Annotated in this window: 54 protein-coding genes (1 of these 54 running past the window's edge); 31 read left to right on the top strand and 23 right to left on the bottom strand. The window is 37.9% G+C overall.

Translation table 11 applies throughout. From position 1 onward, the window contains the following. Positions 1–630 precede the first annotated feature (630 nt). Positions 631–2,436 (top strand): translational GTPase TypA, encoded by a 1,806-nt coding sequence (gene typA / locus JL102_RS09635; RefSeq protein WP_202244191.1) that lies wholly within the window; start codon positions 631–633, stop codon positions 2,434–2,436. Between the two features lie 82 nt (positions 2,437–2,518). Here typA and bioB read toward each other — a convergent pair whose 3' ends face one another. Together bioB and sppA are read right to left on the bottom strand one after the other, a co-directional pair. Next, positions 2,519–3,514, bottom strand: coding sequence for a biotin synthase BioB (gene bioB, locus JL102_RS09640; RefSeq protein ID WP_202244192.1), 996 nt, complete (start codon positions 3,512–3,514; stop codon positions 2,519–2,521). Between the two features lie 80 nt (positions 3,515–3,594). Then, positions 3,595–5,346, bottom strand: a complete 1,752-nt coding sequence (gene sppA / locus JL102_RS09645) for a signal peptide peptidase SppA (RefSeq protein WP_202244193.1) — start codon at positions 5,344–5,346, stop codon at positions 3,595–3,597. A gap of 184 nt (positions 5,347–5,530) precedes the next feature. Between sppA and folK the strand changes: the two genes are divergently transcribed. After that, positions 5,531–6,016 carry a 2-amino-4-hydroxy-6-hydroxymethyldihydropteridine diphosphokinase gene (folK, locus tag JL102_RS09650; RefSeq protein WP_317191628.1) on the top strand — a complete coding sequence of 162 codons (486 nt, stop codon included), beginning with the start codon at positions 5,531–5,533 and terminating at the stop codon, positions 6,014–6,016. On the opposite strand, the gene fabD is transcribed toward folK, so the two are convergent. From fabD to JL102_RS24005, 3 genes are all read right to left on the bottom strand, one after another. Next, a complete protein-coding gene (fabD, locus tag JL102_RS09655; protein WP_202244194.1) occupies positions 6,013–6,888 on the bottom strand; it encodes an ACP S-malonyltransferase in 876 nt (291 codons plus the stop codon). The two genes, folK and fabD, sit on opposite strands and share 4 nt — an antisense overlap. Before the next feature lie 77 nt (positions 6,889–6,965). Then, positions 6,966–7,403, bottom strand: coding sequence for a thiol-disulfide oxidoreductase DCC family protein (locus JL102_RS09660; protein ID WP_202244195.1), 438 nt, complete (start codon positions 7,401–7,403; stop codon positions 6,966–6,968). Continuing rightward, positions 7,382–10,180 carry a T9SS type B sorting domain-containing protein gene (locus tag JL102_RS24005; RefSeq protein WP_202244196.1) on the bottom strand — a complete coding sequence of 933 codons (2,799 nt, stop codon included), beginning with the start codon at positions 10,178–10,180 and terminating at the stop codon, positions 7,382–7,384. The genes JL102_RS09660 and JL102_RS24005 overlap by 22 nt, the downstream gene beginning before the upstream one ends. 220 nt (positions 10,181–10,400) lie before the next feature. On the opposite strand from JL102_RS24005, the gene JL102_RS09670 reads away from it, so the two are divergent. From JL102_RS09670 to JL102_RS09685, 4 genes are read left to right on the top strand one after another with little or no spacing between them, the layout of a single operon-like run. Then, on the top strand, positions 10,401–10,643 hold the full coding sequence (locus JL102_RS09670; RefSeq protein ID WP_202244197.1) for a hypothetical protein: 243 nt from the start codon (positions 10,401–10,403) through the stop codon (positions 10,641–10,643). 3 nt (positions 10,644–10,646) lie between these two features. Beyond that, positions 10,647–11,327: a hypothetical protein gene (locus tag JL102_RS09675; RefSeq protein WP_202244198.1), complete on the top strand. Its 681-nt coding sequence runs from the start codon at positions 10,647–10,649 to the stop codon at positions 11,325–11,327. Between the two features lie 50 nt (positions 11,328–11,377). Beyond that, positions 11,378–13,063: a 1-acyl-sn-glycerol-3-phosphate acyltransferase gene (locus JL102_RS09680; protein WP_202244199.1), complete on the top strand. Its 1,686-nt coding sequence runs from the start codon at positions 11,378–11,380 to the stop codon at positions 13,061–13,063. Beyond that, the gene (locus JL102_RS09685) at positions 13,041–14,096 is read left to right on the top strand and encodes an NAD(P)H-dependent glycerol-3-phosphate dehydrogenase (protein ID WP_202244200.1); all 1,056 of its coding nucleotides are present in this window, start codon (positions 13,041–13,043) and stop codon (positions 14,094–14,096) included. Before JL102_RS09680 ends, JL102_RS09685 begins: the two co-directional genes overlap by 23 nt. Here JL102_RS09685 and JL102_RS09690 read toward each other — a convergent pair. The 6 genes from JL102_RS09690 to rsmA form a co-directional block, all read right to left on the bottom strand. Continuing rightward, complete coding sequence (locus JL102_RS09690; protein ID WP_202244201.1) at positions 14,093–14,494, bottom strand: HIT family protein; 402 nt, start codon at positions 14,492–14,494, stop codon at positions 14,093–14,095. The two genes, JL102_RS09685 and JL102_RS09690, sit on opposite strands and share 4 nt — an antisense overlap. After that, a complete protein-coding gene (gene greA / locus JL102_RS09695; protein WP_202244202.1) occupies positions 14,494–14,967 on the bottom strand; it encodes a transcription elongation factor GreA in 474 nt (157 codons plus the stop codon). The genes JL102_RS09690 and greA overlap by 1 nt, the downstream gene beginning before the upstream one ends. Positions 14,968–15,102: 135 nt before the next feature. Further along, on the bottom strand, positions 15,103–15,825 hold the full coding sequence (locus JL102_RS09700) for a pentapeptide repeat-containing protein (protein WP_237390544.1): 723 nt from the start codon (positions 15,823–15,825) through the stop codon (positions 15,103–15,105). Between the two features lie 234 nt (positions 15,826–16,059). After that, positions 16,060–16,998, bottom strand: a complete 939-nt coding sequence (locus tag JL102_RS09705; protein ID WP_202244204.1) for an NAD(P)-dependent oxidoreductase — start codon at positions 16,996–16,998, stop codon at positions 16,060–16,062. Beyond that, the gene (gene mgtE, locus JL102_RS09710; RefSeq protein ID WP_202244205.1) at positions 16,995–18,341 is read right to left on the bottom strand and encodes a magnesium transporter; all 1,347 of its coding nucleotides are present in this window, start codon (positions 18,339–18,341) and stop codon (positions 16,995–16,997) included. The genes JL102_RS09705 and mgtE overlap by 4 nt, the downstream gene beginning before the upstream one ends. Beyond that, on the bottom strand, positions 18,331–19,116 hold the full coding sequence (rsmA, locus tag JL102_RS09715) for a 16S rRNA (adenine(1518)-N(6)/adenine(1519)-N(6))-dimethyltransferase RsmA (protein ID WP_202244206.1): 786 nt from the start codon (positions 19,114–19,116) through the stop codon (positions 18,331–18,333). The genes mgtE and rsmA overlap by 11 nt, the downstream gene beginning before the upstream one ends. 100 nt (positions 19,117–19,216) lie before the next feature. Here rsmA and pdxA point away from each other — a divergent pair, with 100 nt between their 5' ends. The 10 genes from pdxA to JL102_RS09765 all read left to right on the top strand — a co-directional run bounded on the left by pdxA (position 19,217) and on the right by JL102_RS09765 (position 26,887). Beyond that, positions 19,217–20,269: a 4-hydroxythreonine-4-phosphate dehydrogenase PdxA gene (pdxA, locus tag JL102_RS09720; protein WP_202244207.1), complete on the top strand. Its 1,053-nt coding sequence runs from the start codon at positions 19,217–19,219 to the stop codon at positions 20,267–20,269. 100 nt (positions 20,270–20,369) lie between these two features. Then, entirely contained in the window at positions 20,370–20,756 is a 387-nt protein-coding gene (locus JL102_RS09725) for a TerB family tellurite resistance protein (protein WP_202244208.1), read from the top strand. Between the two features lie 99 nt (positions 20,757–20,855). After that, positions 20,856–21,383, top strand: a complete 528-nt coding sequence (locus tag JL102_RS09730; protein ID WP_202244209.1) for a YceD family protein — start codon at positions 20,856–20,858, stop codon at positions 21,381–21,383. A 27-nt stretch (positions 21,384–21,410) separates the two neighbouring features. Beyond that, positions 21,411–21,602, top strand: a complete 192-nt coding sequence (gene rpmF / locus JL102_RS09735; protein ID WP_202244210.1) for a 50S ribosomal protein L32 — start codon at positions 21,411–21,413, stop codon at positions 21,600–21,602. Positions 21,603–21,613: 11 nt separating this feature from the next. Beyond that, the gene (gene plsX, locus JL102_RS09740) at positions 21,614–22,555 is read left to right on the top strand and encodes a phosphate acyltransferase PlsX (RefSeq protein WP_202244211.1); all 942 of its coding nucleotides are present in this window, start codon (positions 21,614–21,616) and stop codon (positions 22,553–22,555) included. A gap of 14 nt (positions 22,556–22,569) precedes the next feature. Continuing rightward, positions 22,570–23,568 (top strand): beta-ketoacyl-ACP synthase III, encoded by a 999-nt coding sequence (locus JL102_RS09745; protein ID WP_202244212.1) that lies wholly within the window; start codon positions 22,570–22,572, stop codon positions 23,566–23,568. Positions 23,569–23,616: 48 nt separating this feature from the next. Continuing rightward, on the top strand, positions 23,617–24,183 hold the full coding sequence (efp, locus tag JL102_RS09750) for an elongation factor P (RefSeq protein WP_202244213.1): 567 nt from the start codon (positions 23,617–23,619) through the stop codon (positions 24,181–24,183). 26 nt (positions 24,184–24,209) lie between these two features. Beyond that, positions 24,210–24,692, top strand: a complete 483-nt coding sequence (gene accB, locus JL102_RS09755; protein ID WP_202244214.1) for an acetyl-CoA carboxylase biotin carboxyl carrier protein — start codon at positions 24,210–24,212, stop codon at positions 24,690–24,692. Positions 24,693–24,760: 68 nt separating this feature from the next. Next, positions 24,761–26,104 carry an acetyl-CoA carboxylase biotin carboxylase subunit gene (accC, locus tag JL102_RS09760; protein ID WP_202244215.1) on the top strand — a complete coding sequence of 448 codons (1,344 nt, stop codon included), beginning with the start codon at positions 24,761–24,763 and terminating at the stop codon, positions 26,102–26,104. A 102-nt stretch (positions 26,105–26,206) separates the two neighbouring features. Next, complete coding sequence (locus JL102_RS09765; RefSeq protein WP_202244216.1) at positions 26,207–26,887, top strand: hypothetical protein; 681 nt, start codon at positions 26,207–26,209, stop codon at positions 26,885–26,887. A 1-nt stretch (position 26,888) separates the two neighbouring features. Here JL102_RS09765 and JL102_RS09770 read toward each other — a convergent pair whose 3' ends face one another. After that, the gene (locus tag JL102_RS09770) at positions 26,889–27,455 is read right to left on the bottom strand and encodes a DUF3109 family protein (protein ID WP_202244217.1); all 567 of its coding nucleotides are present in this window, start codon (positions 27,453–27,455) and stop codon (positions 26,889–26,891) included. Positions 27,456–27,677: 222 nt separating this feature from the next. On the opposite strand from JL102_RS09770, the gene JL102_RS09775 reads away from it, so the two are divergent. From JL102_RS09775 to JL102_RS09795, 5 genes are all read left to right on the top strand, one after another. Further along, on the top strand, positions 27,678–29,942 hold the full coding sequence (locus JL102_RS09775) for an ATP-dependent helicase (protein WP_202244218.1): 2,265 nt from the start codon (positions 27,678–27,680) through the stop codon (positions 29,940–29,942). 21 nt (positions 29,943–29,963) lie between these two features. Further along, the gene (locus tag JL102_RS09780) at positions 29,964–30,602 is read left to right on the top strand and encodes a DUF4290 domain-containing protein (RefSeq protein ID WP_202244219.1); all 639 of its coding nucleotides are present in this window, start codon (positions 29,964–29,966) and stop codon (positions 30,600–30,602) included. Then, positions 30,603–31,916: a UDP-N-acetylglucosamine 1-carboxyvinyltransferase gene (gene murA, locus JL102_RS09785; RefSeq protein WP_202244220.1), complete on the top strand. Its 1,314-nt coding sequence runs from the start codon at positions 30,603–30,605 to the stop codon at positions 31,914–31,916. It abuts the gene before it with no gap. Between the two features lie 39 nt (positions 31,917–31,955). Beyond that, positions 31,956–32,774: a mechanosensitive ion channel family protein gene (locus JL102_RS09790; protein WP_202244221.1), complete on the top strand. Its 819-nt coding sequence runs from the start codon at positions 31,956–31,958 to the stop codon at positions 32,772–32,774. A 91-nt stretch (positions 32,775–32,865) separates the two neighbouring features. After that, positions 32,866–34,695 (top strand): family 43 glycosylhydrolase, encoded by a 1,830-nt coding sequence (locus JL102_RS09795; RefSeq protein WP_237390545.1) that lies wholly within the window; start codon positions 32,866–32,868, stop codon positions 34,693–34,695. 68 nt (positions 34,696–34,763) lie between these two features. On the opposite strand, the gene JL102_RS09800 is transcribed toward JL102_RS09795, so the two are convergent. The 3 genes from JL102_RS09800 to JL102_RS09810 are packed head-to-tail and all read right to left on the bottom strand — an operon-like array spanning position 34,764 to position 36,422. Beyond that, a complete protein-coding gene (locus tag JL102_RS09800; protein WP_202244222.1) occupies positions 34,764–35,675 on the bottom strand; it encodes a ribose-phosphate diphosphokinase in 912 nt (303 codons plus the stop codon). A 41-nt stretch (positions 35,676–35,716) separates the two neighbouring features. Beyond that, positions 35,717–36,154: a hypothetical protein gene (locus tag JL102_RS09805; protein ID WP_202244223.1), complete on the bottom strand. Its 438-nt coding sequence runs from the start codon at positions 36,152–36,154 to the stop codon at positions 35,717–35,719. A 55-nt stretch (positions 36,155–36,209) separates the two neighbouring features. After that, positions 36,210–36,422: a hypothetical protein gene (locus JL102_RS09810; protein WP_202244224.1), complete on the bottom strand. Its 213-nt coding sequence runs from the start codon at positions 36,420–36,422 to the stop codon at positions 36,210–36,212. 98 nt (positions 36,423–36,520) lie between these two features. Between JL102_RS09810 and JL102_RS09815 the strand changes: the two genes are divergently transcribed. Beyond that, positions 36,521–36,856, top strand: a complete 336-nt coding sequence (locus JL102_RS09815; protein ID WP_202244225.1) for a hypothetical protein — start codon at positions 36,521–36,523, stop codon at positions 36,854–36,856. On the opposite strand, the gene JL102_RS09820 is transcribed toward JL102_RS09815, so the two are convergent. Continuing rightward, complete coding sequence (locus JL102_RS09820; RefSeq protein WP_202244226.1) at positions 36,829–37,932, bottom strand: fatty acid desaturase family protein; 1,104 nt, start codon at positions 37,930–37,932, stop codon at positions 36,829–36,831. The genes JL102_RS09815 and JL102_RS09820 overlap by 28 nt on opposite strands. Before the next feature lie 237 nt (positions 37,933–38,169). Then, positions 38,170–38,826, bottom strand: coding sequence for a pyridoxamine 5'-phosphate oxidase family protein (locus tag JL102_RS09825; RefSeq protein ID WP_202244227.1), 657 nt, complete (start codon positions 38,824–38,826; stop codon positions 38,170–38,172). Positions 38,827–38,914: 88 nt separating this feature from the next. On the opposite strand from JL102_RS09825, the gene pdxR reads away from it, so the two are divergent. After that, positions 38,915–40,378 carry a MocR-like pyridoxine biosynthesis transcription factor PdxR gene (gene pdxR / locus JL102_RS09830; protein WP_202244228.1) on the top strand — a complete coding sequence of 488 codons (1,464 nt, stop codon included), beginning with the start codon at positions 38,915–38,917 and terminating at the stop codon, positions 40,376–40,378. Here pdxR and dnaA read toward each other — a convergent pair. Beyond that, positions 40,359–41,783 (bottom strand): chromosomal replication initiator protein DnaA, encoded by a 1,425-nt coding sequence (gene dnaA, locus JL102_RS09835; RefSeq protein ID WP_202244229.1) that lies wholly within the window; start codon positions 41,781–41,783, stop codon positions 40,359–40,361. The two genes, pdxR and dnaA, sit on opposite strands and share 20 nt — an antisense overlap. Positions 41,784–42,052: 269 nt before the next feature. Between dnaA and JL102_RS09840 the strand changes: the two genes are divergently transcribed. The 3 genes from JL102_RS09840 (at position 42,053) to JL102_RS09850 (ending at position 46,275) form a co-directional block, all read left to right on the top strand. Next, positions 42,053–43,168, top strand: coding sequence for a methylmalonyl-CoA mutase family protein (locus JL102_RS09840; protein ID WP_202244230.1), 1,116 nt, complete (start codon positions 42,053–42,055; stop codon positions 43,166–43,168). A gap of 11 nt (positions 43,169–43,179) precedes the next feature. Further along, on the top strand, positions 43,180–45,309 hold the full coding sequence (scpA, locus tag JL102_RS09845; protein WP_202244231.1) for a methylmalonyl-CoA mutase: 2,130 nt from the start codon (positions 43,180–43,182) through the stop codon (positions 45,307–45,309). A gap of 141 nt (positions 45,310–45,450) precedes the next feature. Next, positions 45,451–46,275 (top strand): ion transporter, encoded by an 825-nt coding sequence (locus JL102_RS09850; protein ID WP_202244232.1) that lies wholly within the window; start codon positions 45,451–45,453, stop codon positions 46,273–46,275. Here JL102_RS09850 and JL102_RS09855 read toward each other — a convergent pair. Both JL102_RS09855 and JL102_RS09860 read right to left on the bottom strand, forming a co-directional pair. After that, positions 46,270–50,301 (bottom strand): AAA domain-containing protein, encoded by a 4,032-nt coding sequence (locus JL102_RS09855; protein ID WP_202244233.1) that lies wholly within the window; start codon positions 50,299–50,301, stop codon positions 46,270–46,272. The two genes, JL102_RS09850 and JL102_RS09855, sit on opposite strands and share 6 nt — an antisense overlap. A gap of 115 nt (positions 50,302–50,416) precedes the next feature. Beyond that, entirely contained in the window at positions 50,417–51,349 is a 933-nt protein-coding gene (locus JL102_RS09860) for a helix-hairpin-helix domain-containing protein (protein ID WP_202244234.1), read from the bottom strand. A 209-nt stretch (positions 51,350–51,558) separates the two neighbouring features. On the opposite strand from JL102_RS09860, the gene hemA reads away from it, so the two are divergent. Both hemA and JL102_RS09870 read left to right on the top strand, forming a co-directional pair. After that, complete coding sequence (hemA, locus tag JL102_RS09865) at positions 51,559–52,830, top strand: glutamyl-tRNA reductase (protein WP_202244544.1); 1,272 nt, start codon at positions 51,559–51,561, stop codon at positions 52,828–52,830. Positions 52,831–52,898: 68 nt separating this feature from the next. Continuing rightward, positions 52,899–53,663, top strand: coding sequence for a S1/P1 nuclease (locus JL102_RS09870; RefSeq protein WP_202244235.1), 765 nt, complete (start codon positions 52,899–52,901; stop codon positions 53,661–53,663). Positions 53,664–53,737: 74 nt separating this feature from the next. Here JL102_RS09870 and JL102_RS09875 read toward each other — a convergent pair whose 3' ends face one another. Together JL102_RS09875 and JL102_RS09880 are read right to left on the bottom strand one after the other, a co-directional pair. After that, positions 53,738–54,517 carry an exodeoxyribonuclease III gene (locus tag JL102_RS09875; protein ID WP_237390546.1) on the bottom strand — a complete coding sequence of 260 codons (780 nt, stop codon included), beginning with the start codon at positions 54,515–54,517 and terminating at the stop codon, positions 53,738–53,740. Positions 54,518–54,525: 8 nt separating this feature from the next. Further along, positions 54,526–55,368, bottom strand: a complete 843-nt coding sequence (locus tag JL102_RS09880) for an aminotransferase class IV (RefSeq protein ID WP_202244236.1) — start codon at positions 55,366–55,368, stop codon at positions 54,526–54,528. Between the two features lie 142 nt (positions 55,369–55,510). On the opposite strand from JL102_RS09880, the gene JL102_RS09885 reads away from it, so the two are divergent. From JL102_RS09885 to JL102_RS09895, 3 genes are all read left to right on the top strand, one after another. After that, positions 55,511–55,657: a lmo0937 family membrane protein gene (locus tag JL102_RS09885; protein WP_202244237.1), complete on the top strand. Its 147-nt coding sequence runs from the start codon at positions 55,511–55,513 to the stop codon at positions 55,655–55,657. 21 nt (positions 55,658–55,678) lie between these two features. Next, positions 55,679–55,981, top strand: coding sequence for a ribosome hibernation-promoting factor, HPF/YfiA family (gene hpf, locus JL102_RS09890; RefSeq protein WP_202244238.1), 303 nt, complete (start codon positions 55,679–55,681; stop codon positions 55,979–55,981). A 296-nt stretch (positions 55,982–56,277) separates the two neighbouring features. After that, positions 56,278–57,102: a phosphatase PAP2 family protein gene (locus tag JL102_RS09895; RefSeq protein ID WP_202244239.1), complete on the top strand. Its 825-nt coding sequence runs from the start codon at positions 56,278–56,280 to the stop codon at positions 57,100–57,102. A gap of 55 nt (positions 57,103–57,157) precedes the next feature. Here the strand turns inward: JL102_RS09895 and ahcY are convergent, their stop codons facing one another. After that, positions 57,158–57,671 carry the end of an adenosylhomocysteinase gene (ahcY, locus tag JL102_RS09900; RefSeq protein WP_202244240.1) on the bottom strand. It continues 788 nt past the right edge of the window, so only the last 514 of its 1,302 coding nucleotides appear in the window; its start codon lies beyond the right edge, outside the window — the gene reads right to left on this strand; its stop codon occupies positions 57,158–57,160.

Consider the following 57,671-nt stretch of genomic DNA (forward strand, 5'->3'; position numbering starts at 1 on the left):
AAAAAACTTAAGAATAGAAGAGAGACACATCCCACGAAACGGATGCACGGCTCCCCAAACCTTTATATTCAATTCAAAAACGACAAACCAAATAATAAACATCTCTCATTATAAACATGATCTTTAGCTTCTCATTGATTTTCACCATTGATAAGCAAATAAATGTAAAGATCATACTGAGCCGATTTATAGAAGATCTAAGCTGGCTTAGTGAAAAACGCGAGCATATCTTTAACAAAACCTAACATGCCCTGAATATTGTGTTCAGGGCTTTTCTTTGTCTTGCACAATAAAGACGCAACAATTAATTATCACATAATAATAACCCAAATCATCAGATCAAAAATTTTTAAATTTTCATTGCAATATAAGGTTACCTTTAAAAAACTAAGAGTATATACTTAATTATACATACTTATCTTGCTAAGGTACACTCCAAATTTGTGACAAAAAAAAGTTTTTCTATAACCGACGAAACAATCTCGAAACTTTCTTGTCACATCCCAAATGGTTATTTTGTAGAAAAATCAAGAAACTTATTTACAGAAATAAACGTATCGCCTGTAAAATTAAATTTCAATAACATTTGTTTGCTTTTAAATTATTAGCTTTGCAGCTCAATTTCAGTCTATGCAAAATATTAGAAACGTAGCTATTATAGCTCACGTTGACCACGGTAAAACTACTTTGGTCGACAAAATTATCCATGCCTCAAAAATATTAAGAGATAACGAAGAGTCTGACGACCTTATTCTTGATAATGAGGACTTAGAGAAAGAAAGAGGTATCACTATTGTGTCTAAGAACGTTTCTGTTCGATATAATGATGTAAAAATCAACATTATTGACACTCCAGGTCACGCCGATTTTGGAGGTGAAGTAGAAAGGGTTTTAAAAATGGCCGATGGTGTAATACTCTTGGTAGATGCTTTTGAAGGCCCTATGCCACAAACACGATTCGTATTGGGCAAGGCTCTTTCACTAGGCCTTAAGCCAATAGTAGTTGTAAATAAAGTGGATAAAGAAAACTGTCGTCCTGATGAGGTTCATGAGCAGGTATTTGACCTGATGTTTAACCTGGACGCTACAGAAGAGCAGCTAGATTTCCCTACTTTGTACGGTTCATCTAAACAAGGATGGATGAATAATGACTGGAACCAGCCTACTGATAACATTATACCGCTTTTAGATGCTATAGTGGAATTTATACCACCAGCACCACAAAACGAAGGTATACTACAAATGCAGGTTACTTCACTAGACTTTTCATCTTATGTGGGTAGAATAGCCATTGGTCGTATTAACCAAGGCACAGTAAAAGAAGGTGACACTGTAGGCTTAACTAAAGCCGATGGAAGCGTAAAAAGACAAAAAGTTAGAGAGGTTCATATTTTTGAAGGTCTTGGCAAGAAACGTGTGCCAGACGCATCTTCAGGTGAAATATGTGCTTTGGTAGGTATAGAAGGTTTTGAATTGGGAGACACAGTAACCAGCCTTGAAAACCCTCAACCTCTTCCTCGTATAGCTATAGATGAACCTACTATGAGTATGTTATTCACTATTAACAACTCTCCATTCTTTGGTAAGGAAGGTAAATTTGTAACTTCAAGACACCTTCGTGATCGTTTATACAAGGAAACTGAAAAAAACCTAGCTTTAAGAATAGAAGATACCAGCTCAGAAGACAGATTTAATGTATTCGGAAGAGGTATTCTTCACTTATCTGTATTAATTGAAACCATGAGAAGAGAAGGCTACGAATTACAAGTAGGACAGCCTCAGGTTTTAATTAAAGAAATAGATGGTGTAAAACACGAGCCTATAGAGCACTTAGTAGTAGATGTACCACAGGAGACTTCAGGTAAAGTGATAGAACTAGTTAGCGCTAAAAAAGGCGAACTGAAAATCATGGAACCTAAAGGTGATTTACAACATCTTGAGTTCGATATCCCTGCAAGAGGAATCATTGGCCTAAGAAACAACGTATTGACAGCTACTGCTGGAGAGGCCATCATGACTCACAGATTTAAAGAATATGCGCCTTATAAGGGTGAAATTCCTGGAAGGATCAATGGATCTCTAATATCTATGGAGTCAGGCCCTTCTACAGCTTACTCTATTGATAAGCTACAAGACAGAGGCGTTTTCTTTGTAGATCCAGGAGAAGAGCTTTACATGGGACAAGTAATCGGTGAGCACTCAAGAGACAATGACTTGGTTGTAAACATACAGAAAGGTAAAAAGCTTACTAACATGAGAGCTTCCGGATCTGACAGCAATGCTAAAATTGCACCTGCTAAAAAATTCTCTTTAGAAGAAGCTTTAGAATACATTCAAAAGGATGAATATCTTGAAGTTACTCCGAAATCAATGAGAATGAGGAAGATATTCCTAAACGAGAGTGATAGAAAGAAAATGAGTAATAAAGAAGGTTAATTTCTTCTTTCTCCATAAGCATAAAAAAAAAGCCCGAGTTTCGGGCTTTTTTTTTATGTCTATCATTTTATGAATCAATAACTCAGCTTGGTATCTGCTCAAACTTCACAGAAGCTTCTCCTTTATGAGCCTTCCTAGGTTTTAAGTTTAAAACTTGAAACATCTCATCATCTACCACTACATCATTATTAGGAGTGGTTAATAACTTATCACCAGCAAATATAGAGTTAGCCCCTGCCATAAAGCACAAAGCCTGCTCTTCCATATTCATTTTAACCCTTCCTGCAGAGAGTCTAACCATAGCCTTAGGCATGATAATTCTAGCTGTGGCAATCATCCTTATCATCTCCCATACAGACACTCTTGGTTGTTCTGCTAATGGTGTTCCTTCCACTGGCACCAATGCATTAACAGGCACTGATTCAGGATGCTCTTCTAGAGTAGACAAAGTAAGTAGCATTCCAATTCTGTCTTTATCTCCCTCACCCATTCCGATAATTCCTCCTGAGCATACCGATATTTTGGCCTTTCTCACATTATCTATAGTTTCTAGCCTATCGTCATAACTACGAGTAGAGATTATCTCTTCGTAATGCTCCTCACTAGTATCAAGATTATGATTATAGGCATAAAGACCCGCATCTTTTAACTTCATAGCCTGATCTTCAGTAAGCATGCCTAATGTGCAGCACACTTCCATATCCATGGCATTTACGCCCTTCACCATGTCTAAAACTCTGTCAAAGTCTTTATTATCTCTCACTTCTCTCCAGGCAGCTCCCATGCAAAACCTTGTACTACCTGCCTCTTTAGCCTCTTTGGCTTTTTGCAAAACCTCTTCTGTAGGTAGTAGTTTATGCACTTTCACATCAGTATGATAGCGTGCAGCCTGCGGACAATATGCACAGTCCTCTGGGCACCCTCCTGTTTTCACGGAAAGCAAAGTACATACCTGAACTTCACCAGTATCATGATATTCTCTATGCACCGTGGCCGCACGATAAATCAAATTCAATAATGGTGAATGATATATTTCACTAATTTCTTCTCTAGTCCAATCGTTACGTATTTCAGTCATTTGGTAGTAGTTTAAGACTCAAAGTAAGCACATAAGAATTAAAAGCCCTTTAGCTTTATTCAATAATTTTGATCAGAATATTAATTTAGATTCAATTCATATGGTAATCTAGCCTGAACACCCTTCAAGTTCTCAGTTTTTTTAAGCATTTCAAAATATGGATACAACTCTCCCAATTCTGCTTTTATAGCCTCTGCTTTGGTATCGCCCTCCAGTTCTTTAAAGAACTCTTCAAAAATAGACCGTTGCTTAGGGTAATATCTAACTTTATAATCATCTTGCACTCCAGCTGCATTAGCAGCTATCTTCACAGCATCATCAAAATCACCTAAAATATCTACCAATCCATTGTTTTTAGCCTGCTCTCCTGTCCATACTCGTCCAGAGGCCACTGATTTAATATTATCTACAGTCATACCCCTTCCTTGAGCCGCTTTAGTTACAAAAGTCTCATATCCATTGTTAATGTCCTCTTGTACAATAGCCTTTTCTTCTTCAGTCAAAGGCCTTGTTACAGTAAGCATACCTGAAAATTTTCCAGTATTAACTTCCTCATTGGTTACCCCTAATTTATCATTAAGGAAATCTTTAAAATTAAAGATAACACCAAAAATACCAATGGAACCAGTTATAGTGTTGGGCTGAGCCACAATGGTATCACAAGCCATACTCATATAATAACCTCCTGATGCAGCCACATCAGACATAGAAGCAATCACAGGCTTTACTTCACTGGTCAATTTAATTTCTCTCCACATAATATCAGAAGCTACAAAACTGCCTCCTGGAGAATTTATCCTTAGCACTATCGCTTTTATACCATCATCCTTTCTAGCTTTTCTTATTTCTTTAACAAATGAATCGGAACCTATAGTATTCATATCACCTTCTCCAGAAGTTATTTCACCTGAAGCAACAATCACAGCCACTTCATTATCTGAGCTTTTAAAGCTTCCTACATTCTTTTTATACTTTTCATATTTTACTAATGAAAGGTCTTTATCCTCATCTTTTCCCACTTTTTTCTTTAAAAATGAAATCACTCCATCATAATAAGTGAGACTGTCTAGCAAACCATACTTTACGGCATCTTCTGGTTGTCTTGCCAACATTTCCTCAGACATTTGCTTCACATCTGCTTCTGACAAGCCTCTACTTTTAGCTACATTAGCTATAGAGTGATTATTTATGCTATTAAGCATAGAAGTAAGCTGAAGTCTATTTTCCTCACTCATATCAGTACGCATGAGAGGCTCCACCGCACTTTTAAACTGGCCCACTCTAAATATTTGAGGTTCAATATTTAACTTATCAAATAAGCCTTTCAAAAAAGTAACATTGGCAGATAATCCATTAAACTCCAAATCTCCTTCCGGGTGCATATATATTTCATCAGCCACTGAAGCAAGATAATAAGCCCCCTCTGTATAATACTCTCCATAAGCAACCACAAACTTTCCTGAGGATTTAAAATCCTCCAATGCCATCCTTATTTCTTCTACAGTGGCCTTTCCCGCCATGAGTCTAGGAGATTCCAACAATATACCTTCAATATTTTCATTGCTCTTAGCATGAGCTATGACCTCCTTCAGCTGTACTAATCCTATTGAACTAGGCGAGCTGGCAACAATCCCTACTTCCCCAAAAGGGTTTTCAAATTCCACCTCTGAGATAGGGCGATCCAAATTAAGATGAAGTATGCTTTTGGAGGAGACCTTGACGGTCTCTTCTGCCGACATAACCGCTATAACGCCAACAAAAACCAGCACTCCCAGCACACTGAAGATTACCAGCGCTAAAAATGAGGCCAGAAAATTTCTTAAGAATTTCATTAATATCTAAAATTTAAAAGTTAAGTAGTAGCAGCTTACACCACCGGTTTCATATCAAATATAAACTATTAGTAAAAAGAGCCATTCTCTCCTCAGGGGAGCGGTCATTCTACATTATAATCTAACAAAAATAGCAACTAAACAATACATAAATAATGGCAGATTTCTATTTTTGAGCATATTTATGATGGAAGGAATATATTTACTCTTAGGCTCTAATTTAGGTGATAAAAAAAACATGTTAGATCAGGCTAGAAACCTGATATCTCATGAAATAGGCACTATTATTAATTCATCAGCTCTTTATGAGACCGCTGCTTGGGGCAAGGAAAATCAACCCTCTTTTTACAATCAAGTATTAAAAGTACAGTCTGAGCTATCTGCAGAAAGCATTTTAGGTAAAATCCAGAAAATTGAAAGTGATTTAGGTAGGGTAAGATTAGAAAAATGGGGCAGCAGAGTTATTGATATAGATATTCTTTATTACCACCAAGAAGTGATTGAAAATGAAAATCTCATTATTCCCCACCCCGGAATACCTGAAAGAAAATTCACCTTAGAGCCATTAACAGAAATAGCTCCAGATTACATTCACCCAATTTTAAAGGCCAGTAATCAGGAGCTACTTTATAAGTGTATTGATTCGCTGCAAGTAAAACGAATTGATTAGCTAACTCCGCTCACCTCTACACCTGAAGCGATTTTTTTCACTAGCCCTTGCAATACTTTTCCTGGGCCACATTCCACAAATTCTGTAGCACCATCTGCCACCATTTGTTGAACAGACTGCGTCCATTTCACTGGAGCCGTAAGCTGAGCTATTAAATTAGTTTTGATTACTTCTATATCAGACGCTGGTTGAGCATTTACATTCTGATATACCGGACATATAGGAGTAGAAAATGTTGTTTCCTTTATGGCAGTCTCTAATTCTACTTGCGCTGACTCCATCAAAGGTGAGTGGAAAGCTCCTCCTACGGCAAGCGGCAATGCTCTTTTAGCGCCTGCTTCTTTAAGCTTAACACAAGCCTCAGCTACAGCCTCATTAGAACCAGATATTACCAGCTGCCCTGGGCAATTATAATTAGCAGCTACTACTATCCCGTCAATAGCAGCACAAACTTCTTCCACAGCGGCATCTTCCAGGCCTAGCACTGCTGCCATAGTAGAAGGATTTTTCTCACATGCCTTCTGCATAGCCTGCGCTCGCTGAGAAACCAGCTTAAGGCCATCTTCGAAAGTAAGGGTTTTATTGGCCACCAACGCAGAGAATTCACCTAAAGAGTGACCTGCCACCATATCTGGAGCAAAATTTTCTGCCTGAGATGCTAACACCACAGAGTGAATAAAAACCGCAGGTTGTGTAACGTTAGTTTGCTTCAGGTCATCAGCTGATCCTGCAAACATTATATCTGTGATTTTAAACCCAAGAATATCATTAGCGGCTTCAAACATACCTTTCGCCTGCTCATTGTTATCATACAGCTCTTTACCCATTCCTGTAAACTGAGCTCCCTGTCCTGGGAATACAAATGCCTTCATATTATAATTAATGGTTGTGTTTAAAATAGATTTTAGACCTTAACAGTCAATAATTAGAGGGCAAAAATAGTAGATTTTTAATAAGCATCTAAAAAACGTTGCTTTAACTCTGGCGTAGGTATCCTGCATTGATCCTTTCTCCCAAACCATTTATAGCGATATCTGGCTATAATATCATAAAAAAGGTTTCTCATAAATGAAGGGAATATATAAAAAACAGAAAGCCACTTAAGCCCTCCTCCCAGCTTAGTGAGTATCTTCAGTGCTGCATCACTCTTTACCAGCAGCTCTCCATTACTTTGCAATAAAGCTACCGAGCTAAGCCTAGAGGGGTCGAAGTCATAATTTTGGAGTATATTTTTAGACTGCTCTGACTGTAATGACGCAAATACAAACTGTTTTTGAGTATCTCTATCTATAATATAGTTGACAAAGCCATTGCATAAATTGCACACCCCATCAAAGAATATAATTTCCTTCTCTTTTGGCAATATCACCTCATTATGTGTATCCATCCTTTAAACTGTTGTTTCGCATTAGATGGGTCTACCACATCGAAGGTTACATCAGCCTGATAATAATACACTCCTGATGATAAATTAGCTCCCGTTTCATCTCTACCATCCCAGTTAATATAAATGCCATTTTCTGATCCCGATTTTCCTTTATAGTGGTATACCTTTTTACCCCATCTGTTAAATACAGTAAAGTCTACTGACTCAACAAATCTGGCACATTTAGTAGGATCTAAAACCTCTCCACATTGACTAATGATCTGCCCATTTTCATCTTGCATATTACCTTCCTGCCCATAGGCGCTAAATAAGTCATTACAATTGTCATTGTTAGGGGTAAGCAGATTAGGCAACTCGTAATGCGGGCAGTTATCAATACAAAACGATTCACTAAACTCACTCATATTTCCTGATCGATCTACCGCCCTAACCTTATAACACCCTTTATAAGAATCTAGGCCTCTATGAGTGAATGAAGCCGTTTCAACATTTGCTATAATTTCAAATTCAGCCTCTGTACTCTCTGCATAATACACCTCATAATAGGCTACATCACCACTCTCGCAGCTTCCTTCAAAACCAACATCCCAGGTTAATACATTTTCAAAATCAGTAAAACCACAAGAGTTGCTATTACAATCAGGTTGAGAAATGGTAACCGAAGGCTTACATGGAGGAACCGTATCACTAGGCTGAGCACAAACTATCTGAGAGTAGTTCAACAAAGGTGAATATATATCGGGATTACCATATGTACCCTTGGTCATGATACGATAACAATATATCCGATCATCTCTAAGCTCCGTATTATCATATTGACCAGAATCAATATACACATACCCAAATTGTGTCACATCCACTTCATCAATCAACACTAAATCATCTTCCTTAGCTCCTTCCTCTCCTCTATATATTAAATGCTTGCTATCTTCCGGAGGATTTACAATACTATTAGACCACGGCACTACAGCCTCCCATTCCAATCTAATTTTTTTAAGCTGAGGCACAGGAGTCAATCTTACACTAGAAGCCTTGGTAGCTGTACCGGCTGAGGGAATTTCATCGTCTCCATCGAGTAGCACTACTTCATAATTATAGGAAAGATCTGTTGTATTAAGAAGACTATCCTTATAAGTAGACAATATAGGGTCTGTACTGTCCACTTTAAATTTATCAACCAACATCACTCGGTTAGCACTTCCTGTTTGACCTTCAGACCTATAAATTCTATAGAACAAAGGAGCTGTTAATGTTCCTAAATCAAACGGCTCACGCCATTCAAGAGTAATCCTTCCATCTGCTTGGTCTGTAACATCTACACTTACCCTGGTAATTACTGGTTCGGTGGCTAATGTTGGTTCAGAACAAATTTCATTAGAAACTATACTCTCTCCACCATAAGGACTTGGAAAAGTAGCTACTAATCTATAACAATATTTTGCCCCTGGAGACAGGTCGCTGTCTCTATAACTTACGGAGTTTGCATCAACTTCAGTTAAAAGCTGATAGCCGGCCTCTTCTCGTATACCTGTTTCACAATCATCAGGCTCATAAGGATTACTATCCACCCTTCTCCATACCTGTATCTGGTCTGCATTCTTACAAGTGTATGCATCCCAATCTAAAACAATACTTTGATTTTCTTGATTAGCAGCTACAAGCACCGGAGCTGGTCCTACGACCGTAATGTTCCAGGTAGCAAAACTCACCAAAGAAGGTCCATTAGGAGGATTGTCTGATATTTTGAAAGTTACCTTATATGGGGTTAGGCTTATATCTTCACATGAAGTTTGCCATTTAAAATCTGCCGTTAGAGGAGAATTTCTAAAAACTGAATCAGGCTCCAATGTGGCCCCTTTAGAAAAAACAAGAGAAGCCGCTTCAATCTTGACCTGATCACCATCAGGATCAGTGCCTATAATGGCTTCTTCTACTGACTCCCCTGCCTCTACACATATATCTTCAGGAATAATAAGCTCAGGTCTCTCATTCTCACAATCTTCTACTATAATTTGCATATCACGAGTTACAAAACCCATTTGAACCCACTCTCCTGCTATAAACCTCCATTCTCTTACCACAAAAGCAATATTATACTCTCCTATCGCTCCCGGAGAATCCCAAGTCAACTCTCCTGTTAAAGGATCTATCTCGAAATCCGGAGGACCATCCATATCTTCATTAGCATTTGAATAGCTATTATAAAACTGGCGATCATTAGGATGCTCGTAGCCATTTACATTGGTTCCTAAACTCATTTTAGGAGTTACCAATTCATAGGACAAACTATCTCCATCAGGATCATACGCTCCCGGATTATGATAAAAAGCTACTCCAGGACAGGCCCTATCGATAGGCGGAATAAGTAAAACAGGAGAATTATTACAACCCACAAATGGATCTATAAAAATCTCTGTTTCTACATAAAAGGTGGTATTTACTGAGTTGTTAATATTAAGAACGCCTTCATTTCTATTGGCTTCTACATAGCCTATCTTAAATCGGCCGGCTGAAGAATAAGTATGAACAGTAGTAAAGCTGGCTGTACCTACATCCTTTCCTAAATCTCCTCTAGAAGTATTATCTATCTGAGGAAGAGGCAGAGGTTCAGTGCCATCACCAAAATCTAGCAGTCCTTCTCCAAACCTCACATCTGAACCAGTATCAGTATAAACTATGATGGTAATCTCATATTTATTAGCATCACAGGATATCCTTCTTACTATTATTTCTCCGGCCCTCAAATGGGTAGCCTGCACTTCATTAGTAAATGACACAAAAAATGACAGGACCGAAAAAGCCGTAAATCTGATTATATTCTTAATGTAGCTATTCACAAAAACGATGAAATGATTCTGGTTATATTGAACATTAAATTTAAGGAATAAGTTACATAAATTTCAGAATTTAATTTGGGTATACTTAATTTTAAAAATAAATCATAAAGGTCTTATAAACCATTATTACCTATACTTGTAACAGTAAAAGAAGAAACAAATGAGAGTAGTAGGAGAAATACCCCATAAAGATTGTAAAATCACCTTATTCCATTGGAATGGAAAATATATCATAAAGATAGAGCAAGGGAGCATGGAGCAGTCTTTTAAAATCAATGAACTAGATATAACGGGAGAAAATGACCTAAAAGAAATTGTAAGTGAGGAATTTATTCAAGAAGTACTAAAAAACTTCCGAAGCATGTTTCAGGTATTTTCTAAAGCTATCAGTAAAGTTCTGTAAGTTATGCATATAGGTGATGAGTCAGTAATTGCATTTTGCTATCTACGCAAGGCAAAGGACATGAAAAATGCTTGCTTTTTATCTAAAAACCACCTTTTTGTTAAGGAAAAAGGCATTTTAAGTCCATTCTCCCTAGAAAGCATTCAAGAAATATCCTTTGGTCACAGACTGATATTACTTCCACTGGTTATAGGAGGAATATTAACACCTTTAAGTCTTCATGCCCTATTCCACCATTACTTTAACGTATGGTTACTATTTTCTTTAGCGTTCATAGGTGTACTCCTTATATATTATGGGGTTCAAGGAACAAAAGTATTAACCATACACACCTCCATCAAAAATTATGACTTCTTCATACCTTCACCCACCGTTCATCTGAAAAGTTTTTCTTCGTACGTAAGAACATTTATAAGAAATAAAGAAGCGCTTGACTTCTATTATTTTGTATACCCAAAACATCAGTGGGTAAATGCTCAAAAAAATGGGGAATTTATACCAGATGAGCCTATAAGGTTGTATTTTAACTATCAAATGAAACAACTACAAATTAGGCCAGATGAAGTGATACTTTCCTTTCCTAATGGCAGTGCTCAAGTATCATTTCTATCTAGTTCTAACAATGAGGAGCTCGAACCTGTTATTCATCACAAGATTCCTTTGGAATATATAAAAGAGGTATAGTCTCTTATTTTGTAGTTTCCTGTATATTTGAGGTTCACAAAAACTTTCTAATGAAGCCTAAAGGCAAGTCTAAAAATAAATCCTACAAACCCATTCTTCCAGGCACCAAGCACTGGCCTGTAGTACAGTTAAATAAAAGAAGAAAAGAGTTTATAGAGCGTACGGTAGAAGAAACGCTGAAAAGAGTTACTGAAGAAAACCCTGGCACTCAGGAGCTACGTGAAGAGCTAGAAACCACCCTGCACAGAGAAAAGCTGAGAATAAAGCAAAACCCGTGGAGAGTAGATCCTCCTGACGAATATAAATTTTGGGAAAATGTGAAAAATGACCTGCTTGAACTTGCAGGAAAACCAGAATCCAGAACTGAAGAGGAGGAGATCTTAAGACGAATCATCCGACGTTATGCTCAGGAAATAGCTGGTAACTTCAAAAAAAGCAGGTATAAACTGGCCCGTGAAATCATAAAATTTGGTTTCGCCCGCTTACTCAATGCCACTCGGGTAAAGAGATTTGGTGCATTTTTCAGGAATCAATATACCCTCAGAGACAAAATACAGATCACTGGAAAAGCTAAGCAATTAAGAAAGCTGGCTAAAATAGGCACTGTGGTGATGGTTCCTACTCACTTCAGTAACCTTGATTCTGTACTTATAGGATGGGTAATACATGTATTAGGCTTACCTGCATTTATTTATGGCGCAGGACTAAATCTATTTAATATTAAAATTTTCGCCTACTTTATGAATAGCCTGGGTGCTTATAAAGTAGATAGAAGAAAAAAGAATTTCATATATCTGGAGACATTGAAAATGTATTCCAACCTTGCTTTGCAAGAAGGAGCTCATAGCCTTTTCTTTCCGGGAGGCACACGTTCCAGATCAGGGCAAATAGAAAGTCACCTTAAACTTGGACTTCTCAGCACAGCCATGGAAGCTCAACGAAATACTTTCATGAAGCACCCAGACAACAGCGGCAAAAAAATATTTATTGTTCCTGTTACTATCAATTACAACTTTGTACTTGAAGCGCCCGCTCTCATACATGAGCACTTAAAGCGACTGGGAGGTGGAAAATATTATCTGGAAAATGATGAATATTCCACTTCTTACAAAATGCTTAAGTTTATGCTCAAGTTTTTCACCAAGGGATCCGATATTTCAGTATCTATTGGTAAAGGCATGGACCTTTTGGGTAATTATGTAGACAATCAGGGCCGCAGTATCGATCAGCATGGCAGGTTTATAGACACTCGAGATTATTTCACACATCAAGGTGAGATTAATATTGACCCGCAAAGAGAAGATGAGTACACCCGCCGCTTAAGCAAAATCATTGTTAAGGAATTTCATCGTATTAACAGGGTTTTTGCCAGCCATTTAGTTGCTTTCACTGCATTTGAAATATGGAAGAAAAAGTACCATAAGCTAGACCTGTATGATGTACTCAGACTGCCAGAAGAGGATCTCATCATAGAATACAACGAGTTTAAAGAGTGCTTTGGTAGATTAAGAGAGGAAGTCTATAAACTCAAGAAAAAGAAAATGGTTAATATTGCTCCCCATTTAAAAAATGACATTGACGAAGTAATAAAGTTAGGCATCAGCAACGTGGGTATGTATCACACAAAAAGACCTCTTCTTTTTAACAAAAAAGGTGATATCATCACGCATGATATGAAGACTTTATATTATTATCATAACCGAACTGATGGCTATGGCCTCGAAGAATATATCTAAAAAACCTGTAGGGGTAATAGGAGCTGGTAGCTTTGGGTCTGCAATAGCTAACATTCTTGCAGAAAAGAGCGAAGTGCTTTTATACGCCAGGGATAGCGAGACCATAAGAAAAATTGCCGAGCAAAAGGAGAACAGGGGACAAAAGCTTCATACCAACATAACCGCTACCGGAGATTTAAGCTATCTGGCCAGCGCTTGTGATGTTATATTTCCTATTGTTCCATCATCAGCCTTTCGCTCTATGATGCAGCAGCTTTCACCCTACCTTCATCCATATCATATTCTTATTCACGGAACCAAAGGTCTTGACATATCTCTCCCAAAAGGAGAAACCTTAGATTCTACCAAAGAGCTTACTCGTGAAAACATTAAAACTATGAGCGAAGTAATCATGGATGAAAGTGTAGTAATCAGAGTTGGCTGCCTTGCAGGGCCTAACCTAGCTAAAGAAATGGCAAAGGCACAACCTGCAGCCACGGTAGTGGCCAGCCATTATTGGGAAGTTATTAAAGAAGGCGAAAGGCTACTTAGAAACGATCGCTTTCAGGTATATGGAAATAACGATCTTATAGGCATAGAACTCGCTGGTGTGCTTAAAAACATTATTGCTATAGCTTCTGGCGCACTCAGTGGACTAGGACTTGGAGAAAATGCCAAAGGACTACTTATCAGTCGAGGAATGGTAGAAATGATCCATCTAGGCAAAATTATGGGCGGTGATGTCCACGCTTTCCTCGGATTAGCTGGTATTGGTGACTTAGTGGCCACTTGTAACAGTACATTAAGTAGAAACTATACGGTAGGATACAGACTTGCTCAAGGAGAATCTCTAGATGAGATTATCTCTACTATGGAAGAGGTTGCTGAGGGAGTAAATACGGTTAGAATTGCAAAAAAGATGGTTGAATCTGCAAAAAAAAGAGCCCCTATTACGGAGGCCCTTTATGATGTTCTTTTTGGAGATCTAACCGTTGAAAAAGCACTCTCGATGCTCATGAGGTATCCTTACAACGTAGATATCGACTTTATCTAATTAGCCTCGATAGTTTCCTTAATTTTCTCGGCCATCTGAGCAAGCTCTTCCTGAGAAGGGCTAAGCTTAGGTTTAGCAAAGTTAATATCTCCTACTGCATTTAACGGAACCAGGTGAATGTGTGTATGAGGAACCTCTACACCTATCACAGCCACTCCTATTCTGAGACATGGCACAACCTTCTCTATTCCCTTTGCCACTTTTTTAGCAAAGATGTTTAGACCTGAAAGCGTTTCATCATCTAGGTCAAAAATATAATCCACCTCTTTTTTCGGCACCACAAGACAGTGACCATGCACTAGTGGGCTGATATCTAAAAAAGAAATAAAATCATCATCCTCAGCCACTATATGACCAGGGATTTCTCTATTAATTATTTTGGTAAATATAGAAGACATCAGATTCCAATTTCTACAATTTCAAATTCAATTTCACCGCCAGGAGTTTGAATCTTGGCTGTATCTCCCTCCTTCTTCCCAAGTAACCCTTTACCGATCGGAGATTGCACTGATATTTTGCTGGCTTTAAGATCCGCCTCTTCTTCTGACACCAATGAATACGTAAACACAGCTCCGTTTTTACTATTCTTTATTTTCACTTTAGAAAGAATAGAAACCTTTGAAGTATCAATGCTGCTTTCATCAATTACCCTGGCATTTCCTACCACCTCTTCCAACTGCGCTATCTTAGCCTCCAAATGCCCTTGAGCATCTTTAGCTGCATCATATTCCGCATTCTCACTTAAATCACCTTTATCTCTTGCTTCAGCAATTTGTTTAGCTATATCAGACCTGCCTTTGGTCTTGAGTTCATTAAGCTCGGTTTTTAACTTATCTAAACCTTCTTTAGTATAGTATGCAACCTGTCCCATATTTTTTCAATTTTATAATCTATATAAAAAACAAATAACGGCCTCTGAAATGAAACCGTTTGATTTAATTTAGTCGTATTTTCTGTAGTACAAAGTTAATATTTCCTAATTGATGTTCAAAATGTAAGCCTAAAACTACTTGCCTACCAATTCTGGCATATTCGTTCTTATTTGGCTCAAAATCTCATCATCAAACTGCGCTAGGTACAACGTCTTAGCCTGAGTGAGCTGGTCTATCGTCAGCCCCTTAGCTCCTCTTAGATCTGCCTTATATAGGCTCGCATTTTCGAAGTTTGCACCTGTAAGATAGCAATTTCTAAGGTTAGCTTCCATCAAAAAGGCATTTTTAAAATTCGTTTTTATTAGAAAGGCATTTTCTAGCTGGGCCTTAATCAAATAAGCATCTTTAAAGTTAGCTCCGCTGGCGTAGGCACCTTTTAGAGAAGCCTGATTCAGGTTAGAGTTTTCCATATTGGTTTGATTCAATCTGGTATTTTCCAAATTAGTCTCTATTAAGAACGCATTTGAAATATCTGCCGAATTAAGGTTAGAGCCTGATAGATTAACATAGTTAAGATTAGTACGAGCCAAATGACAATTCACGAGATTAATCTCATGAATATTATGTCTGTTAAGTCGTTTTATATTACCCACAGTTCTAAAAGCAGCCTCTTCTGATTCCCATAAACGGAAATCGTCTATTTCATCTCTATATGTCCTTATTCTCTGCCTAATTTCTCCATTTTTATTAAGCCAGAAAATCAACATACCTATCACAGCTATATCGAAAAGCATGCCGTGCGCCTCCGCCAATACTTGCCCGAAAAAGTCATGAAACTCAGACAAGTAATAAGACATACTTAACCCCAGAACAATTATTGTCAAGACCACTAGCACAATTGCAGATGTGAGCAATGGCTTTTCAACAATTGAATTTACATATTCTAAAAATTTTTTATTACGATTTTTAAGCAACATTGGGCGCTTTATACCAAAAAATTAAAACTAACTATAAACTATCCGTAGAGGGCTATATTAGCAAAAAATAAGTTATATTCAATAACAATTTTGAATTACAAAATGTAATATCTCTTATTTTCTTTTACTTAAAAAGCCTCTTATCTTACCTACCAACACTTCATTTATCCTTTCATACGATTCAAACGACCATCCTGCAATATGCGGTGTAAGTAATGTTTTATCTGAATTAACTAAATAGTCAAATGATTTTTTCTGCTTTTCGCTCAAAGTTTTAAGTTTTTCATTCTCAAGCACATCCAGTCCTGCACCTATAATTTTGCCCTCCTCTATGTGCTTACATACTCCATCTAAAGATACAACCTCACCTCGTGAAGTATTCAATAGGTAAAAATTTTTTCTAAACTTACTTATGTAATTATAATCTACCAATGATTTTGTTTCCGAGGTTAAAGGCACGTGTATACTAAACACATCTGCTTCTTTATAAACCTCTTCCATGGAAACTTCTTCCACTACATCATCAGAGAAGTCATTTTTATACTTATCATAAGCAATAACACGAGTACCCATTCCTTTTACTTTTTTAGCAAAAGATCCTCCCATGTGGCCGTAACCCAAGAGAGCTACCGTTCTCCCTTCCACCTCATATCCACGATTTCCTTCTCTATCCCAGGTATATTCTCTCACTTCCTTGTCAGAACGCGCTATATTGTTCATCAAAGAAAGCAACAGACCTAGTGTATGTTCTCCTAATGCATTTCTATTTCCTTCAGGCGCATTAAATATTTTAATATTTCGTTTTTCTATAGCCTCTTCATCCAGGTTATCGATGCCTGCTCCGGCTCTAGCAATAAACAAAAGTTTTGAGGCTTTACTAACTACTTCCTCATCTATACGCGTTTTGCTCCGAATAATAAGACCTTCATAATCTGATATGATCTCTAAAATATCCTCTCTCGTAATGGTGGGTCGATAATCTGGTTGCACGCCAATATCCAGCAGCAACTGCTGAAGACTATCATGCATATAATCTGCAATAAGACAATTCATAATAAAAGATGTACAGTATAAAAATAAATGGCTAAGCCCATAAGGTCATTAGTAGTAGTTATAAATGGCCCCGAAGCCAATGCCGGATTAAACCCAAACTTATGTAAAATAAGCGGGGTAATAGTACCTATTAAAGAAGCTATCAGTACCACACAAAATAAAGCTGTAGAAACCACTAAGGCCAAATTAACAGCACCGCCTGTAAGCAAGTTGCCTCCATAAACTAGCGTAGCCAGTACTGCTCCATTTAAAGCGGCTATTACAAACACTTTAAAAAGCCTCTTCTGCATACTATCATTAAAAGCAGAAGGATTAGCCAAACTTTGCAGTACTATAGATGAAGATTGTATACCTACGTTACCCCCAGTAGCCTGAATAAGGGGTATAAAAAAAGCAATAGCTGTTATTCTGGTAAGTTCCTCCTCAAAAACGCCTATGAGCCTGGCACTTATAAAGCCTCCCATGACCCCTACTATAAGCCAGGGCAATCGGGCTCTGGTAAGCATCCAAATACTATCCGCCTCCTCTACATCTTCAGAAATACCAGACATCATCTGTCTTTCTTCATCTGCCAGCTCGGTAATTACATCCACCACATCATCAATGGTAATTCTTCCTAATAACTTACCTTGCATATTAACTACTGGTACAGCTTCCAAATCATATTTACGCATCACTTGTGCCACTTCTTCTTCTGACATGTAAGTCTCCACAGAAGTAACACCTGGGTCATAAATATCCGCTATATGCATATTATCTTCAGCCAGAATAATTTTCTTTAGAGATACGCGGCCTAGCAGTTTATCATTATCATCTACCACATATACAGAATAAAGTTTCTGTACATTTTCAGCCTGCCGACGTATTTCTTCAATACACCGCACTACACTCCAGTTTAAATTAGCCTTGATCAACTCTTTAGCCATAAGACCACCAGCTACATCTTCATCATACCTTAGTAGATCAAGTATGTTAGCCTCTTTCTCCTGATTATCTATGCAGGCAATAACCTCCTCTCGCTCCTTAATTGGCAGCTCATTTAAGATGTCAACGGCATCGTCAGAGTCAAGATGATTAACGATCTCAGTAATTTCTGTGGGTTCAAAAACCCTTAGAAAACGGCTTCTGATATCCTCATCAAGATCATTGATAATATCAGCTCTCACTTCTGATGGAAGTAAATCTATAACGTATTTGGAATCTTCAGTTTCAAACTCATGCAACAGAGCCGAAATATCCGCAGGCTTTTCTCCTTCCAAAGATGCTATAATAAAAGCTTCATCACGCTCATCCACAGCCTGTGAAAAGCGCTCGCGAAAATCATTTGTTAATTCAAACTTCATTAATTCTTCCAATAGCAACGGTATTAGTCAATTCCTCAAACTCTTTCACAGAAAGCTCTTCAGCGCGCTTGTTTAGTACAGGAAGCTGCTTTACTTCATCTGTCAAATTTAACGGTTTTAGTGCGTTGCGCAAGGTTTTCCTTCTGTTTTGGAAACCCTGCTTCACCACTCTTTTAAAAAGGTCTTCATCACAATCTAACGCTTGCCTATCATTCCTCACTAACCTTATCACACCAGACTGCACCTTTGGCGGCGGATCAAAAACCTCTCTTCCTACAGTAAACAAATATTCTATATCATAATATGCCTGTAATAAGACACTTAATATACCATAGTTTTTATTGCCTGGAGGAGACGCCAGTCGCTCTGCTACTTCCTTCTGCAGCATGCCCACCACTTCCACAACCTTTTCTTTATCATCCAATATCTTAAAGAAGATTTGCGAAGAAATGTTATAAGGAAAGTTTCCGATCACTATATACTCTTCTCCCAAGCGCTCTCGGAGATCTAGCTTAAGAAAATCTCCGTATATAATATTTTCTTTTATTTCACTATAATGCTTTTCTAAATAATTAATAGACTCTCTATCAAGATCAATAAGTATTATGTCATCAGCATAGTCTTCCATTAAAAATTGAGTTAAAACGCCCGTTCCTGGCCCAATTTCCAATATTTTCATTCCTTTTTTATGCTGCTTTACAGCCTTCACTATATCACGAGCGATGTCATTATCCTTAAGAAAATGCTGACCTAGATGTTTTTTAGGTTTAACCATGTTTTTTCAATGAAAAGAAAAAAATTTAAATTGCATACACCTTTAACACAAGAATTCCGCCTTCTGTCTTCAGGTGGCGGCTAAAGATATAGAAAAAATAATGAGCAATCATTCAAAACATCAGGATAAACCAAGAATCGGAATTACTATAGGAGACATCAATGGAATAGGTCCAGAAGTAATCATTAAATCACTCAGAGATAACCGTTTACTTAATTATCTCACCCCTGTTATTTATGGGTCATCAAAGGTGCTTTCATTTTATAAAAAAACCTTAAAATATGAGGATTTCAATTTTACTCAGATCAAAGATGATGGCAAATTCCAGAACCGAAAAATTAATGTGGTGAATTGCTGGAATGAAATGATTGAAATCAATACAGGTGAAGTAACAGAAGGTGGAGGCAAATCATCTTTTCTAGCATTGGAAAAAGCTACCCAACACCTAAAGCAAGGTCTTATAGATGCCATAGTTACCGCTCCTATAAATAAAAACAATATACAAAACGATCAATTTAAGTTTGCAGGGCATACAGAGTACTTCACTCAAAAATTTGGAGCTAAAGAAAGTCTAATGTTTATGGCCACTGATAACCTTAAAATAGGAGTTGTTACTGGCCACCTACCTCTTAAAGATGTAAGCAAAAAACTTACAAAAGAGCTCATTACACAGAAGCTGAATATAATGGAATCTTCTCTAAGAAATGATTTTGGTATTCAAAAACCAAAAATAGCACTTCTTGGCCTAAACCCTCACGCTGGTGAAAATGGCCTTTTAGGAAAGGAGGACGACCATGTAATTAAGCCAGTAATTAATCAATTTAAAAGTGCTGGCAAGTTAGTATTTGGCCCTTACCCTGCTGATGGCTTTTTTGGTAAAAACGATTACACAAAATTTGATGCCGTTTTGGCCATGTATCATGATCAGGGCCTGATACCTTTTAAAACCCTGGCATTTGAAAACGGCGTTAATTTCACGGCCGGCTTACCTGTTATAAGAACCTCTCCTGACCATGGTACTGCCTATGACATCGCAGGCAAAAACATAGCTAGTGAATCATCTATGCTTCAAGCTATTTATATGGCCAAAGATATTTATGACAATCATAATAAAGACAAAGAGTATTCAGACCCAAGCTCAGCCGATGGTTGAAGTATTAGTGCACTTATAACTATTTAAGAAGCACTTATGTTAATTGATATAAAAAGATTAATTTTAGGCCCAACCTAAATTATTTATATATAAATACAGAATGGACATCATTACCAGGAAACAACTAAGTATATTAATACAACTGGCAGAAGTTGACAAAAACTTCGATTCTGAAGAAAAAGAATTAATATATAAAATTGCCAAACTAAAAAATTTTCCTGAAGATAGCGTGGAAGAGCTTATGCTTAACCCCGAACCAATAGGCTCCTATGGTGCTCTTTCTGATAATCAAAAATTCGAATACCTCTATAGCTGCATCGAGCTTATGATTATAGATAAGAAGATATTTGACAGTGAAATCATCTTCTGCATAGACATAGCCATCAAATTAGGGTTTAAAAAAGATGTCGTTCAATTTTTAAAAGAAGAGTTCGATAATTATTCAAAAGAAGAAATAAGACCTATTATTTTTGAGCGATATACCTGACCTTTTGTAACCTTAGCACCCCTTCTCCGTTAGAAAAACTTTTTAGTTCTTTTTCTAATCAGAAATATCTTCTACATTTGCATCCTTAAATTGGTAAGAATGGCTAGAAGCGAGCTAGATAATTTCAACATAGATGTTTTTAAGCTTAAAAGTGGCGATCATGATTATCAGTTTCAAATTGGTAATAAGTTCTTCGATGCTTTTCCTGAAAGCTTAATAGACAAAGGAAACGGCGAAGTGAAGGTTACTCTTGAAAAAACAGAGACTTTCATTAAACTAAATACTCATATTGAAGTAACGGTAGAATTATCATGTGATCGAAGTCTTGATTTATTTGATCATCCTATTAATACCGATAATGAGATAATATTAAAGTTTGGCGATGAGGAAGAAGAGATTAGTGAGGAAATCATGATCATCCCTCGAGACAGACAAAGAATAAATTTGGCGCAGTTTATATATGAGTTCATAATGATCTCAATTCCTATGAAAAAACTGCACCCCAGGTATAATGAAGATGAAGAATCTGATGAAATCATATATACATCAGAAACGATGCCTGATACCGACGAAGATCAAAATGAAGACATTGATCCTAGATGGCAGAAATTAAAAAAATTGAAGTAAGAATATAGTAATTAAATAAATTTAGAAATGGCTCATCCTAAAAGAAAGACGTCAAAAACGAGAAGAGACAAGAGAAGGACTCATTATAAAGCCGAAGCTAAGCACCTTGCAGTATGTCCTACTACAGGTGAATTCCATCTGCCTCATCGTGCTTTTTGGCACGAAGGAAAGCTTTACTACAAAGGTAAAGTGGTAATGGAGAAAGAAGTTCTGGCTTAATCGCATTGCTTGTGAAGATTGCATTAGATGCAATGGGTGGCGACTTTGCTCCTGACTGTACTGTATTAGGAGCAAAGTTAGCCTCACAAGAGATTTCGGATGATATTAAGATCGTATTAATAGGCAAAGAAGATTTATTAAAAGCTAAGCTTAAAGAATACGATGTTACTAGCCCCAGCATAGAAATATTTCATGCTGATGAGGTGATAGAAATGGGTGAGCACCCTACAAAGGCACTCTCTCAAAAACCTACTGCCAGCATTCCTGTAGGTTATGGATTGCTCAAATCAGGCGCAGTAAATGCCTTTTGTAGTGCAGGTAACACAGGTGCCATGCACGTAGGTGCTATGTTTACAATAAAAGCTATAGAAGGGATTATCAGACCCGGTATAGCAGGATTTGTACCTAAAGAATCAGGTGGTTTTGGCGTAATTATGGACGTAGGAGCCAATGCCGATTGCAAGCCTGATGTATTATATCAATTTGGTGAAATAGGCTCTCTATACGCCAAGCACGTGCTGGAAATCGATGATCCTAAAGTTGGACTTATGAACTTAGGAGAAGAAGAGCAAAAAGGAACCCTCCTTACCCAGGCAGCATACCAACTGTTTAAACTCAGCAAAAAATTTAATTTTATAGGAAATATTGAAGGTAGAGACCTTTTCAATGAAAAAGCGGATGTAATAGTCTGTGATGGCTTTACAGGTAATGTAATATTGAAAATGGCTGAAACCTTTTATGACCTGCTTGAGAAAAGAAATATCAAAAATGAGTTTTTTGACAGTTTTAACTATGAAGCCATAGGCGGTAGTCCTATCTTAGGTATTAACGGAAACGTAGTGATAGGACATGGAGTATCTAGTGCAGAAGCAATAAAAAACATGACTCTACTAGCCATAAAAATGGCAGAGACCAACATTCATTTGAAAATTAAGGACCACTTAGGAGATTAAATATATTTGAAATTATGGCTAACATTAAAGCCGCTATTACGGGAGTTCATGGTTACGTACCCGATTACATTCTAACTAACCAGGAACTTGAGACAATGGTTGATACTAGTGATGAATGGATTACCACCCGTACTGGTATAAAAGAAAGAAGAATCCTTAAAGGAGAAGGCAAAGGAACCTCAGTAATGGGTACTGCCGCGGTAAAAGGACTTCTTGAAAAAACAGGCACAAACCCAGAAGACGTAGATCTTATTATTTGTGCTACAGTTACACCAGACATGGTGTTTCCTGCCACTGCCAATATTATTTCTGCTGAAGTAGGAGCTGTAAATGCTTTTAGTTACGATATTAGCGCTGCTTGTTCTGGTTTTATATATGCACTTACTACCGCCTCCAAGTTTATTGAAAGCGGAGTTTACAAAAAAGTAGTAGTTGTAGGTGGAGACAAAATGTCTTCTATCATAGATTATAAAGACCGTACTACTTGTATCATCTTTGGTGATGGAGCAGGGGCAGCATTGCTGGAGCCAAATGAAGAAGGCAATGGCATTATAGATTCTATCCACAAAACTGACGGCTCAGGAGCTGAATTTTTAAACATGAAAGCTGGAGGAAGCCGCTACCCCGCTACTATAGAGACCATCAATGCTGATGAACACTATGTTAGACAAGATGGTGCCACTGTATTTAAATTTGCAGTGACCAATATGGCGGATTATGCAGCCAAAATAATGGAAAGGAATAACCTTACTTCTGAAAGTGTAGACTGGCTAGTGGCTCACCAGGCTAACAAGCGTATTATAGATGCTACGGCTAACCGAATGGGCGTTACTGAAGATAAAGTAATGATGAACATTCAAAAGTATGGTAACACTACCGGCGGTACTATTCCTTTATTGCTATGGGACTATGAGTCTCAACTCAAAAAAGGTGATAATCTAGTACTGGCTGCTTTTGGAGGTGGATTTACCTGGGGCTCTATCTATTTAAAGTGGGCTTACGACCCCAAATAGTTTAGATATTAATTTTTATTAATTAATTTGACTTAAAATATTTAATTTATGGCAACGACGGCCGACTTTAAAAATGGTTTATGCTTAGAGTATAACAACGACCTTTACACTATCGTTGAATTTCAACATGTAAAACCAGGTAAAGGTCCTGCTTTTGTAAGAACCAAATTAAAAAGTCTTACTACTGGTAAAGTAGTAGAAAACACCTTTTCTGCAGGTCATAAAATAACTACAGCGAGGATCGAAAGAAGACCTCACCAGTTTATATACAAAGATGATTTAGGCTATCACTTTATGGATAGCACCACCTTTGAACAAGTAGTGGTTGAAGAACATTTGATAGACAATCCTGGTTTATTAAAAGATGGCCAGGAAATAGATGTTTTATTCCACGCTGAAGAAGAGAAAATTATTGGGACTGAGTTACCCGCTTTTGTAGAGTTAACCATCACTTATACAGAACCTGGTATCAAAGGAGATACAGCTACTAATGCATCTAAACCAGCTACCTTGGAGACAGGTGCTGAGATTCAGGTTCCTTTGTTTATAAATGAAGGTGACAAAATAAAAATTGATACTCGTACTAATTCGTACTCTGAGCGAGTAAAAGAATAAGGTTTTAAATTAAAATTGTTTCTTAAATGAAAACTAAAGAGATAAGAGACCTAATAGATTTCATCTCGAAATCAGGACTCAATGAAGTAAACATTGAAACAGAAGAGCTGAAGCTTTCTGTAAAACGCGATGCCGAAGTACAGACTAAGTTTGTAGAAAGTGCACCTGTGGTAAGCCAGACTCCAGCAGTTTCTGCGCCTACACAGGCTCCCACTACTCCTGCAACAGAAGCTTCTGAATCATCTAAACCACAGGAACCTTCTAATAACTACTTAGAAGTGAAGTCACCCATGATAGGTACCTTCTATAGATCAGCTAACCCTGATTCTCCTCCCTTTGTAGCCGTTGGTGATAAAATTGAGCAAGGGCAGCCTGTATGTATTATAGAAGCCATGAAGCTTTTCAACGAAATAGAATCTGAAGTTTCAGGTACTATCGTAAAAGTAATGGTGGAAAATGCTTCCCCTGTAGAGTTTGATCAGGTATTGTTCCTGGTAGATCCTTCTTAAATAGAATTTAATCCCGAATTATTTCGGGATTCGTTTTAATAAGATATTTAGCACTAAAATCAACTAACGTGTTTAAAAAAATATTAATTGCTAATAGAGGAGAAATAGCTTTAAGGATTATCAGAACTTGCCGCGAAATGAATATCAAAACCGTGGCTGTTTATTCCTTAGCTGATAAGGATAGTCTTCATGTTAGGTTTGCTGATGAGGCAGTGTGCATAGGAAAAGCTCCCAGCAGTGAATCTTACCTGAATATACCTAACCTCATAGCAGCGGCAGAGATTACTAATGCCGATGCAATACACCCTGGTTACGGATTTCTTTCTGAAAATGCAGAATTTAGCGCCGTATGTCAGGAATACAATATTAAATTTATTGGAGCTTCCCCCGAAATGATCAACCAGATGGGAGATAAAGCTACGGCTAAAGATACTATGAAGAAAGCCGGAGTACCTACCATTCCTGGATCTGAAGGCCTCCTTAAAAATATGGAGGAAGGGCTCAAGATAGCTGAAAAAATCAAGTATCCTGTAATATTAAAAGCTACTGCCGGTGGTGGCGGTAGAGGGATGCGTATAGTAAACAACCCTAGCGAATTTAAAAAAGCCTGGGATGATGCTAGGCAAGAAGCTGGAGCTGCTTTTGGAAATGACGGACTATACTTAGAGAAATTCGTAGAAGAGCCTCGCCATATAGAAATTCAAGTAGTAGGTGATAAAAACGGAAGAGTATGTCACTTATCTGAAAGAGATTGCTCTATACAAAGAAGACACCAGAAACTGGTAGAAGAAACACCATCTCCCGTTGTAAGTCAAAAACTTAGAGAAAAAATGGGTAAAGCAGCCATTAAAGGTGCTGAAGCCATTAAATACGAAGGAGCTGGTACAGTAGAGTTTCTTGTAGATAAGAATGGTGATTTTTATTTCATGGAAATGAATACACGTATTCAGGTGGAGCATCCTATCACCGAGGAAGTTACTGACTTTGATCTTATCAAAGAACAAATAAAAGTGGCTGCCGGAGTTGAAATTTCAGGTAAAAATTACTTCCCTAATCTTTATTCTATGGAGTGTAGGATTAATGCTGAAGACCCTAGAAATGGCTTCAGACCTTCTCCAGGAAAAATCACTAACCTCCATATGCCTGGAGGCCATGGTGTGAGAGTAGATAGCCATGTATACGCAGGCTATACTATCCCTCCTAACTATGATTCTATGATTGCTAAGCTTATTGTAAGCGGACAATCAAGAGAAGAAGTGATAACCAGAATGAAGAGAGCTTTAAGCGAATTTGTAATAGAAGGAGTTAAAACTACTATACCTTTTCATTTGAAGTTAATGGATGATGAATCTTTCCAAAGTGGTCAATTCACCACGAAATTCTTGGAAACATTCGATTTCTCTGATATATAAAAGTTTATTTTACTATATTCTTAAGCCCTGGTAAGCAATTATCAGGGCTTTTATTTTTTTAGCTTATTTTTCGCAATAACTTTATTTTATATTTAGTAAGATATGCGCTTAATCATAATACTTTTCATTACCCTCATTTTAACCGTTAGTGCATCATGGGCACAAGAGCTTAAAACACCATGGATACACACTGGCCTATCTATGAGCGCTTACAGTGGTGAGCTAAGCAGGTATGATCAGTATGGGGCTATGTTTCATATAGGCCTACTGCTGAATAAAAACAATAAATTTAATGGCAACTTTAACTTAGGAATAGGAAGTGTGCGAGGCGAAAACCGCCAATTCAGACAGTTTGACAATCTGGATGCTATTCCAAATAGATATTTTAAAACTAATTACCTTTTCCTAAACTATGATCTCCATTATAACATCATCAAAAAAGAAAAGCTAATCGTTTATATAAGTCAGGGTATAGGCTTGTTTCGTTTCACACCTAAAGACGAGGCAGGCAATGAGCTTTTAGACCAAACCAATACCAGGAACAGTGATGAAACCTATAATCAGCTTACTTTGAGGCTCCCTACGTCAGTAGGTGCCATATATTTTCTTCCTAATGATTGGGGAGTGGGGCTACAGACAGGGCTGTTAAATACCATGACCAATTATATAGACAACATTTCGGAATTAGGTGAAGGTGGAAATGATAATATCCTGGAGTTTCGACTGGCTTTTTATGTACCATTTAATAGTTCACAAAAAGCCAGAGACTCGCAGGATCTTTAATCTAACCTTCTTCTTCTATGGTCTTTACTAGTTTGTTATACCATGCTTCTCCGTACTTTCTAATCAAAGCATCCTTTACAAATTTATAAATAGGCACTTGCAGCTCAGAGCCCAAGGTACAGGCATCATCACATATATCCCACCTATCATAATTCAAAGCATCAAACTCATCATATTTTGTTATTCTAACAGGGTATAAATGACAGCTGATAGGCTTTTTAAAATCGATTTTACCATCTTGCTGCGCCTGCTCTATACCACATTTAAGAATACCCTTTTCATCATATATGGCATAGGCGCATTCCTTCCCCTCTATGGTAGGAGTAGAAAAGTCATCATCATCATCTAAGATATATCTCCCTTGCTCAGAAATAGCCTTTTTACCCTCTTCAGAAAGGTAAGGCTCTACATCTTTATAGATTTCATCCAAAATTTTAAGTTCACTTTCCTCTAGCGGAGCTCCTAAATCTCCCTCCACACAGCAAGCACCTTTGCACTTGTCTATATTACAAACAAAGAATTTTTCCTTTACGTCATCAGATAAAATGACATTATCCAGCTCTATCATATTGCAAATTTATACCGATCAAAATTCCTAAACAGGGATTAAAGACAAAAAGATCACTTCAAGTAGTTTAATTACATATTTCACTTTAAATATTAATATTCCTTTGATATTAACCTCTCCATATATTAATTTCTCATTAATCGGCGTTCATTCTAAAATTCTCATTATATTCAGTTAATTTTGAATGTTAGAAATCTAAACAGGAAGGATTAAAGTTCGAGAATGGATTATTTAAAAAGCCTCAACGAGCCCCAATATGAAGGCGTGGTAAATACAGACGGTCCTACCATGATTATCGCGGGTGCGGGTTCGGGAAAAACAAGAGTACTTACTTATCGTATTGCTTACCTGATGGAAAAAAAAGGAGTAGATCCTTTTAACATATTATCACTAACATTTACCAATAAGGCCGCAAAAGAAATGCGTGACCGTATAGAGAAGGTAGTAGGCACCGATGCCCGAAACCTATGGATGGGTACTTTCCACTCTGTATTTGCCCGTATACTCAGGTCTGAGGCCGACAGGTTAGGCTACCCAAGCAACTTCACCATCTACGATGCTGATGACGCTAAGCAGCTCATAAAATCGATAGTAAAAGAAATGAACCTGGATGACAAGGTATACAAGCCCAACGTGGTACTTAATCGTATCTCTGGCGCTAAAAACCGACTTATATCCTGGAGAGAATACATCAAAAATCCTATATACCGAGCTGATGATGAAAGCAACATGAAGCCAGAGTTAGGCAGAATATATAAGACCTACTCCGAGCGTTGTTTCAAAGCTGGTGCTATGGATTTTGACGACCTGTTATTTAACACTAATGTGCTTTTCAAAGAGCATTTAGATGTGCTAAATAAATACCAGCAACGCTTTCATTACGTAATGGTAGATGAGTTTCAGGATACTAACATATCTCAGTACCTGATTACTAAAAAGCTCTCTGCCGTTCGTCAAAACATATGCGTAGTGGGAGATGATGCTCAAAGTATCTATGCCTTCCGTGGAGCCGATATTCAAAACATTCTTAATTTTGAGAAGGATTACCCTGACCTGAGAGTAATAAAACTGGAGCAAAACTATCGTTCTACTAAAAACATAGTAAACGCTGCCAACTCTATTATTAGTAGAAACCGTGCACAGCTCAAAAAAGATGTATGGACAGCCAATGACTCAGGTACACTGATAGAGCTTTTAAGAGCCACTTCTGATAATGAAGAAGGCAAGTTGGTAGCCTCCTCCATTTTTGAGGAGAAGATGCAAAATCATTTAAAAAACAGTGATTTCGCCATTCTTTACAGAACCAACAGTCAGTCGAGGGCTATGGAAGAAGCCTTACGCAGAATGAACATCAAGTACAAAATAGTGGGTGGTCTTTCTTTCTACCAAAGAAAAGAGATTAAAGATCTGATGGCGTATTTGAGGTATTCTATCAATCATAATGATGAACAATCTTTAAGACGTATCATCAACTACCCCAAGCGAGGCATTGGAGACTCCAGCCTTGATAAGATCATTGTAGCCGCTAATGAGAATAACATAGGCCTTTGGGATGTTCTCACTAACATCAGCTCTTACATGCCTGGCAGAGTAGCTAATGCCGTAATGGACTTTGTTACTTTAATTAAACGGTTTAAAATCGATATTGAAAAAAAAGATGCTTTTGAAGCAGCCAACCTAATAGCCAAAGGTTCTGGTATACTCAAAACTCTGTATGAAGATAAAACGGTAGAAGGCCTAAGCAGATACGAAAACGTACAGGAACTACTCAACGCTGTAAAAGAATTTGTTGATGACCCTGATAAAGAAGACAAATCACTAGGATCCTTCCTGCAAGAAATAGCGCTCATCACCGGAGTTGATAATGACAAAGATGATGACGATGACAAAGTCACCATGATGACCATACACATGGCTAAAGGACTGGAGTTTAAAAATGTGTACATAGTGGGTATGGAGGAAGATCTCTTCCCTTCACAGATGATGCTGAGCAGCCGGGCCGACCTAGAAGAAGAAAGACGGCTATTCTATGTAGCCATAACTAGAGCCGAACATAAGCTATACTTATCTTACGCACTATCTCGCTACCGTTTTGGAAGATTAAAAAATTGCGAACCAAGCCGTTTTATTGATGAAATAGACCCATCGTTTATAAAAGTCAGTAAGAGGCACTCAAAAGTAGAATCAAGACCGTCATCGGAGGGCAACGGCGACTTTGCTAAAAGCTTTGTAAGTGGTATTAAAAGAACCACCTCTTCGCAGCCTCTGACCAGAAAATCTAACTACAAGGCTCCTGTAGATTTCAAACCTAGTGACACCTCTACCCTAAAAACTGGCATGAAGGTAGAGCACCCTAAGTTTGGCTTTGGAAAAGTAGTAGAAATGGACGAAAGCGGCGCCAATCGCAAGGCTACAGTCAACTTTGACGACTTTGGAGAAAAAACATTATTACTTAGTTTTGCTAAATTACGAATTCACTCTAATTAGATATTAATCCCCTTATTATTAATGGAATATAACACAAGCCAACCTGCTTTGATACTCAGAGAATACGGCAGGAATGTACAAAAGCTCGTAAAGTATATTAAAACAATAGAAGACAAAGAAGAGCGCTCTCAAAAGGCAGCTACTTTGATAGAGCTGATGAGACAGGTTACCCCTTCTGTAAAGGAAACTATAGAAACCAACCAAAAGCTATGGGACGACCTTTACATCATGGCTAATTTTGACTTGGATATAGACAGTCCCTTCCCTCCTCCTGAAACGTCAGTGATTAATAAAAAGCCTAAACGCATGGATTATGTATACCACCATGTGAAATATAAGCACTATGGCAAAAATATAGAGCTTTTAATTAACCAGGCGATTGATAAAGAGGATCCTCAGGAAAAAGAAGATGCCATCATTTATATAGGCAAGCTGATGAAGAGCTTCTACAGCAGCTGGAACAATGAGGTAATCGATGATGCCATTATTCTTGAGAATATGAAGAGCATTTCTAAGGGTAAGCTAGACATCGATTTAGAGAAGGTGAAGGAAGACAATCTGTTTGAAAGGCTTTATAAGAACAAACGCAAGACCAACAACCAAAGGTCTTCAAAAAACGATAACCGCAAATCAAACAACAGAAGGAGAAGAAAAAATTAAATGAGTTCTTTCAAAATTCAGGGAGGCAACACTCTCAAAGGAGAAATAATACCACAAGGAGCTAAGAATGAAGCTCTTCAAATAATAGCAGCTACTCTACTTACAGAGGAGCCCGTTACTTTGCACAAAATCCCTAACATACGGGACGTAAACAAGCTGATAGAGCTAGTAGGAGATTTAGGGGCCAGTGTAGAAAAACTGGATTCAGAATCATACCGTATTACAGCGAAAAATCTGAATGTAGACTTTCTAGAATCAGAACAATACAAAAACAAAGCTGCATCATTAAGAGGATCTATTATGATATTAGGACCTCTATTGGCTCGTTATGGTAAAGCCAAAATACCGAAACCAGGCGGAGACAAAATAGGTAGAAGAAGATTAGATACTCACTTCCTTGGATTCATAAAATTAGGAGCCAAGTTTAACTATTCCTCTAAAGACAGTTTTTACACCATTGACGCTTCTAACCTACATGGTGCTTACATGCTTTTGGATGAAGCCTCTGTAACCGGAACGGCTAACATACTCATGGCTGCTGTATTGGCTAAAGGCAAAACCACTATCTATAATGCTGCTTGTGAGCCATACATACAGCAACTATGCAAAATGCTTAATCGCATGGGTGCCAAAATTGAGGGCATAGGCTCTAACCTACTGACCATTGAGGGGGTGGATCAACTAGGAGGCACCGAGCATACTTTACTCCCTGATATGATTGAAATAGGTAGTTTCATAGGCTTGGCTGCTATGACTCAATCTGAAATAACCATTAAAAACGCAGGAGTACAGGAATTAGGACTTATACCTGAAGTCTTCAAGAAATTAGGGGTAAATATGATCATTCAAGATGATGATATTATGATACCTGCCCAAAAACGCTATGAGATTGACACTTTTATAGATGGTTCCATCATGACGGTTGCTGATGCTCCATGGCCCGGCTTTACACCTGACCTTCTGAGTATTGTACTAGTTACAGCCATTCAGGCTAAGGGGACGGTATTAGTCCATCAGAAAATGTTTGAGAGCCGCTTATTTTTCGTGGATAAGCTCATAGACATGGGGGCTCAAATTATCCTATGTGATCCGCATAGAGCCACGGTAATAGGGCTAGACAGGAAGCAACCGCTTCGCGGCATTAAGATGTCTTCACCTGATATTAGAGCGGGTGTATCTTTACTTATTGCGGCACTATCAGCAGAAGGAGAAAGTATTATATCAAATGTAGAACAGATCGACAGAGGGTATCAAAACATTGATGAGAGATTGAATTTATTAGGAGCTGATATTCAAAGAATTGAACAACACTAATTGAAATGTGTTTCAATTAAATAAATAAACCTCAAAACAATGGAATACCTAGAGCAGGCCAAAACCTTTCTTGCAACTAGAGGAGTAGAACTAGGCCTAATGATTATCAAAGCTGCTGTAATTCTAATTATAGGCTTACAGGTGGTGAAGTTTCTTTCCAGAACTTTTTCTAAGTTTATGGATAGTCGAAATTTTGACGCATCTCTTAAGCCTTTTCTCAAAAGCCTTTTCCATAACATACTCTTGATATTACTAATATTGAGCGTGCTGGCTACTTTAGGCATTGAGATGACCTCTTTCGTCGCAATCATTGGAGCAGCAGGTTTGGCTATTGGTTTGGCACTGCAAGGATCTTTACAAAACTTCGCTGGAGGTGTAATCATTCTTACCCTAAAACCATTTAAAGTAGGCGATTATATAGACGGTGGTAGCGTATCTGGAACGGTCAAAGAGATACAAATCTTCCATACCATACTAGCTACACCTGATAATGTTAGAATAACCGTTCCTAACGGCCAGCTGTCTAACAATTCTATTAAAAACTACTCCGCTAATGATACCCGAAGAGTAGATTTAGTATTTGGTATAGGCTATGATGATGATATTAAAAAAGCAAAGGAGATACTTCTTAACATGGTAAAATCAGATGAGCGGGTATTAGCAGATCCGGCCCCTTCTGTAACTGTAGCCAGCTTAGGAGATAGCTCCGTAAACTTTAATGTAAGGCCTTGGGTCAATCGTGCAGATTATTGGGATGTTTATTGGGACTTCCAAGAAAACGTGAAACTAGAATTTGATAAAAACGGCATATCTATTCCTTTCCCTCAGCGCGATATACATATCTACAACGAAAAGTGATTTAGATCATATGATTAAAAATGAGCCATCTGTAACCAGATGGCTTTTTTTTGTCCTTTATTTGTAGGCGTAACCAAAAAGAAGATGAGTAATGAAAGTAAGGCGTAGCATTATGAGCATGTTGTTCATTTTATTAATAATGACCAGCTGTACTACCAAAAAAGACGACACACCTGTACCTGAAAAACAAACAAAAAAGACTGAATTTGACACCTATTGTAACCCTGTGGACATAGACTATAGCTATATGTCTCACTATGCCTATAGAGGCGTTTCCTATCGCTCAGGAGCTGACCCTGCAGTAATTAACTACAAAGGAAAGTTCTATATGTTCGTGACGCGGTCTCATGGCTATTGGGTTTCTGATGACATGAGCCATTGGAAGTTTATAAAGCCACAAAGCTGGTACTTTAATGGCAGCAACGCACCTGCAGCTGCTGTTCTCAATGACGAAATCATTGTATTAGGTGATCCTTCAGGTCATGGAGCTGTTATTAAAACTAACAATCCAGAATTAGGTGATTGGCAAACTACATATAGCGTAATTCCAATATCTATTCAAGACCCCGACTTATTTGTAGATGATAATGGCAAAGTATATCTATATGAAGAATCATCCAACCTTTACCCTCTAAGGGCGGTAGAGCTAGACCCAAATAACCATTTTGTACCAAAAGAAGAGCAAAAAGACCTTTTCAAACTTCATCCAGACCAGCATGGCTGGGAACGTTTCGGTCAAGATCACAAGTCAGACATAGACCCATATCTGGAAGGCCCATGGATGAGTAAGCATAATGGAAAATATTACTTGGAATACAGTGCCCCAGGCACACAGTGGAATGTATATGCTGATGGAGTTTATACCAGTGACAGTCCCCTTGGACCTTTCGAATACGCTCCCTACAACCCTATTTCATACAAACCAGGAGGCTTCCTTACCGGGGCAGGACACGGCAGCACAGTAAAAGACAATCAAGGACACTACTGGCATTTTGCCAGCATGCCCATTTCTGTAAACTATAAGTTTGAAAGAAGAATAGGTATGTTCCCTGCTGGATTTGAAGATGATCAGATGTACGTAAACACAGCCTATGGTGATTACCCTCATTACCTACCTCATGTAGAGCTAGAAGACAACAAAAACCGCTTTACAGGGTGGATGCTGCTCACCTATAAAAAGCCTGCTACCAGCAACTCTACCATAAGCGGAGTAGAGCGCAAAGTAGTAGATGAAAGTGATACTGGTTTTATGCTGGAACAGGAAGAGCCTAATTACTCAGCTGCTATGGTAACAGATGAAAACATCCGTACCTACTGGGTAGCAGAAAACAGTAGCGATTCTCTTTACCTTCAGGTTGACTTAGAAAAAGAGATGACAGTAAATGCTGTTCAGCTTAATTTTCAAGATTTCAACTCTAATATCTTTGGCAGACCAGACACCTTGAAATATCAGTTTACCATTGATTACTCTACTGATGGCAAAAACTGGAGCACCATGTTTGACTACAGCAAAAACGAAAGAGATCAGCCTCATGCTTACATTGAGCTTGAAGAGCCGGTAGAAGCACGCTATGTACGCTATAATAATTTGCATATACCACATAAATACTTGGCCATATCTGACTTCAGAGTATTTGGAAAAGGCCATGAAGCCGTCCCTGCCACACCAGCTAATTTCAAAGCCAATAGGCAGGAAGACCGCAGAAATGCTAACCTAACCTGGGAGCCTTCAGACTCCGCCATAGGCTATGTAGTTTACTGGGGAATAAGAAAAGACAGGCTAAATAACTCTGTGATGATTTACGAAAAAAATGCCTATGAACTAAGGGCATTAAATACAAATCAAAAATATTATTATCAGGTAGAAGCCTTCAGCGAAAATGGAACATCAGAAAAAAGTCCCATTTTAGAAACTGAATAATAACACAAGCAAAAGGCCTTTAAGAGTGATTCTTAAAGGCCTTTTGCTTTTCATCTTGATCATTGTCTCTAATGCATAGCTATCTCATTAATTAAATTAGAAACGCTTCTTACCTCAAGAAAATCATCCTCTATTTTCATTACATTCGGATGAGTATCAGAGGTTATCACTTTTTCTATCAGTCCACAATTTTTCAATCTTTCAAAGCCATTATTAATAAACAAACCGTGGGTGGTTATCACATATATTTTTTCAGCTCCGGCCTCGTGATACACTTTGGCGGCATTAACTATACTGCCTCCTGAGCGAATCATATCATCATAAATTATCACCGTTTTACCACGGACATCCGCATTAACAGCACTAATCTCTGTTTGATCTTCCTCAAGTCTTCTTTTCAAGACAAAAGCAGCATTTACCCCCAGGTCGTTCGCTAAAGATTCCACCCATTTAGCACGACCGGCATCAGTACTCGCCATTACAAAATTATCACCCCCGTACTCACGGGCTGCATCATGCACTATAGATTTACAATATATATGCACTGCTCTAATATTACTTTCAAAGTAATGAGGGATACCTTCAGTGTGTAAATCAAAAAGAAAAATACGATTCCCTTTATAACTATTGGGTATATTACTTAGCAACCTGGCCCGTGTTTTAGCAGCTACCACCTCTCCATTTTTAACTCTTCTCTCCATAGTGGAGTAGCCAAAGTAAGGAACCACCAATCGTAATGAGTTTGCTCCCAGACTAACAATGGTAGAAGCAAGATCATAGATCTCTAATGTAGCTTCATCATTTATAGTACCTCCTAATAATATTATATTACGATCTTCTACTTCAGTAAGAATTCTCTGATAACGTTCTCCATCAGAAAACTTCCTCACTTCCACCTCTCCTGCCTCAAGCTTGTTAGATGATAAAACCTGCTGAGCTAAATATTCATAGTCAGTAGTGTGGAATAGTATTTTTTTCATGTAAATGGTGTTGCAAGCCTATTAAAATGCTTAGTGATTATTTAATTGGTAATAGTATTAAAATCCTCAGAGGTCATTAAAGTCATTACTTCTTTCCAATCTTCAAGTGGATCGAAGCCTGCTTTATCTTCAAACAAAACATTGAAATAAGGCTTATTTTCATAATAGCCATAACTCTCACTCCTTACCTCCGGATTTTCGTTTATATAGTCGAAGAAAATGTCATTCTCTTCAAAAAAACGGAGGTAATTTTCCAATTCATGAGGATGAGAACAGGTGTATAAAATGCTAACCACATCCTTCCGTTTGGTAATAATCTGCAATGTCTCCTTAGCCAGAGGATAAAATTCGGTTGGAATTTCTTCAGCTGACCAATTGGGTTTGATAATAGTATCATGTATATCGAATGCCCAGTATGTTCTATCCCACCCTTTTCTCTCAGCATGCACAAATGCATTTTTTATTGCTTTGGTAATCATTGTTATTATATTTTTATCAACCCCGTGATCAATACTACTTAAATATAATATTTGTTTAATATAAAAACTGACCTGGTGATTTATAAACAGCCAAAATCTCTAAAGTAGTAACTACAAAAATACCGCTTTCAATTTGATTGACCAATAATAAAATCTGCATTAGCAGGTACAATTCTCCATCCACATACATCACCATACAGTAAAAAAGTAAAGAAACTCCCACAAAAGTTACATAGTGATATCTTACTTTATATTTATAAAAGTTCACTAGTTACTACATTTAGAGTTATAAAATACTGGGGAGAATAAAGAAGAAAAATGGCGTAAACAAGAGAATAAAACTAGGAATACCTAAACCACCACCTAATGCCTATAATAAAGAATATCGACAGCCTGACTGCCGATGAAATCCATCATGAACTCCAAAAAGGAGCCAAATTTGTTAAATTTCAGTATTGTATCTCTGTAATAGTACTCACATTCAAAAATAGCAGTGACATCTATTTTATAAAAGCAGGAGAATCTACAGCCAAGCACAGCCTCAGCTTCATTCTCCTGTCTCTATTGTTGGGTTGGTGGGGTTTTCCTATGGGGCCTCTCCACACTATCAAATCATTATATACTAATATGAAAGGTGGTACAGACATCACTCAGGAACTACTATCTGCTCACGCCTATACTGATACGGGAACAGGAGCATAAGCCTCCTCTTTCCCAAATTTCTTCAGCATTCTATAATGTGAGTTTAATGCTCCTATAAAGGTTTTATTTTCATGAAATGGAACGTTATGCCTTTTAGCAACCTTTTCCACTATTTTAGAAATTTCAGGATAATGAACATGGCATATGTTTGGGAATAAATGATGTTCTACCTGAAAATTTAAACCTCCACAAAAGAACTTGGCTAACCAGCTGTCTCGTGAAAAATCAGCTGTAGTCATCATTTGATGAATAGCCCAGCTTTCATCTACTTGACCTTCTTCTCCAGGTTCAGGAAAGTCAGTTCCTTCTACTACATGTGCTAATTGGAATACTAACCCCAGCACAAGACCCTCTGCCCAGTGCATCATAAAAAAGCCTATGATAAACTGCCACCAGGTGATGTCCATAACTAATAAAGGCACTACAATGAAAAGACAGTAATAGAGTATCTTATAAAAGAATAAGTTAAAATATTCTTTACGCGGATGATTAGTATTATCAGTACTTCCTATTTCCTTTTTGAAGAATTTCACATAATCCTTACGAAAAACCCAAGATAAAGAAGCTAATCCATATAAAAAGAAAGCATATAAATGCTGATACTTCATTAGAGGCTTCATCTCTTCTAGCGGAGATAAACGTACTAAACCGGGGGCTACGTCAAGATCTTCGTCATGACCAGGTATATTAGTATAAGTATGGTGAACCTGATTATGTGTTATCTTCCACACATAGGCATTCGCCCCTATTAAATTAAAACTCATACTTAAGGCTTGATTAACACTTCTTTTCGAAGAATAAGCTCCATGAATAGCATCATGACTAACATTAAAACCAATGAAAGCCTGAATCATACCCAGCAGTATTGCAAGAGATAGATTTACCCATGCGCCATATCCTCCAAATACTATCATCAGATAAACCAAAACAAGTGAGCCTAGAAAAAAGATGGATTTAAATATCATTTCCCCGTTTGCATGCTTTCCTATATTGTTCTCTTTGAAATAAGCATTAACCTCTTTTCTTACTTCGGCATAAAAAGCAGGACTCTTCCTACCATTAAATTTGATTTTCATTCTAGTTTATTTAAAAAATTTTGTTGGCACTCCCAACACGAGAATTATAAGATGGGCAATGGACTCTTAAATTTTTAGCAAGATTGCTAAGTACAATTTACTTTTTTAAAATCAGAGTACTTCAAGTTACCCTTCTTTCAAGTCACAACGCTTAAAATTATAATTAATTTAGCTCAATCCATAAACTTTTTTCTGTTTTTCATGTTTCTAGATCGCAGCATTCAATTGCACGCCCCATTATACAAAATGATTCTTTAAATAATTCCTTACTGAGTCCGAAACTTTCATTTCCTGATTAAAATCATCTGATATTGGCGATAATGCGTTTATTGCCAATGGCACCACACCCGCCCAGATATTTAATTCATAATCTTCCTTATCATCAATAGGGCCACCCTGTCTGATCTTTACAGATGCTTCTTCTATATCAACAGCAAGTATAGTGGTAGCCTTAAGCTCTCTTGCATTTGGCTTCCTCACTTCATCCCACCTCCCCTGCAATACCTGCTCTGAAATAACATATAGAGCTTCCTCCTTCTGCTCCTCCTCTACCAGTAGAGCCTTACCAAACACTACCACCGAACGGTAATTGGCAGAATGATGAAAGGCCGATCTGGCTAGCACAATACCATCCAAATGAGTTACTCCCAAGCTCATATCCACTCCTTCTTGCAAAGTCTTAATCATTCTACTAGTAGTGGCCCCATGGAGGAATAAGGTATTCCCTTTTCGACCATAGATTGTAGGAATAATAAAAGGCTGCCCCTCCACCACAAAACTAACATGACACAAAAAGCTATCATCTAAAACCCTGTAAACTGATTCTTTATCATAAGAAGCCCTTTTGGCTACCCTTTTCACTTTGTTTCGATTTGTAACATTATACTCTTCCATGTTCTAATATTTTTTTGATTATTCATCAAAATAAACGATAAACTGGATTATCTTAAGGAGCCAATTATTAATCAATAGATGGTCCAGTATGTTTCCATGGAAATCAACATTAACAATCAACACCACAAGTGCCACCCCGATTTATTTGCAGATAGCAAATAATATCATCCGGCTTATTTCTTCAGGTCAGCTTACTAAAGGACATAAAATCCCTGGCAGCAGAACCTTATCGGAGTTATTGGAAGTCAATAGAAAAACTGTAATTCAAGCTTATGATGAACTTACTGCGCAAGGTTGGCTTTACAGTCATCCTGCCAGAGGAACTTTTGTAAATGACAGCCTACCTATCATCACTCCTATTCCACTGCAAAACAAATCAACGCATGATGATATCAATCCGAAGCCAGATCACAGTACGTTCAACTTCATTCCAGCTTACTCACCCCAACCTTTAAATACTATTGAAATTAATGATGGCTCTCCAGATCACAGGCTTGCCCCTATTGATTGGATTTATAAAGAATGCAAATCTTTAAGCAAAACCAGACATGGTAAACTCTTACATAAGTACAATGATGTAAAGGGCGATGAAACTCTAAGAAAAGAGCTAGTAAAATATCTGGCAGAAACCCGGGGAATGAACATCACCTCTGATCACATACTGATTACCAGAGGTAGCCAAATGGGAATATTTCTGATCGCTTCCATTTCTCTGCAAGCATCAGACTATGCAGTAGTAGGAGACTCCAGCTACGATGCTGCTGACTGGACCATTCAATACACCGGGGCTACCCTTCAAAGAATAACAGTAGACCAAGAAGGCCTTAACACCGATGAACTTGAGCGCTTCTGCAAAAACCACCCCGTAAGACTGGTATATATCACCCCTCATCATCACTTTCCTACCACTGTTACATTATCTAACCATAGGAGGATCAAGCTCTTAGAGCTATCGCTAAAGTATAATTTCACCATAATTGAGGATGATTACGATTATGACTTTCACTACAGTAGTAGCCCCATGCTACCCCTCGCTAGTTTAAACCACCAAGCACATGTGGCATACATCGGATCGTTTAGTAAAATCTTCGCACCCTCCATAAGAGTAGGCTATATAACGGCTCACCCTAAACTTATCAATGAACTCACTAAACTTAGAAGAATTGTAGATAGACAAGGAGATCCTTTATTAGAAAGAGTAATAGCAGAAAGCATCACTTCTGGTGAACTAACCAGGCATTTAAAAAAGACAATAAGAGAGTATAAAAGCCGGAGAGATCATTTTTGCAAACTCCTCAAAAGCCAATTAGGGGATTACACAAATTTTAAAATCCCTGAAGGTGGCATGGCCGTATGGACTAATTTCAATGAAAAAGTAAAGCTTAGACAAGCCCTAGCAAAGGCCAATGATCACGGTATAGCTGTAAATATAGACAAGCAGCACATCAGAAAATTTAATGCGATGCGCTTAGGCTTTGCCTCTCTCAACCATGAAGAAGCTCAAATTGCTATCGGGAAGCTATCTGAAATAATTAAACAGAGCGCATTTTGAGCTTTTTACGAAGCTCTTCTACTTGAGATTTAAAAGCAGCGTTAGTATCCATCATATCATTGACAGACTGCACTGCATGTATTACGGTACTGTGATCTCTTCCTCCGAAATGATACCCTATCGATTTTAGCGAATGATTAGTGTATTCTTTAGAAAAATACATAGCTACTTGCCTCGCAATAACGATTTCCTTTTTCCTGATTTTATCCTTTAAGGATTCAACATCTACCTTAAAATACTCGCTCACAGTTTTCTGGATATAATCTATACCCACTTCAGTCTCAATATCATGAACGATATTCTTCAAAGTTTGCTTAGCCAACTCTAGATCAATATCAGCCCGATTTAAAGAAGCATGGGCTATCAATGAGATCAAGACACCTTCCAGCTCACGAATGTTAGTATCCACACTATAAGCTAGGTATTCCACTACATTATCAGGAATATAAATACCATCAGACTGCATTTTACGCTGGATGATGGCCACTCTGGTTTCATAGTCCGGCTGCTGCAAGTCCGCAGTCAATCCCCATTTAAATCTGGAAAGAAGCCTTTCCTGAAGACCTTTAAGATCTCTTGGAGGACAATCACTAGTCATCACAATTTGCTTACCAGCCTGATGCAAATGGTTAAATATATGGAAGAAAATCTCCTGTGTTCTTTCCTTTCCTGCTAAAAACTGAACATCATCAATAATCAGTATATCCACCTGCATATAGTAGTTCTGAAACTCCTGAATTTTATTATTCTTAAGAGCATCGATAAACTGATTAGTAAATTTCTCAGAGGAAACATAGAGCACAAAGCTGTTCACCCTGTTATTCTTTATCTCATTACCTATAGCTTGCACCAAGTGAGTTTTCCCCAAACCTACTCCACCATACAGCATTAAAGGATTAAAAGAGGTAACACCCGGCTTCTGAGCCACAGCAAATCCCGCTGAACGAGCCAGTCTGTTACAGTCTCCTTCTATGTAAGAATCAAAGGTATTATTAGGGTTTAATTGAGATTGCTGGAATAAAGAATCTACCGATTTTAACTGAAAAGGAGACACATAATCCTCTTTCTGAGAATGCCCGTTGAAGTTATTATTTTTAGAAGTATTTCTGTTTGGCAGATTTACTGAAAGAGGTGAACTTTTACTGTTTCCTCTATCTACTATCACAGAATATTCTAGTCTTGCCACCGGCCCCATCACTGAGGTTATTGCCTTTTTCAACACATGCACGTAATGCTCTTCCAGCCACTCATAAAAGAACTGACTAGGCACCTGTATTGTGAGCACATCATCTGAGCACTTCAGTGGAGATATAGGCTTGAACCAAGTGTTAAAACTCTGCTCCGCCACATTATCCTTAATCACCCGCAGGCAATCCTCCCATACTGTTTCACAATCTGTGTGCATGTATTATTTATCTAATAAGTAGAATGGTTCAAAATTTCTCTTGTTAGAGAAAAGGGTAACAAAATTGAGAAAAAAATCACGAACTTAAAAGAGACCTTGCAGTCTATTTGGAAAGAATTTTCACTTCTCATTTTATCTCCACGCGAAAGCCGTATATTATATTTTATATATTGTAACACATTTTTTCACAATTCAGCATGTTAACCTACATACTTGATTAAGTTAATTAAAAACAGCTAACTTTACTAAAGAACCTTACATACCAAATTATGAGTAATCGACATAAGGAGCTATTTAAAGATTTTGAACCCCATTCTAAAGTTGAATGGATTAATATAACGAAGGAACAGCTAAAAGGTGAAGATGTTTTCTCAAAATTTTCATGGCATCCGGAACCAGACCTCACCATCTTACCCTACTACGATTTTTCGGACATTCACTTCAAAAAAAACAATTTCGATAATCGCCTTCTTCATACCGACAGTCAGAATAAATCTGCTCGCCACTGGTATAATTTCCAGCTCATCAACTGCAGTGATACAGAAGCTGCTCACGAACAAAGTATACTAGCAATCGAACAAGGAGCTACCGGGTTAATATTCAACTTAGAAAGTATTGAAAACATTGATTTCGATCAACTATTAGAAGGTATTAACACAGCAAAATACAGCCTGTCATTTAGGATTAACGAACAATGGGAAAGGCACCTCGATAACTATGTAAGATTTATAGACAAAAAGAAAGACAATACTCACAAAATCAGAGGTTTTATACTCAATAACAGCCAAACACTACAGGCTGATAAATTGACAAAATATTCTTTGGACCATATCCATACCTTAGAAATAAAAGTAGATGAACACTTATCTTATACTGACTCTATAGCTAAGGCTTTACTACAAGTGATAGAGGTTATTGAAAATATTAAAGATGAAAGTATAGAAAGCATCTTTAAAAAATTATTTTTCAACATCCCTCTTGGCACCAAATATTTTGAAGAAATATGTCGTACACAAACCGTTAGACGACTGACCTTTCAGGTCGCTTCGGCTTATGGTTGTAAAGACTTTTTACCTGAGGACTTATATCTGCTATGCACCTCTCCTCCCTGGATTACAGAAGCCTATAATCCACAAAGTAACCTTTTAAAGTCTACTACCGCCGCTATGGCTGCTATTATTGGAGGATGCAATGGCTTATTACTGTTACCATCAGATTCAAAAAGTCCATTACTCAAAAGAATAGCTTTAAACACCTCTACCATCTTACAAGAAGAGGCTTATCTAAACGCCACAAACGACCCTGTTGCCGGTTCCTATTATCTCGAAAATATGATAGATCAGATGAGCCAAACGGCTTGGCAAAAATTTCAGAACGCCTTATAAACCCTCCCCTCATGAAACCAGACTTCAGCAAAATCAGCTACAATCATTTCCAGCCCTCACCAAAATCTACTGAGGCTACAGAAACTATGCTTTCAGCTGAAAAAATAAATATAAAAGCAGCTTATACAGATCAAGATTTTAAAGGGCTGCATCATACTCATTTCACTGCAGGAGTCCCTCCTTACCTGCGCGGGCCATACAGCACCATGTATGCCGGCCGGCCCTGGACCATTCGGCAATATGCGGGATTCTCTACTGCGGAGGAATCAAATGCTTTTTACAAAAGAAATCTGGCCGCTGGTCAGAAAGGACTCTCCGTAGCCTTTGACCTGGCCACTCACCGTGGGTATGACTCTGATCACCCCAGGGTAGCTGGTGATGTAGGCAAAGCCGGAGTAGCCATTGACTCCATTCTGGACATGAAAGTGCTCTTCAACGAGATTCCTCTAGATAAAATGTCGGTTTCTATGACGATGAATGGAGCAGTATTACCCATCATGGCCTTCTACATAGCTGCCGCAGAAGAGCAAGGTGTAAAGTTAGAAGAGCTAAGTGGCACTATTCAAAATGATATTTTGAAAGAGTTCATGGTAAGGAACACTTACATATACCCACCGGCTCCTTCCATGAAAATAATTGCTGATATTTTCGAGTACACCTCTCAGAAAATGCCTCGCTTTAATTCTATAAGTATCAGCGGCTATCATATGCAAGAAGCAGGAGCCACTGCAGACCTGGAGCTGGCCTACACACTGGCTGACGGGCTAGAATACATACGCACAGGCATTCAGGCCGGAATGGATATAGATGACTTTGCTCCTCGCCTATCTTTTTTCTGGGCCATAGGCATGAATCATTTTATGGAGATAGCCAAAATGAGAGCTGGCAGAATGCTTTGGGCTAAAATAGTGAAACAGTTTAACCCCAAAAATCCTAAATCTTTAGCCTTAAGAACGCATTGCCAGACATCAGGCTGGAGCCTTACAGAGCAAGACCCTTACAACAATGTGGTACGTACTTGCACTGAAGCTATGGCCGCCGCCCTTGGACACACCCAATCATTACACACCAACGCCTTAGATGAAGCCATTGCGCTTCCTACTGACTTCTCTGCGCAAATAGCCAGGAATACACAGATTTATTTACAGAAAGAAACCAATATCACTAAGGTGGTAGATCCTTGGGGAGGCTCATATTATGTAGAAAGCCTTACCGCTGACCTGGCTGCTAAAGCATGGGAGCTGATAGAGGAAGTAGAAGAACTCGGAGGCATGGCCAAAGCTATAGAAAGCGGCTTACCCAAAATGAGGATAGAAGAAGCTGCCGCCAGAAAACAGGCACGTATAGATTCTGGTAAAGATATAATAGTAGGAGTAAATAAATTTAGAACCGATGAGCAACCAGATTTTGATATTTTAGAAGTTGATAACACACGAGTAAGAGAGCAGCAAATACAACGACTGGAGGAGCTAAAGAAAAATAGAGATAGTGAAAAAGTGAATAAAGCGCTTGAGCAGATCACCAAGATAGCAGCAGGAGAAACCGCAGGCAACCTTTTAGAAGCAGCTGTAATTGCGGCAAAGGAAAGAGCCTCATTAGGGGAAATATCTGAGGCTATGGAAAAAGTATTTGGAAGACACAAAGCCACTATACGATCAATTTCAGGAGTTTATTCAGAAGAAGCTAAAATGGATAACAATTTCAAAGAAGCTAAAGATTTATCAGACCAATTTGCTGAGTTGGAAGGCCGCCGTCCTCGTATTATGGTAGCCAAAATGGGCCAAGATGGCCACGACAGAGGAGCCAAAGTAATAGCTACCAGCTTTGCTGACCTTGGGTTTGATGTAGATATTGGGCCGTTATTCCAAACTCCACAGGAAGTAGCCCGACAAGCCGCAGAAAATGATGTACATGTAATAGGTGCTTCTAGCCTGGCGGCCGGACATAAAACACTCATTCCACAACTAATAGAAGCGCTGAAAGAACTGGAAAGAGAGGATATTATGGTGATAGTAGGAGGCGTAATCCCCCCTAAAGATTATGATTTTCTTTATGAAACAGGAGTATCTGGTATATTCGGCCCTGGGACCGTTATAGCAGTAGCCGCAAAAGACATACTGACTCAGCTCTTGAAACAATAAAGGCTCGAAAGATAAAAGCGTAGAAACTCGCTACTTTAAATAACTTTAAGGAATAACGTCTCAATTTTTAGCCAAGATGATGTTGTGCATTTATTATGATTAGCTTGGATTAACCCTCTTGGTTAAATACTTTAGCCGCATATGAATAATCACACTACTGCCAAACCGAGTTGGAAGGATAAGCTACATGAAGTTATTTTTGAAGCAGACACCTTCTGGGGAAAAGCTTTTGATGTAGTATTACTCATAGCCATTATACTCAGCGTACTGGCGGTAATGCTGGAAAGCGTTGCGCAGATAAAGGCAGAATATGGCACTACACTATATATCATTGAATGGTTTTTTACCATCCTATTCTCCTTAGAATATATAGCAAGGCTCACCGCCATCTCTAAACCTTGGAAATATGCTTTTAGCTTTTTTGGAATTATTGACTTACTATCAATCTTCCCTACTTTTCTGAGCTTATTTTTTGCAGGGGCTCATAGCTTACTGGTAATAAGAAGTATTCGTTTATTAAGGGTTTTCAGAATATTTAAATTAGGCAGATTCATCGGGGAAGCCTCTCAGCTTACCAGTGCTTTAAGAGCTAGTCGACCTAAAATTATAGTTTTCATAGGCGGTGTGTTTATTCTGGTAGTAGTGCTGGGCACGATGATGTATCTGGTAGAAGGAGGGGAAAACGGATTTACGAGCATACCAAAGAGTATCTATTGGGCTGTAGTCACTCTCACTACGGTAGGCTATGGTGATATCGCTCCACAAACCACGCTGGGACAAACCTTGGCCACCCTCATTATGATTTTAGGTTATGGAATTATTGCTGTACCTACAGGCATTGTCTCTGCAGAGATGAGCCAACAAAAAAGTGTAAGACCTGTGAATACACAGGCCTGTCCTCATTGCGGCGCAGAAGGCCATGAATCTGATGCTTCTTATTGTAAAAAATGCGGTGGTCGCTTATGACTCCTTATCTCGCATACTTTGGTTCACAAATCGATAAATCATTTCATGCACCTGATCTCTATTATTCCAATACTCACGGCTAAAAATGCCTTTAAAATGCCATTTCTTTTTGCTAAGCACAAAAGGAGTATACACATGCAAGTCTTTCACTGATATACTTTGATAATAAAGATCATCATCTGTAATGATCAATCCAAGATGCTCCTCCCCCATTTTCACGGTAAGATCTGCAAAAGGAAGTTCCTCCTCCAGAGTAAAAGCATCTCCTCGAACTAGGTTCCATGCTTGCAATTTCTTTTTCAAGAACCATTCTGCATGATGGTTCTTCTCCCGGAACGGCGACGGTTTAAACTCTCCCTGAGATACCTTCAAGGCATATTCTAAATAAGCTTTAAGCAGCTTAGGTCCTTCATTTTTAGTATTCTCCACTTTTAGCTGCTGTGGCATTATACTACTTACCACTATCACTTTTTCGCGCGCTCTTGTTACAGCTACATTGAGTCTATTTTCTCCATGCATAGCATTTAAACTGCCAAACTGCATCATTAACTTGCCATCAGCATCTGGAGCATAGCCCGTTGAAAAGATGATAAAATCCTTCTCATCTCCCTGAACATTTTCAATATTTTTAACGAACCAGTTGGCCGGCATCACTCGGCCCAAAGTGGCAAACCTTTGATCTAATACATCTAAAATACACTGCTGCTGCTTTGCATTGAAAGTAACTACCCCCACATCTTTAAACGGCTGATCATTCAGAATTTCCAGCAAGATATCAACTACCTTATCAGCCTCTACCATATTCATATTATTCTCCCAAATACCATCTAGCTTTATATACTTAATGGCTGGATCAGAATTATTGATTACGTCAAAATCTGGCAACAGACGAAGGTTCCCATCGTAAAAATGGCGATTAGAAAAATCTATAAGGTCAAGCGATTTACTTCTATAATGCCCCTGCAGCTGTATGCTCATGAGGTGCTGACTCCCAAGCTCTAATAAAGAATCAACTTCGAGAGCCGGATCAAGATCCTCTTCATCTTCCTCATACCTCACGTGATACAAATCACTAGGCTTAAGCTGCTTATCATCTCCTGCTATTACTACCTGCCTGCCTCGGTACATAGCTGGTAAACCACGCTCCACAAAACACTGCGAAGCCTCATCAAAAATAACGAGGTCAAACATTTCTCGCATAGGAAACATCGCTGACACTGATTCCGGAGAGGCCAGCCAGCAAGGAATCAAGTTAAACAACTCCTCATAGTGCTCTGCTATTAACTTACGAAGGGGCCATATCCTTCTCTTTTTAGTTACCTGATGATACAAGTCTCTATACGTAACCCGGTTATTTAATCGATTATATTCTACATTTTCGTATGTTCTTTCCCTAGCGCGTAATAGAAGCATATCATTACTTACATTCAACTTCTCTCTAACGCAGTTTTGTAACTCTGCCTCCAGCTGTTGAAATTTTAATGAAGAAACAGATCTGAGAATAGGATATTTAGTTTCTATATGCTCTATCCAGGCTATGCGGAGACTATTTTGAAAGAGCTGCTCCACTTCTTCGATAGTTGGCTCTTCAATAGCATCTACTACCTTATCAATCACCTGCATCTCTTGAACGGTCATATCACTTCGAAGCTTATCATACTCACAAAGCGCATCAAAGTCTCGCCTCAGCACCCCTACCATTTCATTCTTTTTCTCTGGGAAATTAAGCAGATTACTCACCTGTTTTGAAGTAAGGTAAGTCTCCCAGCTGGCCCGCTTTTCTGGCAGGTTTTCTGTTATTCTAAAAATGGCATCTATTTTCTCCTTCAGCTCTTCATAACTGAGTTTTTGCACATTAAAATAATCTCTAAAATTTCTCAGAGAATTAAATATGAGTTTAGCTTTTACTGAGAGCTTCTGCAGGTGGAACCAGTTTTGAATATACCCTTTATCATAAGTTGTGGGTACATCTGTAATCCAGGCCCTTTGTTTAAGTTTCGTGAAATTATGCTCCAGGTTAAGGCGGTTATCAATTTTCTCAACCATTATATTGAAGCCCTCCTTATTTCCTTTCAGAGAGTTCGCCACCAATACCTGCTTCATAAAGGCCTTATCCTTAGAAAAAAGCCTCCACTGTAAAAGTCTGAAGACACTTCTTCGGGCATCTATATTTCGTTGTAAGGCTTCCTGAAATTTACCCAAACTATCCGCTGAAAGGGACGTCTCCGGCCCCGCACCTCTATAGCATTCCACTAAAACGCGTTCTGTATTAGAAAGCCACAGATTACTGGTTTCATCATCCGGATAGCTCATCATATGCTGAAAGTAAGAATAGGCCTTAGGGATTTTCAATATTTCCAGCATCTCTACTATGAGGTGCTTTTTTTGCAAAAAGGCCTCGGCATCTTCCAGCATCCAGCGCGCACCTATCACCTTTTCAAGCTGATCTGCTAGGTACTTCTGGCTGGCAGGCACATCTTCAATTATCTCTAATATTTTCTGTTCATCAGACACTCCAAAGTGTTCAAATGAATTTCTTTCCCTCCATGGATATTCCGTTTTATTAAATCGCTCAGCATATTGCGCATAATAGCGCAGCTTATTTATAAATGCCGGAATCTCATCAAATTTAAAATGAGTATATTCTTGCTTAAGGCTAATAGAAGGTTGCTCTATATCTGAAGTTAGGTATAGCTCTTTTACAGATATCGCACACTCACTTTCATCAAAAAGAGCGTATTTAAACTCTTCCATTTCCTCGATAATCTGATCTATTCTGCGGCTGACCTGCAAAAATTTTCGCTCCAGCTGAATCGCATCCAAGCCATTATTTCTGATTTTGTAGTCTTCAATCCGATCTACTTGTTTAGCTATTTTGTGGTATACCTCTCTTCTGTCATTCCGGAAATCATGCACCAGCCCAAGGAAATCTATCATATCCTTTTCCTCCATCCGGTTATAAACCACATCTAATGCCGCTCTTTTCTGACTCACCACCAGCACTTTTTTACCTATGGCAATATGATCAGCAATCAGGTTACAAATCAATTGAGATTTACCTGTGCCCGGAGGGCCTTGCACCACAATAGAATTACCTTTCTTTATAGCCTTAAGAGCATTTTCCTGATAGGCATCCATTTTGAAAGGAGTAAAAGTTTTCTCCTCTTCCACACTATTCAGAAAATAATAATCAGGTCCTTTTTTTTCAGATTTTTCGAATGGCGTTCTCATCTCAAAGAACTCCTCAATATCCTTCACATGGTTATTCCCGATCAGATGCATATAATCTGGCACAAGATAAGAACCAGCCTGCGGAAATATACCTACCACTGCTTCAGGATATAACTTAAGCTCCCCGGGCTTTTCTTCTTCCTCAAAATCGTCCTTTTTAAATTCTGAAAACTTCTGAAGACTATCCTGAAAATTATCCTGATTGAAATTAAGCTCTACAATACTTTCTTTAAAAAGCTGATACAATGACGTTCTGAAAACGGTACTATCAGTATCAAAATCTTCTAAATTCCGCTCTATCAGTTCATCAGGTATTTTTATTTTATTGTAGTAAGCATAGGCCAATAAAAATGATTTGTTAAGCGTAATGCCTGCGTCATTTCTAGGTTGTAGCCTCCAATTATTATTAACAAGCTGTAGCTCTACCGGGAAGAAAAGTAACGGACAACGCACATTAGTACCGTCCGCAAATTTACCCCTTACAAACGGCCAGCCCACATACAAATCTCTAGAACCTCGCTCTTCATAAATAAACTTATCTGTTCTGTTTATTTTTTTCAGTCTACGGCTAGCTAAATTCACCTCCTCATCACGACTGTCCATTTCAGCACATAGAGATATTGACTTCCCTGCAATGAGCGATTCAATAATTTGCCATGAACCCCCTTTGGTTATGAAATTAAAATCGTAGAGGTCTAAAAATTGCTCTACCGGCAAGCGAAGTAATAATAATGATCGGTTATTGGCCGTAAGGTTAGTAAGCCGATTCAGATATGATTTAAGCAGATCGTGCATATTAGTTACTAAGGAAGCAAATAATAAAGATAAATATATAAACAAGAAGGAACAAAATTAAGGCATCTGCCGCCAGTACACACTATAATTACGTTGTAAAGGCTCAAATTAAAACCTAAAAGGCCAGATAAGGTTTTAATTTATAAATCAGAATAGAGTCTAATAACTTTATCTTAAATAAATCATCTGGGTGGTTATAATCACCATGCTGATATCTATAATTCACAATAGCCTTAGCTTGTTTTCTATTCAGGTAGGGGTGGCGAATTAATTCTGTTTCAAAGGCCTTATTAATATTTATTTTATCTGGATTATAAGTGCTGTCAATATAGCAAGCCGTATCTAATCCTTGAATCAACTCTGCACCCAGACCATATACTTCTTTAAGCTGTTCTTTATTCACATAGCCTCCTAATGCCTCTCTGTATTTCACTATTCTTCTGGCATAAGCCGACCCTATACCCTTTAATGCTTTAAGGGCTGAGGTATCAGCGATATTAATATCAAAAGCTTCAAAAGTATACTTATTTATAGGTGATTTTTGATGAGCAGCCTCTTCATTATTAGCATTTGTTTCAACTTGAAGAGAATGAGGAGCGTTGGGATTTTGTGCTTCTGATATCACTAAATAAGGCGCTAACCGGTCATATTCCTCTTCTTTCATACCATACAGCCGCATCAAGTCTTCTTTCTTTTTAAAACGACCACCTTTATCAATGTATCGTATCCAGTTTCTCGCCAAATATGCTGTCACTCCCATTTTTGATAAATCAGCCTCAGATACATGGTTAGGATCAAATGGTTTTAATCTGATTTTATTTTCTATCTCTTGTTCCGCCGCTGAATCCAAATACATTAAACCTATTAACTCATCTAACCGCTTAGTATCAGGCATATCAGCTCCCTGATAGGCTAACCAGCTCTTATAAAAAGTTGAAGCTCCTAAAATCAAAAGAATTAATGGTAGAAAAATAACCAATCCTCTGGCCTCTCCTCGGGAGAGTGACCATTTTTGTTTCACCCAACGGATCACCTTAGAGAACTTCATAAAATAATTTAAGCATATTTATGAATATTCGAAACGCCAGAAGCAACCATAATTGATTAAACTTTGTTGGAAAGCTGACATAGGTCATCCATTCGTATAGTAATAATTTCTTAAATTTGAACCTTGACTTATTTAAAAATCTTCTAAATAGTCATGATGTTTTCAAAGTATGGTTATACTATTTAAATTTGCTCACGAATAAGATAGAGATGCAGGAAAGTTTTAAAGTACTTGGCTTATCATTCAAGGACACTCCTATAAACATCAGAGAACGTCTGGCCTTGGATGAGGCACACGTCAAGCAATTATTAAGGTATATTAGCGAGTATTCTACAGCTTCGGATGTGTTGATTTTATCAACATGTAACCGTACTGAGATATACTATGCTTGTGATTCTAATCAGGGATTAGTAATCCTTCAGGGTATTGCTATGATCAAAGGTTTAGACCTTGCAACCATACAAGCTTATTTCAAATCAGAAAACAATCATCATGAAGCAGTAAAGCACCTCTTCAGAGTAGCCATGGGGCTAGATGCTCAGGTAGTAGGTGATTTACAAATCTCAAATCAGGTAAAAAGAGCGTACCAGTGGAGTGCTGATGAAAATATGGCCGGCCCGTTTTTACACAGGCTCATGCACACTATCTTTTTCACTAACAAAAGAGTAGTACAGGAAACAGCGTTCAGAGATGGAGCCGCTTCTGTTTCTTATGCTGCTAAAGAGTTAGCAGAAGATATAACCAAAGACATAAAGGATCCTAAAATCTTAATTCTTGGGTTAGGAGAAATAGGAAAAGATGTTTGTAGAAATCTTGTTGACTCAAAGTTTGCAGAAGTAAACATCACTAACCGCACAGAAGCTAAAGCTGCAGAACTAGCTCAAGAGTGCAATTTTAACGTAGTCCCTTTTAACGAAGTATTTCAAGCTATTCAAAATGCAGATGTAATTGTTTCGTCTGTAGCGGCTGATGATCCCTTCATTACTAAAGCTTTAGTTAGCAAATTAGAAATACTATCCTTCAAATTCTTTATAGACCTTTCTGTACCTAGAAGTGTGGAAATGGAGATAGAGGAAATCCCCGGAGCGTTAGTTTATAACATTGACAACATCCAAAGTAAAACTTCAGAAGCTCTACAAAAAAGAATAGATGCCATTCCTGAAGTTGAAAACATTATATCAGAAGCCATAGTTGATTTCAATAACTGGTCTAAAGAAATGATGGTATCTCCTACTATTAAAAAGCTGAAAAATGCATTAGAGGATATACGCAAAGAGGAAATGGCTAGATACCTTAAAAACGCTGATGCTAAAGAAGCCAAAGTAATAGATAAGGTAACTAAGAGTATGATGCAAAAGATTATGAAGCTCCCTGTGCTACAGCTGAAAGCAGCTTGCCAAAGAGGGGAAGCTGAAACTTTGATTGATGTTCTTAATGACCTTTTCGATCTTCAAAAACAATCACCAGAGATTAAAAAATAACTCCTGATTAACAGTTCTTTAGGACACCTTTCCTACATTTGAAGAGAATGTAGACAATAGCTTATAACATGTTAAAAAAAGTAGCATTTATTCTATGCCTGTTTGTTTCTATGCAGGTATTTGGCTGGGGAATGACCGGGCACCGTGTAGTTGGATATGTAGCAGAACAACACCTATCTAAAAAAGCTAAAAAACGCATTACAGAGATACTTGATGGGGAATCATTAGCTACCGTAAGTAATTGGATGGATGATATAAAATCTGATCATGCTTATGATCATACTCATAACTGGCACTGGGTAACTATCCCTAATGGAAAAACCTATGAAGAAACAGAGAAAAACCCTGATGGTGACGTCATTTCAACTATTGAAAGGATAATAACCGATCTAAAAAAAGGAGGCCTTCCGAAAGAAAAAGAAGCTGAAGGCATAAAAATGCTTGCTCACCTGATTGGAGACATCCACCAGCCTTTACATGTAGGTACAGGCGAAGATATGGGAGGCAACCAAGTGAAGTTAAAGTGGTTTTGGGAATCATCTAACCTGCATTCTGTTTGGGATAGCGGTATGATAGACTCTGAAAATTACAGCTATACAGAACTTGGTGATGTAGTAAACCATGCCTCTAAAGAAGAAATCAAAGAATGGCAAAGCAGCTCAGTGAGAGATTGGGCCTACGAGTCTATGTCGTTAAGAAATCAGGTATATAATTTACCTGAGACAAAGGATATTAACTACGAATATCGATACAAAAACTGGCGCACGGTAAAAGAAAGGCTAAAACGCGCCGGAATAAGATTAGCAGGAGTGCTCAACGATATTTATGGTTAGAAAAAATCAAATCACAAAAAAGCCATCTATGATTATCATAGATGGCTTTTTTGTTTTATAGAAAGCTTATATTCTTAATCTAAATTCATAACTAACTCTACAGGGCAATGGTCTGAGCCCATATACTCATTATGAATCTTAGAATCTTCTACTTTAGACATTAAGGCGTTGCTCACTAAAAAATAATCAATTCTCCAGCCCACGTTATTGGCCCTTGCATTGAACATATAATTCCAATAACTATATTTCACTTCTTCAGGATAAAAATGTCTGAAAGCATCCACATAACCTTCTGCCAAATATTTATCAAAGCCATCGATTTCCTGCTGAGTAAAACCTGCTGACTTATTATAGTTTTGTTTAGGCCTAGCTATATCAATTTCCTCATGAGCCACATTCAAATCTCCGCACAGTATCACAGGCTTCTTCTCTTCCAGCTTTTTCATATAACCTAGAAAATACTCATCCCAGGTTTGCCTATAATCCAATCGCTTTAACCCTTGCCCTGAATTGGGAGTATACACATTAATCAAATAAAAAGACTCAAATTCTGACGTAATTACTCTCCCTTCCTGATCATGTTCCTCATATCCCAAATCATAAGTAACTGAGAGAGGCTCTTCTTTAGTCAATATTGCTGTTCCAGAATAGCCTTTTCTTGCCTTAGAGGCATTAGCAAAATGCTTATAATCAGGCAATAGCTCTAAAGCGGTCTTTACGTCTTCTACAGACCCTTTAGTCTCCTGAAGACATAAAATATCTGGATCCATTTGCTTAACACTTTCCACAAACTCCTTCTTCACTATAGCTCGGATTCCGTTTACATTCCAGGATACAACGTTTATTTTACTCATTACTCTTTTTAATTCTTTCTATTATTATCAAAGTATTCGTTTTCTAATTTCTCAAAAGCCTCCATAATGGCTTTGGTTTTAGGGCCAGGCTTCCCATTCCCTATAATACTATCATCTATCTGAGTTACGGGCAGCACCCTTTTGGTAGTACCTGTAAGAAAGGTTTCTTTTGCTTCACTCACCTCTCTGAGAGTAATTTCACGTTCTTCAACCTTCATAAATTTACCTGCCAGCTCTATAACCTTCTTTCTGGTTACTCCCTTTAAAATATTCACTGCCGGTGTAATTAAAGTTTCATTATTATCAACAATGAAAAAATTACTTCTGGTTAACTCACTTACCTTTTTGTCTTGATGATACAATATATCATAAGCTCCTGCTTCATGAACTCTGTCTTGCAACCAAATTCCAGTCATGTAACTTATAGTTTTCACTTCCACTAGTTCTCTTTGAAATTCATACGAGATCAGTTTAACACCATTCTTATATTTTTCATCAGAAGGAAAAGAAATATCCTCTTGAGTAATAATAAGGTTGGGAGTTCCCGGCTCATAACCATCGGGAGTCACCCCTCCGGTTCTCACTATTCTAATCCCTGATAAAGGCTTATTGTTATAAGTCATCAATCTTAAAACCGTATCTTTCACAGCTTTTATATCTAAACTAGCCTTAGGAAAAACTTTATTAGATGAATAAGAGAGTCTTGCCAAATGATCATCTAAAAAAAGTGGGATACCCTGATCAGTCCTAAAAAAGTCAAAAATACCATAGCCTCTTAAAATACTAAGATCACGTATACTAATAGTAGCCTCCTCTACAGGCATTACTTTATTATTTACAGCACAATACATGGCAATAAAAGTAATAGAAATTGTAGAAAAAAAGGGGGTAACGTTTATATTATTCCACAGCTAATTAATATAAAACATACATAATTATCTTACATACACATGGCATGAATATGGCAGCCATCATCAGAAAAGATAAGTAATAATGAGAGGATGTTTTCTAATTGTCTTAATAGTACTAATATTAGGCTGGCTATTTGGGTTCTTTTATTTTGATCTGGGGTGGTTCATTCATGTACTACTCGTAGCAGCCGTTATTATTTTACTTTTAAGGTTAATAGGAGGACGATAAACATATAAATAAAATAAATATATGAAAACCGATATACAAACTGTAGGCTTTACTGCCAATCAGGAGTTACTTGATTTTGTGGATGATAGACTAAAGCATTTAACTAAGCTTGATGACCAAATTACTGGAGTAGATGTTTATTTAAAAACCGTATACAACGATCATGATGAAACTAAAGTCTGCGAGATTAAGGTATTTTTACCGGGGCCTACCCTTTTTGCTGAATTCCAATCTGAGAGTTTCAGGGAGTCTATAATGGAAGTGGTAGATAAGCTAAAGCGACAGATTAAAAAACGAAAAGATATTCAGCAAGAGAAACGATAAAGTTAAAAAGGCCGTGTTACAACGGCCTTTGCTATTAATACTCCTATAAATCCGTCAATCATAAACGCATAATAACCAGCTCAGCATGATATGTAAAGTAGTTTAACCAATAACTCATAAGCGTCCAAGCCAAAGAAATAGACAATCCATTAGTGCAATTTCAATTAAAAAAACCCAATCTAATTTGGTAATATCTATATTAATTATGAACTTCTAGTTACCCTTAACTAATCATATACGCAGCCTAAGACTCTAATAAGATCAATTTTTCATCCTATTAAAGCCGTTTGCGAAACATGAAAAAATATATTTATTGTTATTTTCTAACTGTCTTATCTCTTACTTGCTATGCCCAGCAGTCCGACTCTACAGCAAAGCTAAAACAACCCTTCTTTAAAAGAATCACATTTGATGCGTCCAATACAGGACTCACCATAATAAAAACCTATGCCAGACCTTTTCATTGGAAGAAACAGGATTGGATGAAATTTGGAGGTGTTTTAGTTATTTCCGCAGGAGCCTCCTTTCTTGATGATCCTATGTATAAATATTTTAGAGACCACCCCACAGGCCCCATGGATGAATTTGCCTCAGTAGGAGACTTCCTTGGTCAGCCAGAACACAACTACCCTTTTATGTTAGCAGTATGGGGATCAGGAGTTATCATTAATAATGACTGGCTCAGAGATACTGGCGTTATGCTATTTGCGTCAGTAACCACATCAGGCTTAATTCAGACAGGCTTAAAAGAGCTTACAGGTAGAGCAAGACCTTCTACAGGCGAAGGCCCTCACTCCTTTGATCCATTCAGCGGCCCTTCATATCATTCCTTTCCCTCAGGCCATACCATGCTAGCCCTAGCTTCAGCATGGATTTTGGCACATCAAGTAAATTTCATGCCTTTGAAAATAGCTTTTTATGCTTTACCTATTGTCACCGGAATCTCCAGAGTATATGTAGGCGCTCATTGGTTTTCGGATATACTTTTAGGATCAGCCTTAGGAATAGCATGTGCTGAAACTGTATTAAGACTATACCCTAAAATAAAAAGAAATAAGAATGCCGCTCTCAGCTTCGGACCTACCTCATCTGGATTGGGTCTTGTTTATAAATTTAAATAAAAAAAGCCTCTCAGATATTTCTGAGAGGCTTAATTCTATGTATCAAAAATTGATATTAATATCTATATGCGTCAGACTTAAAAGGTCCTTCTACAGTAACTCCGATATACTCAGCCTGCTCTTCAGAAAGAGTATCCAACTCTACACCAATTTTCATCAAGTGTAGTCTCGCTACTTTTTCATCCAAATGCTTAGGTAAGGTATACACCTTGTTTTCATAATTACCTGTATTAGTCCAAAGCTCTATTTGAGCAAGAGTTTGGTTTGTAAATGAATTAGACATTACAAATGAAGGGTGACCAGTAGCACAACCAAGGTTTACAAGTCTACCTTCTGCCAATAATATGATATCATTTCCATTGGCCAATTTGTATTTATCTACCTGTGGTTTGATCTCATCTTTCTCAGCATTTTTATGCAACCAAGCCACATCTATCTCATTATCAAAGTGTCCGATGTTACAAACAATAGTTTTATCTTTCATGGACTCAAAATGACGTCCTTTTACGATGTCTTTGTTACCTGTAGCGGTTACTACAATATCAGCTTCTTTCACTGCATCGTCCATT

The organism is Fulvivirga sediminis (assembly GCF_016757215.1).
GTDB lineage: Bacteria > Bacteroidota > Bacteroidia > Cytophagales > Cyclobacteriaceae > Fulvivirga > Fulvivirga sediminis.

Coding starts and splice junctions, on each gene's coding strand:
- typA (WP_202244191.1), top strand. CDS start 631: ATGCAAAATATTAGAAACGTAGCTATTATAGCTCACGTTGACCACGGT.
- bioB (WP_202244192.1), bottom strand. CDS start 3,514: ATGACTGAAATACGTAACGATTGGACTAGAGAAGAAATTAGTGAAATA.
- sppA (WP_202244193.1), bottom strand. CDS start 5,346: ATGAAATTCTTAAGAAATTTTCTGGCCTCATTTTTAGCGCTGGTAATC.
- folK (WP_317191628.1), top strand. CDS start 5,531: ATGATGGAAGGAATATATTTACTCTTAGGCTCTAATTTAGGTGATAAA.
- fabD (WP_202244194.1), bottom strand. CDS start 6,888: ATGAAGGCATTTGTATTCCCAGGACAGGGAGCTCAGTTTACAGGAATG.
- JL102_RS09660 (WP_202244195.1), bottom strand. CDS start 7,403: ATGGATACACATAATGAGGTGATATTGCCAAAAGAGAAGGAAATTATA.
- JL102_RS09670 (WP_202244197.1), top strand. CDS start 10,401: ATGAGAGTAGTAGGAGAAATACCCCATAAAGATTGTAAAATCACCTTA.
- JL102_RS09675 (WP_202244198.1), top strand. CDS start 10,647: ATGCATATAGGTGATGAGTCAGTAATTGCATTTTGCTATCTACGCAAG.
- JL102_RS09680 (WP_202244199.1), top strand. CDS start 11,378: ATGAAGCCTAAAGGCAAGTCTAAAAATAAATCCTACAAACCCATTCTT.
- JL102_RS09685 (WP_202244200.1), top strand. CDS start 13,041: ATGGCCTCGAAGAATATATCTAAAAAACCTGTAGGGGTAATAGGAGCT.
- JL102_RS09690 (WP_202244201.1), bottom strand. CDS start 14,494: ATGTCTTCTATATTTACCAAAATAATTAATAGAGAAATCCCTGGTCAT.
- greA (WP_202244202.1), bottom strand. CDS start 14,967: ATGGGACAGGTTGCATACTATACTAAAGAAGGTTTAGATAAGTTAAAA.
- JL102_RS09700 (WP_237390544.1), bottom strand. CDS start 15,825: ATGTCTTATTACTTGTCTGAGTTTCATGACTTTTTCGGGCAAGTATTG.
- JL102_RS09705 (WP_202244204.1), bottom strand. CDS start 16,998: ATGAATTGTCTTATTGCAGATTATATGCATGATAGTCTTCAGCAGTTG.
- mgtE (WP_202244205.1), bottom strand. CDS start 18,341: ATGAAGTTTGAATTAACAAATGATTTTCGCGAGCGCTTTTCACAGGCT.
- rsmA (WP_202244206.1), bottom strand. CDS start 19,116: ATGGTTAAACCTAAAAAACATCTAGGTCAGCATTTTCTTAAGGATAAT.
- pdxA (WP_202244207.1), top strand. CDS start 19,217: ATGAGCAATCATTCAAAACATCAGGATAAACCAAGAATCGGAATTACT.
- JL102_RS09725 (WP_202244208.1), top strand. CDS start 20,370: ATGGACATCATTACCAGGAAACAACTAAGTATATTAATACAACTGGCA.
- JL102_RS09730 (WP_202244209.1), top strand. CDS start 20,856: ATGGCTAGAAGCGAGCTAGATAATTTCAACATAGATGTTTTTAAGCTT.
- rpmF (WP_202244210.1), top strand. CDS start 21,411: ATGGCTCATCCTAAAAGAAAGACGTCAAAAACGAGAAGAGACAAGAGA.
- JL102_RS09745 (WP_202244212.1), top strand. CDS start 22,570: ATGGCTAACATTAAAGCCGCTATTACGGGAGTTCATGGTTACGTACCC.
- efp (WP_202244213.1), top strand. CDS start 23,617: ATGGCAACGACGGCCGACTTTAAAAATGGTTTATGCTTAGAGTATAAC.
- accB (WP_202244214.1), top strand. CDS start 24,210: ATGAAAACTAAAGAGATAAGAGACCTAATAGATTTCATCTCGAAATCA.
- JL102_RS09765 (WP_202244216.1), top strand. CDS start 26,207: ATGCGCTTAATCATAATACTTTTCATTACCCTCATTTTAACCGTTAGT.
- JL102_RS09770 (WP_202244217.1), bottom strand. CDS start 27,455: ATGATAGAGCTGGATAATGTCATTTTATCTGATGACGTAAAGGAAAAA.
- JL102_RS09775 (WP_202244218.1), top strand. CDS start 27,678: ATGGATTATTTAAAAAGCCTCAACGAGCCCCAATATGAAGGCGTGGTA.
- JL102_RS09780 (WP_202244219.1), top strand. CDS start 29,964: ATGGAATATAACACAAGCCAACCTGCTTTGATACTCAGAGAATACGGC.
- murA (WP_202244220.1), top strand. CDS start 30,603: ATGAGTTCTTTCAAAATTCAGGGAGGCAACACTCTCAAAGGAGAAATA.
- JL102_RS09790 (WP_202244221.1), top strand. CDS start 31,956: ATGGAATACCTAGAGCAGGCCAAAACCTTTCTTGCAACTAGAGGAGTA.
- JL102_RS09795 (WP_237390545.1), top strand. CDS start 32,866: ATGAAAGTAAGGCGTAGCATTATGAGCATGTTGTTCATTTTATTAATA.
- JL102_RS09800 (WP_202244222.1), bottom strand. CDS start 35,675: ATGAAAAAAATACTATTCCACACTACTGACTATGAATATTTAGCTCAG.
- JL102_RS09805 (WP_202244223.1), bottom strand. CDS start 36,154: ATGATTACCAAAGCAATAAAAAATGCATTTGTGCATGCTGAGAGAAAA.
- JL102_RS09815 (WP_202244225.1), top strand. CDS start 36,521: ATGCCTATAATAAAGAATATCGACAGCCTGACTGCCGATGAAATCCAT.
- JL102_RS09820 (WP_202244226.1), bottom strand. CDS start 37,932: ATGAAAATCAAATTTAATGGTAGGAAGAGTCCTGCTTTTTATGCCGAA.
- JL102_RS09825 (WP_202244227.1), bottom strand. CDS start 38,826: ATGGAAGAGTATAATGTTACAAATCGAAACAAAGTGAAAAGGGTAGCC.
- pdxR (WP_202244228.1), top strand. CDS start 38,915: ATGTTTCCATGGAAATCAACATTAACAATCAACACCACAAGTGCCACC.
- dnaA (WP_202244229.1), bottom strand. CDS start 41,783: ATGCACACAGATTGTGAAACAGTATGGGAGGATTGCCTGCGGGTGATT.
- JL102_RS09840 (WP_202244230.1), top strand. CDS start 42,053: ATGAGTAATCGACATAAGGAGCTATTTAAAGATTTTGAACCCCATTCT.
- scpA (WP_202244231.1), top strand. CDS start 43,180: ATGAAACCAGACTTCAGCAAAATCAGCTACAATCATTTCCAGCCCTCA.
- JL102_RS09850 (WP_202244232.1), top strand. CDS start 45,451: ATGAATAATCACACTACTGCCAAACCGAGTTGGAAGGATAAGCTACAT.
- JL102_RS09855 (WP_202244233.1), bottom strand. CDS start 50,301: ATGCACGATCTGCTTAAATCATATCTGAATCGGCTTACTAACCTTACG.
- JL102_RS09860 (WP_202244234.1), bottom strand. CDS start 51,349: ATGAAGTTCTCTAAGGTGATCCGTTGGGTGAAACAAAAATGGTCACTC.
- hemA (WP_202244544.1), top strand. CDS start 51,559: ATGCAGGAAAGTTTTAAAGTACTTGGCTTATCATTCAAGGACACTCCT.
- JL102_RS09870 (WP_202244235.1), top strand. CDS start 52,899: ATGTTAAAAAAAGTAGCATTTATTCTATGCCTGTTTGTTTCTATGCAG.
- JL102_RS09875 (WP_237390546.1), bottom strand. CDS start 54,517: ATGAGTAAAATAAACGTTGTATCCTGGAATGTAAACGGAATCCGAGCT.
- JL102_RS09880 (WP_202244236.1), bottom strand. CDS start 55,368: ATGTATTGTGCTGTAAATAATAAAGTAATGCCTGTAGAGGAGGCTACT.
- JL102_RS09885 (WP_202244237.1), top strand. CDS start 55,511: ATGAGAGGATGTTTTCTAATTGTCTTAATAGTACTAATATTAGGCTGG.
- hpf (WP_202244238.1), top strand. CDS start 55,679: ATGAAAACCGATATACAAACTGTAGGCTTTACTGCCAATCAGGAGTTA.
- JL102_RS09895 (WP_202244239.1), top strand. CDS start 56,278: ATGAAAAAATATATTTATTGTTATTTTCTAACTGTCTTATCTCTTACT.